57 protein-coding genes and 1 pseudogene (2 of these 58 running past the window's edge) are annotated in these 55698 nt (G+C 69.7%); 36 read left to right on the top strand and 22 right to left on the bottom strand.

The features are described 5' to 3' along the window. Both AB0O28_RS20660 and AB0O28_RS20655 read left to right on the top strand, forming a co-directional pair. Positions 1-459, top strand: partial view of a GAF and ANTAR domain-containing protein gene (locus tag AB0O28_RS20660; protein ID WP_363642413.1) — the 3' portion only. Its footprint begins 276 nt before the window's first position; 459 of the gene's 735 nt are visible here — the last part of the coding sequence; its start codon lies off the left edge, out of view; the stop codon is at positions 457-459. Beyond that, positions 398-1180: a DUF5994 family protein gene (locus AB0O28_RS20655; RefSeq protein WP_363642412.1), complete on the top strand. Its 783-nt coding sequence runs from the start codon at positions 398-400 to the stop codon at positions 1178-1180. Before AB0O28_RS20660 ends, AB0O28_RS20655 begins: the two co-directional genes overlap by 62 nt. Before the next feature lie 82 nt (positions 1181-1262). Here the strand turns inward: AB0O28_RS20655 and AB0O28_RS20650 are convergent, their stop codons facing one another. Both AB0O28_RS20650 and AB0O28_RS20645 read right to left on the bottom strand, forming a co-directional pair. After that, positions 1263-2126 carry a HAMP domain-containing sensor histidine kinase gene (locus tag AB0O28_RS20650; RefSeq protein WP_363642410.1) on the bottom strand — a complete coding sequence of 288 codons (864 nt, stop codon included), beginning with the start codon at positions 2124-2126 and terminating at the stop codon, positions 1263-1265. A gap of 412 nt (positions 2127-2538) precedes the next feature. Beyond that, complete coding sequence (locus AB0O28_RS20645) at positions 2539-3198, bottom strand: response regulator transcription factor (protein WP_363642409.1); 660 nt, start codon at positions 3196-3198, stop codon at positions 2539-2541. Between the two features lie 456 nt (positions 3199-3654). On the opposite strand from AB0O28_RS20645, the gene AB0O28_RS20640 reads away from it, so the two are divergent. Genes AB0O28_RS20640 through AB0O28_RS20630 form a run of 3 tightly spaced genes read left to right on the top strand, consistent with a single transcriptional unit; the run spans position 3655 to position 6574 of the window. Further along, positions 3655-3951, top strand: a complete 297-nt coding sequence (locus tag AB0O28_RS20640) for a circadian clock KaiB family protein (RefSeq protein WP_363642407.1) — start codon at positions 3655-3657, stop codon at positions 3949-3951. Positions 3952-3953: 2 nt separating this feature from the next. Then, the gene (gene kaiC, locus AB0O28_RS20635; RefSeq protein WP_363642405.1) at positions 3954-5474 is read left to right on the top strand and encodes a circadian clock protein KaiC; all 1521 of its coding nucleotides are present in this window, start codon (positions 3954-3956) and stop codon (positions 5472-5474) included. Then, entirely contained in the window at positions 5471-6574 is a 1104-nt protein-coding gene (locus AB0O28_RS20630; protein ID WP_363642403.1) for a HAMP domain-containing sensor histidine kinase, read from the top strand. The genes kaiC and AB0O28_RS20630 overlap by 4 nt, the downstream gene beginning before the upstream one ends. A 67-nt stretch (positions 6575-6641) precedes the next feature. Here AB0O28_RS20630 and AB0O28_RS20625 read toward each other — a convergent pair whose 3' ends face one another. Continuing rightward, on the bottom strand, positions 6642-7751 hold the full coding sequence (locus tag AB0O28_RS20625) for an acyl-CoA desaturase (RefSeq protein ID WP_363642401.1): 1110 nt from the start codon (positions 7749-7751) through the stop codon (positions 6642-6644). Positions 7752-8242: 491 nt separating this feature from the next. Between AB0O28_RS20625 and AB0O28_RS20620 the strand changes: the two genes are divergently transcribed. Together AB0O28_RS20620 and AB0O28_RS20615 are read left to right on the top strand one after the other, a co-directional pair. After that, complete coding sequence (locus AB0O28_RS20620; protein WP_363642399.1) at positions 8243-9079, top strand: HAMP domain-containing sensor histidine kinase; 837 nt, start codon at positions 8243-8245, stop codon at positions 9077-9079. A 515-nt stretch (positions 9080-9594) separates the two neighbouring features. Then, on the top strand, positions 9595-9873 hold the full coding sequence (locus AB0O28_RS20615) for an STAS domain-containing protein (RefSeq protein ID WP_363642397.1): 279 nt from the start codon (positions 9595-9597) through the stop codon (positions 9871-9873). A gap of 66 nt (positions 9874-9939) precedes the next feature. Here AB0O28_RS20615 and AB0O28_RS20610 read toward each other — a convergent pair whose 3' ends face one another. Continuing rightward, on the bottom strand, positions 9940-10191 hold the full coding sequence (locus AB0O28_RS20610; protein WP_111698991.1) for a hypothetical protein: 252 nt from the start codon (positions 10189-10191) through the stop codon (positions 9940-9942). A 320-nt stretch (positions 10192-10511) separates the two neighbouring features. Here AB0O28_RS20610 and AB0O28_RS20605 point away from each other — a divergent pair, with 320 nt between their 5' ends. Then, positions 10512-11573, top strand: coding sequence for a ferredoxin reductase (locus AB0O28_RS20605; RefSeq protein ID WP_363642395.1), 1062 nt, complete (start codon positions 10512-10514; stop codon positions 11571-11573). 61 nt (positions 11574-11634) lie between these two features. On the opposite strand, the gene AB0O28_RS20600 is transcribed toward AB0O28_RS20605, so the two are convergent. Further along, the gene (locus AB0O28_RS20600) at positions 11635-13338 is read right to left on the bottom strand and encodes a SpoIIE family protein phosphatase (protein ID WP_363642393.1); all 1704 of its coding nucleotides are present in this window, start codon (positions 13336-13338) and stop codon (positions 11635-11637) included. Between the two features lie 579 nt (positions 13339-13917). On the opposite strand from AB0O28_RS20600, the pseudogene AB0O28_RS20595 reads away from it, so the two are divergent. Together AB0O28_RS20595 and AB0O28_RS20590 are read left to right on the top strand one after the other, a co-directional pair. Beyond that, positions 13918-14052 (top strand): annotated as a pseudogene (locus AB0O28_RS20595) (IS701 family transposase); the annotation flags it as partial. A gap of 295 nt (positions 14053-14347) precedes the next feature. Then, complete coding sequence (locus tag AB0O28_RS20590) at positions 14348-14524, top strand: hypothetical protein (protein ID WP_363642391.1); 177 nt, start codon at positions 14348-14350, stop codon at positions 14522-14524. 436 nt (positions 14525-14960) lie between these two features. On the opposite strand, the gene AB0O28_RS20585 is transcribed toward AB0O28_RS20590, so the two are convergent. The 3 genes from AB0O28_RS20585 to AB0O28_RS20575 form a co-directional block, all read right to left on the bottom strand. After that, positions 14961-16220, bottom strand: a complete 1260-nt coding sequence (locus AB0O28_RS20585; protein ID WP_363642389.1) for an alpha/beta fold hydrolase — start codon at positions 16218-16220, stop codon at positions 14961-14963. 77 nt (positions 16221-16297) lie between these two features. Further along, positions 16298-16951, bottom strand: a complete 654-nt coding sequence (locus AB0O28_RS20580; protein WP_363642387.1) for a response regulator transcription factor — start codon at positions 16949-16951, stop codon at positions 16298-16300. Further along, the gene (locus AB0O28_RS20575; protein ID WP_363642385.1) at positions 16948-18933 is read right to left on the bottom strand and encodes an ATP-binding protein; all 1986 of its coding nucleotides are present in this window, start codon (positions 18931-18933) and stop codon (positions 16948-16950) included. The genes AB0O28_RS20580 and AB0O28_RS20575 overlap by 4 nt, the downstream gene beginning before the upstream one ends. Before the next feature lie 301 nt (positions 18934-19234). Here AB0O28_RS20575 and AB0O28_RS20570 point away from each other — a divergent pair, with 301 nt between their 5' ends. Further along, the gene (locus AB0O28_RS20570; protein ID WP_363642383.1) at positions 19235-20419 is read left to right on the top strand and encodes a lipase; all 1185 of its coding nucleotides are present in this window, start codon (positions 19235-19237) and stop codon (positions 20417-20419) included. A gap of 774 nt (positions 20420-21193) precedes the next feature. After that, positions 21194-21451: a hypothetical protein gene (locus AB0O28_RS20565; RefSeq protein WP_363642381.1), complete on the top strand. Its 258-nt coding sequence runs from the start codon at positions 21194-21196 to the stop codon at positions 21449-21451. A gap of 91 nt (positions 21452-21542) precedes the next feature. Here the strand turns inward: AB0O28_RS20565 and AB0O28_RS20560 are convergent, their stop codons facing one another. After that, positions 21543-21845 (bottom strand): tyrosine-type recombinase/integrase, encoded by a 303-nt coding sequence (locus AB0O28_RS20560; RefSeq protein ID WP_363642573.1) that lies wholly within the window; start codon positions 21843-21845, stop codon positions 21543-21545. Here AB0O28_RS20560 and AB0O28_RS20555 point away from each other — a divergent pair. The 3 genes from AB0O28_RS20555 to AB0O28_RS20545 are packed head-to-tail and all read left to right on the top strand — an operon-like array spanning position 21747 to position 23096. Next, positions 21747-21971, top strand: coding sequence for a hypothetical protein (locus tag AB0O28_RS20555; RefSeq protein ID WP_363642579.1), 225 nt, complete (start codon positions 21747-21749; stop codon positions 21969-21971). The two genes, AB0O28_RS20560 and AB0O28_RS20555, sit on opposite strands and share 99 nt — an antisense overlap. Before the next feature lie 34 nt (positions 21972-22005). Further along, positions 22006-22845 (top strand): MerR family transcriptional regulator, encoded by an 840-nt coding sequence (locus tag AB0O28_RS20550; RefSeq protein WP_363642379.1) that lies wholly within the window; start codon positions 22006-22008, stop codon positions 22843-22845. Then, positions 22845-23096: a GNAT family N-acetyltransferase gene (locus tag AB0O28_RS20545; protein ID WP_363642571.1), complete on the top strand. Its 252-nt coding sequence runs from the start codon at positions 22845-22847 to the stop codon at positions 23094-23096. The genes AB0O28_RS20550 and AB0O28_RS20545 overlap by 1 nt, the downstream gene beginning before the upstream one ends. A gap of 52 nt (positions 23097-23148) precedes the next feature. On the opposite strand, the gene AB0O28_RS20540 is transcribed toward AB0O28_RS20545, so the two are convergent. The 3 genes from AB0O28_RS20540 to AB0O28_RS20530 all read right to left on the bottom strand — a co-directional run bounded on the left by AB0O28_RS20540 (position 23149) and on the right by AB0O28_RS20530 (position 25016). Beyond that, positions 23149-23496, bottom strand: a complete 348-nt coding sequence (locus AB0O28_RS20540; RefSeq protein ID WP_363642377.1) for a hypothetical protein — start codon at positions 23494-23496, stop codon at positions 23149-23151. Positions 23497-23574: 78 nt separating this feature from the next. Continuing rightward, positions 23575-24300 carry a VOC family protein gene (locus tag AB0O28_RS20535; RefSeq protein ID WP_363642375.1) on the bottom strand — a complete coding sequence of 242 codons (726 nt, stop codon included), beginning with the start codon at positions 24298-24300 and terminating at the stop codon, positions 23575-23577. Between the two features lie 194 nt (positions 24301-24494). Beyond that, positions 24495-25016, bottom strand: coding sequence for an ATP-binding protein (locus AB0O28_RS20530; protein ID WP_363642373.1), 522 nt, complete (start codon positions 25014-25016; stop codon positions 24495-24497). Between the two features lie 493 nt (positions 25017-25509). Between AB0O28_RS20530 and AB0O28_RS20525 the strand changes: the two genes are divergently transcribed. Beyond that, on the top strand, positions 25510-26391 hold the full coding sequence (locus AB0O28_RS20525) for an alpha/beta hydrolase (protein ID WP_363642569.1): 882 nt from the start codon (positions 25510-25512) through the stop codon (positions 26389-26391). A 206-nt stretch (positions 26392-26597) separates the two neighbouring features. Next, entirely contained in the window at positions 26598-27743 is a 1146-nt protein-coding gene (locus AB0O28_RS20520; protein WP_363642371.1) for an SUKH-4 family immunity protein, read from the top strand. Positions 27744-27750: 7 nt separating this feature from the next. On the opposite strand, the gene mltG is transcribed toward AB0O28_RS20520, so the two are convergent. Both mltG and AB0O28_RS20510 read right to left on the bottom strand, forming a co-directional pair. Continuing rightward, positions 27751-28695: an endolytic transglycosylase MltG gene (gene mltG / locus AB0O28_RS20515; RefSeq protein ID WP_363642369.1), complete on the bottom strand. Its 945-nt coding sequence runs from the start codon at positions 28693-28695 to the stop codon at positions 27751-27753. After that, positions 28692-29204, bottom strand: a complete 513-nt coding sequence (locus AB0O28_RS20510) for a SigE family RNA polymerase sigma factor (protein ID WP_363642367.1) — start codon at positions 29202-29204, stop codon at positions 28692-28694. Before AB0O28_RS20510 ends, mltG begins: the two co-directional genes overlap by 4 nt. Positions 29205-29454: 250 nt before the next feature. Here AB0O28_RS20510 and AB0O28_RS20505 point away from each other — a divergent pair, with 250 nt between their 5' ends. Genes AB0O28_RS20505 through sigJ form a run of 4 tightly spaced genes read left to right on the top strand, consistent with a single transcriptional unit; the run spans position 29455 to position 32601 of the window. Continuing rightward, positions 29455-30339, top strand: coding sequence for an NmrA family NAD(P)-binding protein (locus AB0O28_RS20505; RefSeq protein WP_363642365.1), 885 nt, complete (start codon positions 29455-29457; stop codon positions 30337-30339). Between the two features lie 19 nt (positions 30340-30358). Then, positions 30359-31219: an NAD(P)H-binding protein gene (locus tag AB0O28_RS20500; RefSeq protein WP_363642363.1), complete on the top strand. Its 861-nt coding sequence runs from the start codon at positions 30359-30361 to the stop codon at positions 31217-31219. 7 nt (positions 31220-31226) lie between these two features. Further along, positions 31227-31613, top strand: coding sequence for a DoxX family protein (locus AB0O28_RS20495; RefSeq protein WP_363642361.1), 387 nt, complete (start codon positions 31227-31229; stop codon positions 31611-31613). Positions 31614-31641: 28 nt separating this feature from the next. Further along, on the top strand, positions 31642-32601 hold the full coding sequence (gene sigJ, locus AB0O28_RS20490) for an RNA polymerase sigma factor SigJ (protein WP_363642359.1): 960 nt from the start codon (positions 31642-31644) through the stop codon (positions 32599-32601). On the opposite strand, the gene AB0O28_RS20485 is transcribed toward sigJ, so the two are convergent. Together AB0O28_RS20485 and AB0O28_RS20480 are read right to left on the bottom strand one after the other, a co-directional pair. Next, positions 32592-34376, bottom strand: coding sequence for an ABC transporter ATP-binding protein (locus AB0O28_RS20485; protein WP_363642357.1), 1785 nt, complete (start codon positions 34374-34376; stop codon positions 32592-32594). The genes sigJ and AB0O28_RS20485 overlap by 10 nt on opposite strands. 529 nt (positions 34377-34905) lie before the next feature. Next, a complete protein-coding gene (locus AB0O28_RS20480) occupies positions 34906-35319 on the bottom strand; it encodes a hypothetical protein (protein ID WP_363642355.1) in 414 nt (137 codons plus the stop codon). Between the two features lie 358 nt (positions 35320-35677). Between AB0O28_RS20480 and AB0O28_RS20475 the strand changes: the two genes are divergently transcribed. The 8 genes from AB0O28_RS20475 (at position 35678) to AB0O28_RS20440 (ending at position 43453) form a co-directional block, all read left to right on the top strand. Further along, positions 35678-36745, top strand: coding sequence for a LacI family DNA-binding transcriptional regulator (locus tag AB0O28_RS20475; RefSeq protein WP_363642353.1), 1068 nt, complete (start codon positions 35678-35680; stop codon positions 36743-36745). Between the two features lie 291 nt (positions 36746-37036). Continuing rightward, the gene (locus AB0O28_RS20470) at positions 37037-38413 is read left to right on the top strand and encodes an MFS transporter (RefSeq protein WP_363642351.1); all 1377 of its coding nucleotides are present in this window, start codon (positions 37037-37039) and stop codon (positions 38411-38413) included. After that, complete coding sequence (locus AB0O28_RS20465) at positions 38410-39189, top strand: SDR family oxidoreductase (protein WP_363642349.1); 780 nt, start codon at positions 38410-38412, stop codon at positions 39187-39189. Before AB0O28_RS20470 ends, AB0O28_RS20465 begins: the two co-directional genes overlap by 4 nt. A 12-nt stretch (positions 39190-39201) precedes the next feature. After that, positions 39202-39945 carry an SDR family NAD(P)-dependent oxidoreductase gene (locus AB0O28_RS20460; protein ID WP_363642347.1) on the top strand — a complete coding sequence of 248 codons (744 nt, stop codon included), beginning with the start codon at positions 39202-39204 and terminating at the stop codon, positions 39943-39945. Continuing rightward, positions 39942-40943 (top strand): asparaginase, encoded by a 1002-nt coding sequence (locus AB0O28_RS20455; RefSeq protein ID WP_363642345.1) that lies wholly within the window; start codon positions 39942-39944, stop codon positions 40941-40943. The genes AB0O28_RS20460 and AB0O28_RS20455 overlap by 4 nt, the downstream gene beginning before the upstream one ends. Positions 40944-40973: 30 nt before the next feature. Then, positions 40974-41852, top strand: a complete 879-nt coding sequence (locus AB0O28_RS20450; RefSeq protein ID WP_363642343.1) for a polysaccharide deacetylase — start codon at positions 40974-40976, stop codon at positions 41850-41852. A gap of 28 nt (positions 41853-41880) precedes the next feature. Further along, positions 41881-42459 carry a hypothetical protein gene (locus tag AB0O28_RS20445; protein WP_363642341.1) on the top strand — a complete coding sequence of 193 codons (579 nt, stop codon included), beginning with the start codon at positions 41881-41883 and terminating at the stop codon, positions 42457-42459. A 175-nt stretch (positions 42460-42634) separates the two neighbouring features. Further along, the gene (locus AB0O28_RS20440) at positions 42635-43453 is read left to right on the top strand and encodes a hypothetical protein (RefSeq protein ID WP_363642339.1); all 819 of its coding nucleotides are present in this window, start codon (positions 42635-42637) and stop codon (positions 43451-43453) included. Between the two features lie 10 nt (positions 43454-43463). Here AB0O28_RS20440 and AB0O28_RS20435 read toward each other — a convergent pair whose 3' ends face one another. Beyond that, positions 43464-43931, bottom strand: a complete 468-nt coding sequence (locus tag AB0O28_RS20435; protein ID WP_363642337.1) for a MarR family transcriptional regulator — start codon at positions 43929-43931, stop codon at positions 43464-43466. Positions 43932-44015: 84 nt separating this feature from the next. Between AB0O28_RS20435 and AB0O28_RS20430 the strand changes: the two genes are divergently transcribed. Further along, positions 44016-44195 (top strand): hypothetical protein, encoded by a 180-nt coding sequence (locus tag AB0O28_RS20430; protein WP_363642335.1) that lies wholly within the window; start codon positions 44016-44018, stop codon positions 44193-44195. Positions 44196-44288: 93 nt separating this feature from the next. Here the strand turns inward: AB0O28_RS20430 and AB0O28_RS20425 are convergent, their stop codons facing one another. Together AB0O28_RS20425 and AB0O28_RS20420 are read right to left on the bottom strand one after the other, a co-directional pair. Further along, positions 44289-45983, bottom strand: coding sequence for a cellulose binding domain-containing protein (locus AB0O28_RS20425; RefSeq protein WP_363642333.1), 1695 nt, complete (start codon positions 45981-45983; stop codon positions 44289-44291). A 367-nt stretch (positions 45984-46350) separates the two neighbouring features. Continuing rightward, positions 46351-47265, bottom strand: coding sequence for a DUF72 domain-containing protein (locus AB0O28_RS20420; protein WP_363642331.1), 915 nt, complete (start codon positions 47263-47265; stop codon positions 46351-46353). Positions 47266-47492: 227 nt separating this feature from the next. Here AB0O28_RS20420 and tatA point away from each other — a divergent pair, with 227 nt between their 5' ends. The 4 genes from tatA to AB0O28_RS20400 all read left to right on the top strand — a co-directional run bounded on the left by tatA (position 47493) and on the right by AB0O28_RS20400 (position 50198). Continuing rightward, positions 47493-47780, top strand: coding sequence for a Sec-independent protein translocase subunit TatA (tatA, locus tag AB0O28_RS20415; RefSeq protein ID WP_363642329.1), 288 nt, complete (start codon positions 47493-47495; stop codon positions 47778-47780). Positions 47781-47928: 148 nt separating this feature from the next. After that, positions 47929-48459: a hypothetical protein gene (locus AB0O28_RS20410; protein WP_363642327.1), complete on the top strand. Its 531-nt coding sequence runs from the start codon at positions 47929-47931 to the stop codon at positions 48457-48459. Between the two features lie 108 nt (positions 48460-48567). Continuing rightward, positions 48568-49248: a TetR/AcrR family transcriptional regulator gene (locus AB0O28_RS20405; RefSeq protein ID WP_363642325.1), complete on the top strand. Its 681-nt coding sequence runs from the start codon at positions 48568-48570 to the stop codon at positions 49246-49248. Between the two features lie 53 nt (positions 49249-49301). Next, positions 49302-50198 (top strand): aldo/keto reductase, encoded by an 897-nt coding sequence (locus AB0O28_RS20400; protein WP_363642323.1) that lies wholly within the window; start codon positions 49302-49304, stop codon positions 50196-50198. A 128-nt stretch (positions 50199-50326) separates the two neighbouring features. Here AB0O28_RS20400 and AB0O28_RS20395 read toward each other — a convergent pair whose 3' ends face one another. From AB0O28_RS20395 to AB0O28_RS20385, 3 genes are all read right to left on the bottom strand, one after another. Continuing rightward, on the bottom strand, positions 50327-51487 hold the full coding sequence (locus AB0O28_RS20395) for an acyltransferase family protein (RefSeq protein ID WP_363642321.1): 1161 nt from the start codon (positions 51485-51487) through the stop codon (positions 50327-50329). A 37-nt stretch (positions 51488-51524) separates the two neighbouring features. Beyond that, positions 51525-53216 (bottom strand): serine/threonine-protein kinase, encoded by a 1692-nt coding sequence (locus tag AB0O28_RS20390; RefSeq protein WP_363642319.1) that lies wholly within the window; start codon positions 53214-53216, stop codon positions 51525-51527. A gap of 92 nt (positions 53217-53308) precedes the next feature. After that, a complete protein-coding gene (locus tag AB0O28_RS20385) occupies positions 53309-54235 on the bottom strand; it encodes a DUF72 domain-containing protein (protein WP_363642317.1) in 927 nt (308 codons plus the stop codon). Positions 54236-54405: 170 nt separating this feature from the next. Between AB0O28_RS20385 and AB0O28_RS20380 the strand changes: the two genes are divergently transcribed. Together AB0O28_RS20380 and AB0O28_RS20375 are read left to right on the top strand one after the other, a co-directional pair. After that, on the top strand, positions 54406-55197 hold the full coding sequence (locus AB0O28_RS20380; protein WP_363642315.1) for a hypothetical protein: 792 nt from the start codon (positions 54406-54408) through the stop codon (positions 55195-55197). After that, positions 55184-55698, top strand: the beginning of a protein-coding gene (locus tag AB0O28_RS20375; RefSeq protein WP_363642313.1) for an XRE family transcriptional regulator. 676 nt of this gene lie beyond the right edge of the window; 515 of the gene's 1191 nt are visible here — the first part of the coding sequence; the start codon lies at positions 55184-55186; its stop codon lies off the right edge, out of view. The genes AB0O28_RS20380 and AB0O28_RS20375 overlap by 14 nt, the downstream gene beginning before the upstream one ends.

Below are 55698 nucleotides of genomic sequence, written 5' to 3'. Positions count from 1 at the left end.
GCCGATCTGGTCGCCGAGGGAGGGCGCTGGCCTCGTTTCGCCGCAGCGGCTCAGCTCGCCGGCTTCGTCGCGGTCCAGGCACTGCCGATGCGCCACCGCGACAGGATAATCGGCGCGCTCACCCTGCTGCGGACGGCAGCCGGCAGGCTGACCACTGATGAGCTGCACATCGGGCAGGCGCTGGCGAATGTGGCCACCATCAGCATCCTGCACCATCGCGGGCTGGAGCAGCACGAGGCAGCCGAAGAGCAGCTACAGACCGCGCTGAACAGTCGCACGCTCATCGAGCAGGCCACCGGGGTTCTGGCCGAGCGCCACCACAGCGACATGGACGACGCCTTCGACTCCCTGTGCGCCTACGCGCGCACCCGCAACCTGCGCCTGTCCGAGGCGGCGGATGCCATCGTCCACGGCGAACGCGGCATCGCTCAGCCTCCGGCCGGCGATCACAGCCGATGACGAGGCTTGCCGGGATCCGCACCCGGACGACGCGCTCAGCACCCACCAGGCCTGTGGCAGCCCCCACCGGCCAGCGAAAAGAGTAGATTACGAGTACCGCGGACATTTCGAATGTCGGCAGTCGCGTCGGCACCGTCTGCGGCGTTTCACCAGACGCAGCCCCGTCAGGGCTGAGACAGGTCGGCCGATCATGACGCTGACGCCCGTTCCCTCCCCGCCGACGGTTCCCATCGCCCGTGTTCTGTCGGAGCAGCCGCAAGACGCACCCGTCGTACGGCTCAGCCTGGCACCCAGCCCTCGTCGCACGCGTGCTGTGGACGGGGAATGGTGGCCCCGGTCAACGGACGCGGCGGCCGAACTCCCGGGTCTCATCGCGGAAGTCGACCGCCGGCTGGGGAAGATGACACTCCGGGTCGGACTTCATGTCGACGCATGGAGCAACATTCCGCACCGCATTCCGGTCGCCGGCCGGGCCGTGAAGGTCGGATGGTTCCAATCCATGGACCGCGGGCTGGTTACCCTGACCATCAACGGCCACGAGGGAATATCGTTGCGGGTGATACCGCCGGAGGCCGACTACGCGTCGGCCCCCAGGGACCCGAACGGTGCGCCTCCCGAGGAGGACCGTACTCCCGCGCCCGGGGTCCCGGCGGAACAAGAGGCAGAGCAGGACGTCTGGGAGGACGAAGGCGGCCACTGCGGGCGATCCGGCTGCCCGTGATCTGGCCCGTGTGGGCGATCCGGCTGCCCGTGATCTGGCCCGGCATCGCGTCCGGCTCTCTGCCCGCCTTCGCGATCGGCGATCAGCGCAGCCGTTGGCCAGGCCTCTTGGCGCCGTCGGGGCCCGGAAGGGCGGCGAGGGGAAGCCGAAGCGTGAAGCGCGCGCCGCCGATGGGAGAGTCTCCGGCATGGAGGGTCCCGTCGTGAGCCTGAGCGATCTCACGGGCGATCGACAACCCGAGGCCGGTGCCGCTGCGGTCACGGCGGCGGCCCGCGTTCAGCCGGGTGTATCGTTCGAAGATCCGTTCGAGGTCGCTCTCGGCAATCCCTTCGCCGTCATCGGAGACCTCCAGTTCCGCGGTGCGCCCGTTACGGCTGACCTCGACCCGTACGATCCGTTCGGCGTGCCGTTGGGCATTGTCCAGCAGATTTGTGAGTACCCGGCCGATCTGGATGTCGACGATCTTGACGTAAACCCCGGGAACGAGCCGCAACTGGACCGGAACACGGTCCGCCCGCCGGGAGACTTCCGCCTTGACCAGCTGCGCCAGGTCGACCGGCGCCCGCCCGTACGGCACGGCGCCCTCCACTCGGGACAGCAGGTGCAGATCGCTGATGATCGCCTCCAGCCGGTCGACGACGCACAGCGCACGGTGGAGCGTCTCGTGCAGATGAACGTCGTCTGGCTGTAACTGAGCCTGCTCAAGCTCCGCGCGCAGCCCAGCGATAGGGTTACGCAACTCGTGCGACGTGTCGGAGGCGAACCTCCGCTGTTGCCGCAGTTCCTTGTTGAGCTGTTCCAGCGTGCGGATCACGGCCCGGGTGGTCCGGGCGATCTCGTCTTCACCGAGGGGATCGGAAACCTCCGCATCAAGGCCTGCGGCATGCGCGGGGATGTCAAGACCGTCGATGCAGTCGGACAGAGCCTTGACGTGTCTCATGTCCATGTCAGTTCTTCCTTCCGCACGCCCAGCGGTCGGGGATGTGTCGGTGTCGCTGGCGTGCCTGCCGGATTCCCGTGGACCTCGGAGAGTGGTGTACATGCCGAAACCGGCCGGGATTCCTTCCCGGGACTTGGCGCCGTGGATGTCGACGGTGGGATGTCTTGAGGGCGTCGACGAAGGCCTCATAGCGTCCATGCGCGGCAAGGCCGACGCGCCCTCTGAACGGCAGCGGCGCTCTTCTTTTCCGGGGTACCGGCACGGGGCGTTCTTGAGCCCGACCCCGCCCAGGCGGTAGTAGGGAAAAGCCGCGGCGATCCGCGGTGCGACGCATGTTCACCAATCTAGGGAGACGGCAGACGCCCCGCCACCCGCACATGGTCCGAACGGCACCCCCCAAATGGGCCGAATCGCGGCCTCAGCAAGGTTTCCGCGGTCCCGGCAGGAGCCCCGTGCGAGTCGCCACGACAACCGCCTCGAGCTGACTGTGCGCGCTCAGCTTCATCATGACGTTCTTGACGTGGCCTCGAGCGGTGTGGAGGCTCACGACGAGCCGCCCGGCGATCGCACGGGGGTCGAGCCCTTCGCCCATCAGCCCAAGGACTTCCAGCTCGCGCGCGGTGAGCCCCGCCCAGTTCTCGCGCGCGACGTGCGGCGATGCGCTGGAATCCTGGAGGAGCGCTCTGAGCGTATCGCCCTCCACCATAAGGATGTTCTTGTCGACCGAGGCGCGGATCACTTTGAGAATGTCCGGAAATTTACTGTCCTTCGCGAGGAATCCGGAAGCCCCTACCGCCGCGGCGGCCGCGAACAGGTCGGGGCTGGCATCGCCTGTCAGGATGAGGACGCGGACATGCGGGTGAGAGGCTTTGATCCGCCTCGTGCCTTCGATTCCGTCGACGTCGGGCAGATGAATGTCCATGAGCACGACTTCGGGGCTCCGTACCGTCACGAGCGAGACGGCGTCCTCGACCGTCCCGACGGCGCCCACGCAATGCAGATCGGGCTGGGCGTCGATCGCGATCTCGAGAGCGCCAGCGAGCGCCCGCTGATCCTCGACCACGAGAACTCGGATCACAAGAGGCTCCTGCCCGCCGTGACCTTGACCACTGCTCGGCTCATGGCTGCTCATCTCGTGAGCGGTTTTCGCCGCCGTACGCCGACCGGCCGGACCCGCTCCGCCCGTCCCCCGGGTAAGGCGTGACTCTGCACGGAGAGGATGGATCGGAGCCGGCTGATGAGGGCGCGTCCGCCTCGCCGCAAGCGGGCCGAAGACCCTGTGGCCTGCCCCTGTGAACTCATCATGACGCTACCCGCGGCGCATCGTGACGCACAAGTCAGATCGAACCGGATCGTCGCTCCACGCGAGGGCCGGCGGTGCCTGATGCGTGCGCCAAGCCGGCGGACACCCCCATCCGCTTCGCGGGCCGTCTCCTCTTTCGATGCCGGTCCCCTGCCTGTCTGCGGGGTACGAACAGCGGGAGACCGCAAGGCGCCGTCCGGAGCCCTGCGAACGTTGGAGACGGTCCCTGACGTGACCACCTACTCATTCAGGCTGTACGTGGCTGGGAACACGGAGCGGTCCCATGCCGCGGAGGTGAACCTGCGGTTCCTGTGCGACGCTCACCTCTCCGGCATGTACGAGGTCGAGGTCATCGACGCCGTCGAACGGCCCGAGCTCGCCGAGGAGGGAAGGATCCTGGCCACGCCCACCGTGGTCAGGCTCGCGCCGCCACCGCAGCGGCGGGTGATCGGGGATCTGTCCGATCATGGCCGCGCCGCCATCGCTCTGGGCCTCCCAGCCGCGGAATCGCCCTCGGAGGGGCAGTGACGATGACTGGCAGCAACGCGATCGCGCGGATCCCCACGGGGATCAACGGCTTCGACCACGTGACCCTGGGCGGGTTGCCCGCGGGCCGATCCACGCTGGTGAGCGGCACGACCGGCAGTGGTAAGACGTTGTTCGCCGTCGAGTTCCTCTCCCGCGGAATCATGCGCTTCAACGAGCCTGGGGTGTTCGTCACCTTCGAGGAGACAATCACCGACATCCGCCGTAACTCGGCCTCGCTGGGCTTCCCCATCCAGTCGTGGGAGGACGAAGGGAAGTGGGCCTTCGTCGAAGCATCGGCGAGTATCGGGGAGGACGCCCCCGCCGTCGGCGCCTACGACTTCGGTGCTCTGGTGGCGCGCATCGAACACGCGGTCCGCCAGACCGGGGCTCACCGTGTCGCGCTCGACTCGCTCAACGCGATCTTCACCCGGTTCTCCGACGTCAGCCTCGTTCGCCACGAACTGTTCCGGGTCGCCTCCGCCCTCAAGGCGCTCGGAGTCACCTCGGTGCTCACCGCGGAACGCCCCGAGGAGTACGACGGTGTGACCCGCTACGGGGTCGAGCCTTTCGTGCTCGACAATGTCATCATCCTGCGCAACGTACTCCGGCAGGGCCGGCGAAGCCGGACGGTTGAGATCGTCAAGTTCCGCGGTGCCACGCACCGCACGGGGGAATGGCTGTTCACCATCGATCCACGGGACGGGATCGTGGTGGTCCCCCTCGCGTTCCTCACGCCGTCCGACCACGCGTCCCTCGCCCGCGTCTCGTCGGGCATCCCCGAGTTGGACGAGATGTGCGGCGGCGGCTTCTACCGGGACGCCATCGTCCTGATGACCGGGCCCACCGGCACGGGCAAGACACTGGCGAGTCTGCGTTTCGCGGCCGCCGCCGTCGAGGCGGGTGAGCGCTGCCTGCTCTGCACCTTCGACGGGACCCGCGGGCAGCTCTTCCGCACCGCCGCGAGCTGGGGTCTGGACCTCAAGGCCATGCAGGCGTCGGGTCTGGTCCGGGTCATGTCCGGCTACGCGGAGGTGACCTCTCCGGAAGACCTCTTTCTGCAGCTCAGGCGCGCTGTCGAGGAGTTCGCGCCGGCCCGCCTCGTCATCGACACTGTGTCCGCTCTCGAACGCGTGGTCGCGCCGCGGACTCTGCTCGACTTCATCATCGCGCTGGGGGCGGTCCTCCGGCAGAGCGAGATCACCACTCTTCTCACGCGGACACCTTCTGGACGGCTCATCTCGGCGGACGCGCCGGTGATCGCCTCCGACATCGCCGGCCTTTCCGACGTCTGGATCCAGCTCCAGTATGTCGAAGGCCCCGCCGAGATCCAGCGCGCCATCGCCGTGCTCCAGGCGCGCGGCTCCGCCCATGACCACAGGATCCGCCAACTCAGGATCGATGGCACCGGCATGCACATCGGGGAACCGCTGCGAGGCGTCCCCCACGTCTTCACAGGAGCGACGGATCCCGGGAGCGCGTGGGGGTCGCCCGAGTCCGAAGTGACAGAGGGTCGGTCGGGGTGAGTGCCGGCGGCGGGTCCTCGCCTGGCGGAAGCCGCACGGGTGGCTTCGGGTCAGGGCGGCCCGACTACGTCGAATTCCGGGACGATATCAGCCAGGTCATCGTTTCGGCCTCGGCGGACGGGATCGTCGCCGTCGACAAAGAAGGAGTCATCAGGCTCTGCAACCCCGCTGCCGCGGAGCTCTTCGCCCGCTCGGCGGCGGAGCTGATCGGCACCCCGTTCGGCTTCCCCATCGCCGCGGGTGCGGCGACCGAGATCGACTTGATGCTGCCCGCCGGAGGCAAACGGGTCGTCGAGATGCGGGTCACCGCCACAACCCTGGAAGGTGAGCCCCTGTACGTCGCCGCACTCCGCGACGTCACGCGGAGCAGGCACCTCGAGCGAGAGCTGGAGGCGGCCCTGGAACGCCAGAACATCGCGGTCGCTGTCGCGGCCCATGAACTCCACAGTCCCCTGGCCACCATCAGCGTGCTGGTGGACGTGCTACGCGACCGTCTGGTCGCACTCGCCGAGGAGCGAAGAACCGAGATCATCGAGCGCATCGCCGATCGGACGGCCCGCCTCCAAGGGCTCGTCCGAAAGCTCCTCACCGCGTCGACCATCGAAGCGAAGGGCGCGTCCGCCCGCTTGGAACGAGTCCCCGTGCTGCAAGTCCTCCTCGAACGGCTCGGCGAGCTGGACAAACGATCACAAGAGGTGCGCATGTCCTGCAGCCCTGATCTGGAGGCCCTGGTCGATCGCAGAGAGTTCTCCGCGATGGTGGACAACTACCTGGAGAACGCAGTCGCCTACGGACGTCCGCCCGTGGACGTGTCCGCGACCGGGCAGCCGGGATGGATCCTCCTCCGGGTGTGCGACTGTGGGCCAGGCGTGCCGGAGGCTTTCGTGCCCCGGTTGTTCGAACGCTTCAGCCGTGAGCGGGAGGCTGAGCGCGAGACAGAGGGGACAGGCTTGGGACTGTGGATAGTCCGAAGCTTCGCCCGCGGCAACGGCGGCGACGCCTGGTACGAGCCCCGCGAGGACGAGGGCGAGGGCGCCTGTTTCTGCCTCCGCCTGCGACGAGCGCCTTCACCCGGCACGCCGGACCGGAGCGGGGAGTAGCCGCGGGAGGCGCGGGTCGCGACGTCTGGCCCTGCGTATCATCCGCTGACACCCGCCATCGGCGCGGTCAGGCCGCCGCTTCGAGCCTCCTCGCCGGAGAGGCGGGCGCGAGCGGCCGCGCGGGTCCCGGAAACGCGAGCCGCAGGACGCGCTTCCACACCGAGCCCGCCTGACGGGTCAGCGAGCCGGACGTGTACGGCAGGCCGAACCGATCACACAGCGCGCGAACCCTCGGAGCGATCTCCGCGTAGCGATTGCTGGGCATGTCCGGAAACAGGTGGTGCTCGATCTGATGGCTCAGATTGCCGCTCATTATGTGGAACAGGCGGCCACCGTCGATGTTGCACGAGCCGAGAAGCTGCCGGACGTACCACTCGCCGCGGGTTTCACCCTCGAGCCGGTCCTCGGTGAAGACTTCCGCGCCCTCCGCGAAGTGGCCGCAGAAGATGATGGTGTGCCCCCACACGTTGCGCGCGATGTTCGCGGTCAGATTGCCGAACAGGACCGGGATGAAGGCCGGACCGGCGAGCAGCGGGAACGCGACGTAGTCCTTGACAACCTGGCGCCGAATCTTGCCCGCGACGGCACGAAGCTGGGTCAGGGCCTCCTTGAGGTCCTTCTTCCCTGACGGGATGCGCTCGAGTTCCAGGTCGTATATCGCGATGCCGTACTCGAAGAAGAGCGCCAGCAGCGCGTTGTACAGCGGCTGGGCGAGGTAGATCGGATGCCATCGCTGCTCCGGGGTGATCCGCATCGCGGAGTAGCCGATGTCCCGATCCTTGCCCAACACGTTCGTCCAGGTGTGGTGGACGAAGTTGTGGGAGTGCTTCCACTGGTCGGCCGGGGAAGCGAAGTCCCACTCCCAGGTCGTTGAGTGGATCTTCGGATCGCCCATCCAGTCCCACTGCCCGTGGAGGACATTGTGGCCGATCTCCATGTTTTCGAGGATCTTCGCTGCGGCGAGGGCGGTGGTCCCGGCCATCCAGGCGGGCGGCAGCCAAGAGGCGAAGAGCAATGCCCGGCCGCAGAGTTCCAGCTTGCGCTGGGTCCCGATCAGGCCGCGAATGTACCTGGCATCCCGCTCGCCCAGGCTCGCGATCACCTCATCGCGGATTCTGTCCAGCTCCCGACCGAACTCTTCGACCTCGGCAGGAGTGAGATGAGATGTGGCAGGCATGCGCGTTCCTCTCATAGCTCAACGGTGACGGGACCCGCGGCGAACGGTTCGAGACGCGGCCGCGATCGGCGAGCGGTCGCCGGCGTGCGCTGAGGAGGTCGCGTGCGAACGGTGGCGCATGGAAAGCACGTCCTGCCGCCCCTCCCAGTCGGTTCACCCACGTCTCGTGGTACCCGTCATCGAGGGTGAGCACGTCGTACGCGACTGCAAGAGCGATTCAGGAGGTGTTCCAGATGCGCCATGCCTGCTCACCGCGCCACCCGGGACACGACGGGCTCGGGCCAGGGCGATGTAATCACCGCGCACTGGCCCGACCCCGCAGTCGCCTGACGACAGTGCGAGGTAAATGGTTGACCGGGGGGTAGGGAGCCTACGGCGGCGGGATGGTTCGTGGGGAGTGTCCGATGGGCAGATCAAGCCTGAGCGAGCGCCTGGAACGCGCGGGTCCAGGGAGGGACACCAGTTCTCACAAGCGTTGGTGGAATCTCGTCATGGTGCTGGCCACCGCGGTCGCGGGCCGGGTGCTGGTCCGCCGGCTGCTGCGACGCGTGCGTGCCATCTCCGGCGACCTCGCCGACATCAACCTCAGCGACGAACACGCCCAGATCGCTCAGCAGCATGACCAGCAGGAGGTGACGCAGCTGGTCGACAACATCAATGTGAGTCTGGACATCTTGGACAGAGAGCGGCAGTTCTCCTCCAACATCGCCCACGAGATCCGCTCCCCGTTGGCCGGGATACGCGTCACGGTGGAAGAAGCGGTCACCCGTCCCGGCGAAGCCGACTACCCCCGCGTGCTGGAGGCGGTACTACGTGGAGTGGACCGGCTGGAGGCGCTGGCCACCGCACTTCTCCTGATCGCCCGTTCCAGCGCCTCCCAAGGCGACTGGGGACGGTTCGACCTGTGCGAGCTGGTCAGGCAGGAGGTCGCCGACCGGAACGACCCCATCCCGATCGAAGTCATCTGCACTCCCGGTGTCGAGATCACAGCCATGCGCACGCGGATCTGCCAGGTCATCACCAATCTGCTGGACAACGCACAGCACCACGCCACCCAGCGGGTGCAGGTCCGCGTCGGCCGCAGCGACGGCAACGTGCGACTGACGGTGTCCGACGATGGCCCCGGCGTGCCGGAGAAGGACAGGGAACGTATCTTCGACCGGATGTATCAGCTCAAAACCGTTTCCCAGCGGGGCGGGCCCGGCATCGGCCTCGGCCTGGCCATCACCCGCGATATAGCGAGAGCCCACCACGGAACCGTCTGGGTCGAGCCCTCCCCGCTCGGCGGCGCCTGCTTCACGCTCCAATTGCCCGCCTCCGCCCCCTGAGCCACCAACTGTTCTCGTTGGCCGCACGGAATTCCGGACTCGACAGTGTTCTCCGACGCGTTCCCCTGGCGTTCCCTGTCGCGCACTTCGCTCCTGTGCGTCTCCGAAAATCGGGGACACGTCACTTACGGAACGGCGCCATTCCAGAAAACCAGGGTAGGGTTCAAGCACCGAGGACTTTTCGTGCGTTGGCACTCAGGTCGGCGTCGCCCGCGGCGATATACCGTGACGCGGTTCTTCAGAGGACCAAGACAGGCCAGGCGATCATGACACCGACGCTGCTCTCTCGTTCCGCGCCGCCCAGCGCGCATGCCGACACAGATACACGGGATGCGGACAGAGAGAACAAGCCAGTGCACATCAGTACACTGCCGACGGACCTGCTCGACGGGTGCCGACACCACCGATCGGACGCCCACCTGCCAAGCCTGCCGCCGGAGAGCCCGTCTCGTCGCCGACCGGAGCATGGCATCTCCATCCGTGACCTCGCGCCACTCGGCGGAGCCGACCCGTCGATGCCGACGACCATCCGGCTGTCCGGCGAGATCGACATCTTCACCAGTCCCGACCTGCGCGAGGACCTGATGGACGTCCTGCGCTACAGCAGAAGCCTGCTCGTTCTCGACCTGTCGGGCGTGGCGGCCTGCGACGCCTGCGGACTGGGGGTCCTGGTCGGCATCCAGCGTCGCGCCAAGACGATGGGGATCACCCTCTCCCTTACCGCGGCCCGCCCGTACCTGTCGCGGTTACTGCGTGCGACCGGGCTGAACGGCATCATCCCGATGACGGCGTAGCCGAAGGCCCGGGGCCGCGCCGGCGGCGAGCCCCCGACGTAGGAGAGGCGGGGCCGGAGCCACGACTCAGAAGCTGCTGATCCGCGTCCTCGCGTAGGGAGCGCAGCGGGCCGCCACCACGTGCCTGAAGTTGACCACGTAGGTGAACGTGTCCGGCTCGCCCTCATGGGAGACCTGAAGGGACACGACGGCGCCCTGCTCCATCCAGCTGACGAGTCTCTCGGCCGTGGGCATCGTGCCATGCACGCGAAGGATCAGTTCCTTCTCCTTGCCGACGCTCAATAAGTAGAGCAGCCCGGTGGGGGCGTCGATGGTCATACCCGCTCCTCACGGTAGGGACGGGAGCGGCCCACGAGGACGTCCCCGCAAGGTCCCCGCCCGGCATCCGCGTCACCGCATCGCCGGCTCCGCGAACCTCTTCCCGCAGCCGTGCCGCCGCGGGCCCGGCCGCCTACCGGTCCGTTACCGGCCCTGAACCGCTTCTTGTCCCATCATGTCCCCCGCCTACCACTGCCGGACGCGGGCACCGGGTACTCGTCATACGGGTGGCCGTTCCTGGCCTGAGCCCTCGATCGCGATGGCTGCCGCTCCCTCGGAAGGCTCTGCGTGTGATCCTTGTGCGTGCGTCCGCATCCCCTGTGGCACTCCTTCGGCGGCTGGCGACAGCCGCGCACTGGCTGACGTCGCCGCTGCTTCCCGAGGACTATCTCGGGTTGATCAATCCGCTCTGGGTGGAAGGGGAGTTGTGCGGCCGGGTCGAGGCGGTTCATGCGGAAACCGCCGATGCGGCGACGCTGGTGATCCGCCCGGGGCGGGGCTGGGTCACGCACCGGCCCGGTCAGTGGGTGCGGATCGGCGTCGATATCGACGGGCGGCGACGCTGGCGCACCTTCTCCCTGTCGTCGGCCCCAGGTAGGTCCGGCGGTTGCGTCACCGTCACGGTCAAGGCCGCGCGCGGCGGGCTCGTCTCCGACTACCTGGTGCGGAGCACGGAGCCCGGGACGGTGCTCAGGCTGGGCCGGCCCGAAGGGACGTTCGTCCTCCCGGAGCCACCGCCCCCACGTCTGCTGTTCGTGACCGCCGGGAGCGGCATCACCCCCGTGATGGCCATGCTGGACAACCTGCTGGACGGTGTTCCGGCTGTGACGGGGCCGGAGATCATGCTGGTCCATTCGGCGCCGGCCCCTGGCGAGGTCATCTTCGGCGGGCGGCTGCGAGGCTTGGCCGCACGGTTTCCACGGCTGCGCCTGCACGAACGGCACACGCGTTCCGAGGGACGGCTGCGGCCCGCGGATCTGGCCCGGCTCTGCCCGGACTGGACGGAGCGGTCCGTCTGGGCGTGCGGACCGCCTCAGATGCTCGACGACATCGCGGCGTACTGGACCGGGCCCGCGGACGGCCTCCATGTCGAGCGCTTCAGTCTGGTGCCGGCGGCAGCGGGTTCGGGAGGGCGCGTCCGCTTCACCGGGAGTGGCAGAGAAGCCGAGGCCGACGGCGAGACGCCGTTGCTGGCCGTCGGCGAGAGCGCCGGGGTGCTCATGCCCAGCGGCTGCCGCATGGGCATCTGCTACGGATGCGTCGCGCGCCTTGGCTCCGGTCGGGTACGCGACGTACGGACCGGCCAGGTGCACGGAGACGCGGGCGACATGATCCAGACCTGCGTGTCGGTGGCGGCCGGCCCAGTCGAGATCGAGCTGTGAAAGGAACGGCCATGTCTGCCGTGTTCCATCCCACCTTGATCCGCACCGAAGGTTCGGCCGGTCAGGCGCCGGCGCCGCACGCGGGAAGGCGTAACGCGAGAAGAGCGACGTCGTCGGTGGTCCCGTGGGGTATGCGTCGCACGATGTCGTCGCACACGTCCTCCAGCGGGAGGTGAGCCATGGCCGCGGCCTGCGCCCGCAGCCGGGCCAAACCGGTGGCCAGGTCGCTGCCGGGACTTTCGACGAGGCCGTCGGTGTAGAGCACGAGGGTGCTCCCAGCGGGCATCGGCTCGACGGCGTCGCGCCTCGTCGATTCGATACCAAGGCGGAGCCCGAGCAGCAGATCCTGCCTCTGTTCCAGGTAGCGGGCGTGCCCGTCAGGCGTGACCAGGAGGGGCGGCGGATGCCCGGCATTGCTCCAGCGCAACTGCCAGGGACCACCTTCGGAGCCCTCCACTCGCGCCAAGATCATCGTCGCCATGGGCACGTCAGTGACGGCGGACATCGCCTGGTCCACCCGGTTGACGACCAGGCTGGGCGACACGCAGCGGTCCCACGCCAGCGTGCGCACCATGCTACGCAGCTGGGCCATCTCAGCGGCGGCCGTGATGTCGTGGCCGACCACGTCACCGATGACCAGGGCGGTGACGCCGTCCGGCAGCAGGAAGGCGTCGTACCAGTCACCGCCGACCTGAGACCCCACCGGGGCCGGAAGGTAGCGCGCGGCCATCTCAAGGTGGCCCACCTGCGGCAGCGGAGCCAACAGGTGACGTTGCATCATTTCGGCCACCTCGCGTTGCCGGCCGAACAGGCGCGCGTTGCCCACCGCCAACCCCGCGCGACGTCCGATGTCGGTGACCAGCGTCACATCGGTGGCGTCGAAGGGGCGGGCCGGGTCGGTACGCGCCACGGTGAGAGCCCCCAGCACCTGCCGCTGTGTGCGTAGCGGCGTGATGATCGCCGACACCACTCCCCGGGCCGCGAACAGCTCACGCTGTGCGGCGGCCATGCCGGAGTCAGGTTTGCGGGCTATGTCGCCCGGCCCCAGCAAGACGGTCTCACCTCGATCCAGCACCCGCGCCAGCAGGGAACCGGGAGGCTCGGGAAGCGGGGACCCCGCCGCCTGATCAGCAGGAGGGATCACCACCACCCGCTCCACCTCGTCGTGCTCGACACGCAGATCCACCATCGCCCAGTCGGCCAACCGGGGGACGATCAGCCTGCCCAGCCGTTGCAGGGCCTCGTCTACTTCCAGCGTCTGGGTCAGCACGGACGTGATCTCGGTAAGCAGCGTCAGGCGGGCGTTGAAGCCCTCCAACATGGCAAGATGGCCGGCCTGCTGACGAGAGAGGTTCAGCCGCTCGGTGATGTCGGTGAAGACGACGATCACCCCGAGCACCTGCCCGCCCTCCAGTATCGGAGCGGCCGACAAGGAGACCGGCAACAGGCTGCCGTCACCCCGCAGGAACGTCGACTCGTCACCACGCGCCGGACGACCGTGCTCCAGCACCCCCATCAGCCGACAGCTGGAGCGAGGAGTCTGCCCATCGTCGGCGCCCCTGTGCAGCAGATCGTGGGCATCGGCGCCCAGCATCTCCGCCACTGGACGGCCCAGCAACGCCCCGGCCTGCCGATTCACCATGGTGATCGATCCGGCACGATCGGTCAGATAGATACCCGCCCCCGCGCTGTCGAAGGCCGCCTGCAGCAACCTCTGGTCGGGCAGCCCGGCATGGCCATACACGCTGGGCAGATGCCGCATCATCGCCGCCCTGCCTTCCTCCGGTCCATCGCTGCCTACGCCCTACCCGGCGACACGCCGAGCACGCGGGGCAACCCGCGGCCATGTCGAGCCAGCCGGCTCCCCTGAAGAAGCCCTGAGGATCCCATCTCGACGAGCCGTAGGCCATACTCGCCGAGCAGGCCGACCCATAGCGGGTCATCCTGGCGAAACGCCGCGCTGAGCGCCTGCACCACGCTTTCGACGCGACCTACGCGCCGACTGTAATGACGGCACCAGTGCCGGCGAGTGCGCAGGGTCGTCGACGAATTCAATGGTCAAGGACGCAATGGTTGCTCGGTGGTCGCTCGCGTGTACGGGTACGGCGCGGCACCCAGCGTGATTAGGCGGCAGACTCCCGGGGACAACAGCGGACGAAACGGTAGCAGGCGGCACGCGGCGGCATTGATCAGCGCTTTCAATCCGTCGGTTCAGGGTTCGAGTCCCTGGCGCCCCACCACTCCGCATCCCATCTGACCTGGGGTTTCTCGGCCAAGATGGACCGTGCCGGGAGCCAGTTGATCTCGTTTGATCGCTCGTTGTCCGCTCGCGTGCAGGTCCCGCGCGGTGGAGGAGTCCTTCCAGACCGCCAAGGGCCAGGTCGGGCTGGACCACTACCAGGTCCGCAGCTGGGACTGCCGGCCCCGCCACATCACCCTGGCGATGCTCGCCCTGGCCTTCCTCGCGGCCCTGGCCGCATCCCGGCCCGGCGGCGACCACGAGCATCTGCCCTTGACCGTCCCCGAGATCCGCCGCCTGCTGGCCGCCCTCACCCTCACCCGACACCGCAGGACCGAGGAGATCCCGCACTGGTCACACTGGCGACACCGCCATCAAGCCACCGCCCGCCGATGCCACTGCCAGCGCAGATCCCGACCATGATCTCAAGGCTTTCGCGTTCACCGACGCGGGGGGACGGGTCATCGACAGAACGCTGGTCTGGACGCTGGACGGTCGGGAAGCCGGCATCCAACTGGTCCGGCCGAAGGACCTGATGACCGACATGGGCGACCGCGAACACCCCGTTGAGTTCCGTGACCATGACGACCGCTGGTTCGGCCTCACCACCGCCCGGACGGCCCGGGTCGCACTGATCTTCAAGGACGGCCGGAAAGTGACCGCCGACACGCAGGCCGACCGCTGGGCTGCCCAAAGCAGGTCGAGCCGCTGACGTTAGGGCAGTTCGGGGCGCACCAGAGCTTCGGAGAAGGGCTCTCCGGTTCTCCGGGCGTACGTCATTCGTGCGCGCACCTCGCTGAGCGAGCGCGGGCGGTAACCGGGGCCCCCGCAACAACTCTTGTGAAAGCGGACACCCGCGTGCAGCAGCACCGAGAGCGTCCGCCAGCCTGCGTTGTCCCTACGGCGCGGCGCCGCGAAGGCGGAGCCGACATGGACAAGCGGCTGGGCGCAGCGTGAGCAGAGGCGATCGTCGAGGCCCCGGCCTGGATAGGGCTGCTTGTACGAGGCTCGGCAAGGCAAGCAGACGAAGGAGGTCTTTCCATGGGCCATGCGGCCAGAGTAGGCCCGACCATTCAGCAAGGTCGACGGGATTTCGAGTTACCTCGCAAGGGCCCCGGCGCTGTTTCAGGTCGTCGCCGTCGCGCGGGTCAGGCGGGTTCGTCCGCCGATGTGACCGGCGGGAGGGGCAGCGGACGGTCGAGAAGGAACGTCACGAGCAGATCGCGGTAGAGGTCAGGACGGCCGTTGGCGATCGAATGCCCCGCGCCGCGTACGTAGACGAGGGTCGACTCGGGAAGCGTGCGCCGGTACTCGTGGGTGACCGCCCATTTCAGGTAGTCGCACTCGCCACGCACGATGAGCGTGGGCACATGGACGGTCCGCAGCTTCGGACGCGGGTCGGGGACGGTGGCGGCGTCGGCGGACGTCATCTGGTTGGTGTAGAAGCCGGGTGGGTTGTCGTGGACGGGGGCGGGCGGGCTTCCGGGGCATCCGGTGGCGTCCTTGGCTGTGATCAGCAGTTCGCGGAAGTACGCGTCGGCCTCGGCGTCGGGCACGAGTGCGTGCGCGGCAGCCGGGTTTACCTGGAGCAGGAGCGCTTGGAGGAGGAACCGGGGATGGGAAGTCAGCTCGTCGGCGCGTTCGGCCTGGGCCGGGGGGAGACGGTCCCAGGGACTGCCCGGTCCACCGGGGAAGGCCGGTTCCCAGATCGCGCCCGGTGAGGTGAGCACGGTTTTGGCGACGTGGCCGGGATAGGCGGCCATGTACGCCGCCGACAGGGTCCCGCCCCATGACCTGCCCACGAGGATGACCTTCTCGGCGGGTATCGCGCGGCGGATCGCCTCCAGATCGGCGACGTGCCGGGCGACGGTGTAGCCGCTCACGTCGGCCAGCCGGGTGGAACGGCCGGCGCCGACCTGGTCATAGGCGTAAACGTCGAAACCGGCCGCGGCCAGCTCCCGCCCGCCCTCCGGGACGCCCTCTCCGGGGGTCCCGGGGCCGCCGTGCAGGAAGATCACAGGCGTCGGGCGCGGCGTACCGGACGCGGCGATCTTCACGTAGTCGATGCGGGATCCCGTGGGCAGGTCCCAGTGGGAGACGCCGGGCGGGGCCGCGGCCGTCGGCGGCACGGGGAAGGGGCGCATCGCCATGAGGGCCGCGGGCCCGGCCGTCACGAGCACGACGCCGGCGACGTACGGCCACAGCGCCCGCGGGCTGCCGAACCGCCTCATCACGGCCCGCCCGAACACCCAGGCGGTTCCCGCCGCCGCAACGAGGCCGGCCGCGGAGAACACCATCACGACCGGGACGGCGGCGGCCGTCCCGACGAAGGCCGCCATCCCGGCCACGGCCGCCGCGATCACCCCGGCGAGCGCCAACGCGCCGCCGGACAACAGCTTGGATCTCATGCGAGCCACGCTAGGAAGCCGAACCCGCGTCGGCCTCCTCCCGCGGAACCGTCGTCACCCCCGCCGTACGGCGGGGGTCAGCGCCTGCCTGGGAGGATCAGGCCGGTCTCGTATGCCGTGATGGTCGCCTGGAGGCGGTCACGGACGCCGAGCTTGGCGAGGATCACCGCCACGTGGTCCTTGACGGTCGAGGGGCTGATCCGGAGAACCTCGCCGATCTCGGCGTTGGTGAGACCGCGGGCGACGTGCGTCAGCACCTCGGTCTCGCGCCGGGTGAGCGTGCCGAGGACGGCGGCGTCACGAGGTTCCGGCTCGGACGCGAACCGGTCGATGAGGCGCCGGGTGACCCCCGGATCGAGGAGGGCGTCTCCCGAGGCCACCACCCGGACCGCGTCGGCGACTTTCTCCGGTTCGGCGTCCTTGAGCAGGAATCCGCCGGCACCGGCCCTCAGCGCCGAGAACACGTACTCATCGAGGCCGAACGTCGTCAGCACCACCACCCGCGTGCCGGGCGCTTCCGCTCCGATCCGGGCGGTCGCCCGCAACCCGTCGAGGCCCGGCATCCGGATGTCCATGAGGGCCACGTCGGGCCGCAGCGACACAGCCAGCGCCACGGCGGCCTCTCCGTCCGCGGCCTGGCCCACGACGCTCAGGTCGGGTTCGGCGTCCAGGACCGCCGCGATGCCCGCCCGCACCACCGCCTGGTCGTCGGCGACCGTCACCCTGATCAAGGGAGCACCTCCGGAAGCCACACCCTCACCATCCCGTCCCCGGCGTCCGAGACGCTACCTCCGGCCGCGTCGGCCAGCGCCCGGACCCGCCGGTCCTCGCTCGTGGCGGAAGGCCCCGAGACCGCCACGCCGTCGGCGCGGCAGGCCACGGTGATCTCCCGTTCATCCCGTGTGCTGCCACGCAGCATCGACTCGGCCACCCTGAACGCGGTGACCTCCACGCTGGGGGACGCTTCGCGGCGGGCTCCGGCGTACCGGACGGTGCCCTGGTGCCGCACGGCGAGCAGGGCGATTCCGGCGATGGTCGGGGGCGGGTCGTCGCCGCTCTGGCGGCGCAGTTCGCCGAGCGACTCCCTGAGCGCGGCCAGCCCGGCCCTGGCCTCGGCCAGCACGGTGTCCAGCCGCCCCGCGTCCGCCGCGACCACGATGGCCCTGGCGTGTCGCAGGGCCGAACGGCGCAGGCCCGCCGCCAGCCGGTTCCGCTCCGCCAGCATGACCGTCGCCGTCTCGCGGCCGAGCAGATCCCGCTCCCACGCCACGGCCGCATGGCGCCGCGCACGCCTCGACCCCACCGCCAGGCCGAGCCCCCACGCCACCGCCGACGGGACCGAGACGCCCAGGGCCAGCACCGCCCACGCGGCTGCCCGGTCTCCCACGATCCCCGGCCCGCACGCCAGAGCAAGCCCGCCTATCGCCCCCACGGCCGCCGTGGCGAGAGCCCCCCACCGCCGGCGTGCGCGAGGGCCGTACGCGCCCAGCGCGTAGAGCAGCGCCAGCTCGACCCACAGGCACCACAGGAACACGTCCCCTGCGGGCTGCTTCGTCCAGCCGAGGAGTCCGGCGCCGAGCAGGACCGGATAGACCGACAACGCCGCCGCCAGGCTGAGAAGCGGCGCCCGCCTGCGCAGGCCGAGCGGCAGGGCGTGCGCGAGGAAGAGCGGCACCAGCAGGGCGGCCTCTCCGGGAAGACTCTCCGGCGTGTCGGTCGTCAACAGGCTCGTACCGATCGACAGCGCCACCGCGAGGATCGCAAGCGCGGCGTCCGACGCATGCCGGCCACGCCACTCGTACGACGTCGATGCCGGGCCCTCGTCAGGGGTGAGCGGGAATTCGGCGCGCACGGCCCATCCCCGGTCATCCGGGCCCGCGGACAGGTGGCCCCCGCAGGCGGCCACCGCCGTCCTGAGCCCGGCGAGCCCGTATCCGCCGCCCATTCCACGTGCCACGTCCGCGTTGTCCACGACCGGCTCGCCAGGATCGTTGACGACCGTGACGACCAGGCGGCCGGATTCACGGTCGACGCCGACCCGTACGGCGCCTCCCGGCGCGTACCGCAGGGCGTTGGTCAGCGCCTCGCGGACCACCCGGTACGCGACGGCGGCGATCTCAGACGGGGCGCTCCCGGCTGTTCTGACGTAGGTGAGACGCGGCTCTGGCCACGTTGCGGCCAGCGCGTCCACGTCGGCGAGATCGGCCGAGCCGCTCCCGGTGCCGGCGGTGGTCAGCCGCTCCAGTTCCCGGGTGGCCAGGCGGCCGGTCTCAGCGGCATATCTGGCCGCCTCCGCCACGAGAGCCGGGTCGGCGAGACGCAAGGCGGAGGCGGCACCGACCGCGATGCCGGTGAGTCTGTGGGCGGCGGTGTCGTGCAGTTCGGCGGCGATCCGGTGCCGCTCAGCCTCGGCGGCCACGCCCGGCGCATCGGGCGCGGCCGCGCGGAAAACGGCCACGGCCCGGCGTGTCGCCCGGCCGCGCCGCCGCGCCCTGCCCAGGGCCCAGGTGACCGCGGCGAGCCCGGCGGCCAGCAGGGTCACGCCGGTGACGGACCTGGGCGACTCCCCGAGGGCGCTCGCCGCCCCCGCGGTCAGCACCAACACGACCACGACGCCTCCGGCGGCCACCCCTGCCGTCTGCCGCAGGGCCAGGCCGTACAGCGCCACGGTCACGATGAGCGGCACGACCCACCACAGCCAGCCCGACAGCACGCCGAGCAAGCCTAGTGATTCCGTACGTGACAGCACAGTGCGAGGTGTTCGTGCAGCGCGGCTCGCCAGGGCATGCCTCGCCGGCCCCGTGCCGGGTGGTGCACGGCATGAGCCGCCCCTGGGGGCAGGTCTCCGCGTCGCGGCGGGGTGGCAGGGCTTAGCGGGGAGTGCCCTCAGTGTCAAGCTCGAGTTGGCCTTGACCTCCCCTCCAAGTGGACGGGTGCTTCCTTAATTCGTACGACTGCCAAAGTCATCTCCGGTGGGGAGTTTCTGCACAGCGAGCCTTCCTAGCGTGGCCGTTATGAATTGCGCACTGCTCAGACGGGGCGTGGCCTCTGCCGTGACGGTCGGCCTTCTGCTCACCGGGCCCGCCGTACAGGCCGTGTCGAAGCCCGTCACTGTGGCCCTGCCCCAGCCGACAGGTCCACGCGAGATCGGCACTGTCACGCTGCACCTGCGTGACGGCTCCAGGGCCGACCCGTGGATCAAGGCACATGACCGGCGTGAGCTGATGATCAGCCTGTGGTACCCCACGCGTCGTCCGGACGGCCACCCCGCCGCGCCTTGGCTGCCGCCTCGCGCCGCCGAAGCCTTCTATCGCGACAACAGCCTCTCGCCCGCGGCTGTCAGCCTGCCTTCGACCCATGGCCGCGAAGGGGCCCGTGTGGCGGGCCGAGGGCTGCCCGTCGTACTGTTCTCGCCCGGCAACGGCGCCGACCGTTCCATGAACACCACCACGGTCGAAGAACTGGCCAGCTGGGGCTACATGGTGGTCACGATCGATCATCCGGGCGATGCCGGCGAGGTGGAGTTCCCCAACGGCACGGTCACCGGCCGTGTCCTGAAGCCGGTCCCGGTGAGCCGGCTGGACGAGAAGGCCGAAGAGATCAAGGTGCGGGTGGCTGACACGCGCTTCGTGCTGGACCGGCTCAAGGAGCTGAACAAGGGGCGGAACCCTGATGTTGAAGGGCGGAAGCTGCCGGAGGGGCTGCGTGGCGCGTTCGACCTGAGCAGGGTCGGCATGTTCGGCCATTCCGCGGGAGGCGCGACGGCCACCGCGACGATGCTGGAGGATCGGCGGGTCAAGGCCGTTCTGAACCTGGACGGACCCGCCCTCGGCAAGGTCGCCGCCAAGGGACTGGCAAAGCCGTACATGCTCATGGAGGCCGAGATCTTCGACAAGCCCATCCGCGGGCAGAAGGCATTCTGGTCCCGGCTGAAGGGCTGGCGGCTGCACGTGAAGACCAAGGGGGCCAAGCACAATTCCTATACCGACCTGCCGCTGCTGTACGAGCAGGCGGCCCCGGTGATCGGCCTGTCGAAGGAGCAGTTGCGAGCGACGAACGGGACACTGCCGGCGGCGCGTTCCGTCGCCGTCACCCGCGCCTACACCATGGCCTTCTTCGATCTCCATCTGCGGCACAAAGGCGACCTGCTCGACAGACCTTCCTCGCGGTTTCCCGAGGTGCAGGTGATCGCCCGTTAGGGCGCTGTCGAAGGTGGAGGACTGAGCGGAGATCCGCGGTCGCATCGGGCTGAGGGTCCGGCGATCCGAGCGATCGCCCGCAGGCTCGGGATCGCTCGGAACACGGTGCGCGAAGCGCTGGCCCCCAAGAAGCGCCCCGAGGGAAGTTGCCGAACGCGACCGAACCGCCGCTCGCTCATGCCGCCCTCCCGGTTCTCGTGGTGACGGGCTGCACCAGGCCAGCGGCGATGAATTCGCTCAGCACGGATTCAGGGATGCGCACCTTCATTCCGAGGCGGACGAAGGCGATCCGGCGTTCCTCGAATCGTTTCTGACACATCGCTTTCTTTGTGAGCCAAAAGCTCCCAGTGGCCTGCAAGCCTCCTACAAGTTCGATTGATCATGATGAGGCCCGCAACCACAACGGGAGGACATGTCATGCGCGCTCGCGTAGGTTTGACGGCCGGAGCGCTGGCGGGACTCTGTCTCGGAGCGACGGGGATGGCCGTGGCGTCAACGCAGGACACGGCCACAGGAGTGATCACTGCTTGTGTGCGGGAAGACGGGACCGTCAGAATCCCCCAGACGGCTCTGCCGGAGTCGACAGCGCCGCAGTCGATAGCCACGAGAAGGCCCACAGCGATTCCCACCAGCGAAGGCGTCTGCGGGGCCCTTGAGCGGGAGATCACCTGGAACCAGTCCGGGCCAGTTGGCCCCCCGGGTCCGCAGGGAGAGACCGGAGCCCAGGGACCACAGGGGGATCGCGGGGCTCCCGGTCTGTCGGAGGTGCAGACGGTGATGGGGCCGACGGTGTCCATCACCCCTGGCCGCGAGGAGGTCGCCCTCGCGAGGTGCCCGTCAGGAAAGATCGCCATCGGGGGCCGGTACATGCTGCTTGAGGAGAAAATAGACGTCTACAGCGATGCCGCGGTCCAGATCCCGGATCTGGGTAACGACGATTGGAACGAATACTGGAAGGTTCGTGTCAGAAACGTGAGCAACAAGGTGGTTCGGGTCCGGGCCTGGGCAAATTGCGCGAAGGTCGGCCAGTAGCCGAGCCGGCAACGACTGGCCCTCACCGGCCGGCGTGAGATGTGCGGTGGTAAGTACGCCATCGTCTTCACCCAGCACAAAGGCGCGACCTTCATGAAAACCGCCCAGATCGACGAGGGGCCGATCTACCAGGCCGACCGCACCGACCGGCCCTGACGAGATCAGGTACCCCCATCGAGAGTGGAGGGGGTTCGGTAGGGCCCTGGCCGAGCGCCTTTTCGAGCTTGTCGAGCGCTGTCGCCTGGTGCTCGGGCAGCACGTGAGCGTAGGTGTTCATGGTCAGCACGATCGTGCTGTGGCCGAGGATCTCTGTGATGATCCGGGTGTCCACGCCTTGAGCGAGCAGGATCGTGGCGCAGGTGTGCCGGAGCTCGTGCAGCCGTACGCGCCGGATGCCCGCCGCGTCGCGCACGGCCCGGAAGTGCCGGTGGAGGTTCTCCGGCTCCATGGCGGTCCCGACGTGATTACCGTGATCGCCGGGGACGCCGCAGTGGAACAGCGGCCGGGAAGAGGAGGTTGAGTCTCCAGCAGGGGGAGACGCGAAAGTAAGGAGTGTGGACGGCGACACGCTTTACTCGATCGGCGATCTGGCTCGCCGGACCGGGCTGACAGTCAAGACCATACGGTTCTACTCCGACTCGGGAATCGTGCCGCCGACTGACCGCAGCCCGGCCGGCTACCGGCTCTACGGCATCGATGCCCTCGCGCGTCTGGACCTCGTGCGGACGCTGCGTGACCTGGGACTCGACCTTGCCGCCGTCCGGCAGGTCCTGAACCGGGAGATCTCGCTGCCCGAGGTCGCCGCAGCACATGCCGAAGCACTGGAGGTGCAGATCCGTACCCTGCGACTGCGGCGTGCGGTGCTGCGAGCGGTAGCCAAGCGTGGCTCCACCCCTGAGGAGATGGACCTGATGCACAAGCTCGCCAAGCTTTCCGATGACGAACGCCGACGTCACATCAGCAACTTCATCGACGACACCTTCGGTGGTCTCGACGCCAACCCCGACCTGGTGGCCATGATGCGCTCGGCTATGCCCGACCTGCCCGACGACCCCACGCCGGAGCAGGTCGAGGCCTGGGTCGAACTCGCCGAGCTCTCCCAGGACCCGGACTTCCGCGCCTCCGTGCGCCGGATGGCCGAATACCAGGCGGCCGAACGCGCTCAAGGCGACACCACGGGCCTGCACCATGACCTCACCGAGGACGTCCGCGACCGGGTCGGCCAGGCACTGGCAGCCGGTGTCGCCCCGGCCTCGCCCCAGGCCGCCCCTGTGATCACAGCGCTCACGACCCGCTACGCGCACGTCTTTGGCCGTTCAGCGGGCATACTCGGCGGGCGCGCGACCCTGAGCTGTTTTTGGTGGCCGAAGCGTACGGTGACGTGGTCGCTGTGATGATGGGAACCTATGACGGGCGGCGGGGCTGGATCCTGCGGCTAGCTGTTCACCCCGCGCACCGCCGTCAGGGCATAGCCGGCCGGCTCGTGCACGAACTCGAAAACCGCTTCAGGTCTCTCGGCTGTCCACGAGTGAATCTGCTCGTTATGCCCGACAACTTGGCGGGGCTACGGTCCTGGCAGGCTCTCGGCTATCTGCCCTTGCCCGACGTCCTGTGCTCCAAGCCATTGCAGCAAGCTACGACGTAGCAGTGCCCCACTGAACCTAATTCTTCCTTTCAGTCGTTACGGTCGCACCTTTTCATAGATCCACGACATCCAGGTCTCCTTCCATTGTGACCACCGCGATCCACGATCGGTCTTCAGCGAGGAAGTAGTGGTGTTCTGGTATCTCAAGCAATGCAGCCACAACCGAACGCGCATTATCGCCGGTAAAGCGTACACCATACGGCGACAGCCCATCGCCGGCATGTTCAACCATCAAACCGGGACGAATTCGCCGACATATCTCCCTGGACGCCAGGAAGGTTAGCTGAACGTCATCATGGGTCTCCCAGTGCATACGCCTTCCCGTGGCGGCTCGACGCCAGTCGATTTTGGTCCCACAACACGGGAAGTGCATGTCAAGCCAGTCCCAGATCGCCGACATATCACTACGGTCCAGGCCCAGAAGCGGAGGCGCGGCATACACCTCGTCGCGCCAGTAATTCTGACCCTTGACCTTCCGTCAGCCTTGATAAAGATCGATGCGGTTCCCGCTCGGATCTGTCACGCATGAGGAACGCGGCTTCCACGGCTGATCCGCTGGCGGGTGGACCTCGACGGCCCCGGCGTCCACGGCACGGCGGTGCGCGGCGTCCACGTCATCGACGAGCAGACCGAATCGGGACACTCCGGCTGGACCATCGTGCCTGCCATGCTCGTTGAGCTCGTGTGCGACAGTCAGTAGAAAGAAGTCCTCACTCGGCCAGGCGCCGAACTGGAACGATGAGATTTCTTCGTTGAACACCGCGTCGAACGCCGCCCGATAGAACGAGATCGACTCGGCGAGGTCTGCGACGGTGACGGTCACCTGGACGATGCGGGGGGTCTTCAGATCGGGCATGGCCACTCCATGTTCGATGTAGTGATCCACAACGTGGACCATGCGGGAAAGAACCTGAGCACGATCCATCAGCCGCTCTCGGTGTGAACGCAGCACGGTGCGCAGTGCCTCACCGTCTGGGTCGTCCATCACGACGCGAACGGCGTCGATTGGCACATCGACGCGCCGCAGCGCGCATATCAGCCTGGCGTGCCGGACCTGCTCAGGGCGGTAGCGACGATAACCAGTGACCGGATCGACAACCGCCGGCCGCAGCAAGCCGAGTTCGTCGTAGTGCCGTAAGGCATGAATCGACAGGCCGCTGACCAAGGCGAAAACACCGATGCTCAAGAGATCGTCGCCGCTCACCCAGACAGCATCCAGTCTCGGGCTACCCGAGAGTCAAGCGGGCATCGGCGGCTCGGACCACCCCGCCGCAGCAGCGCCACGCCGTACCGACCGAACCCGCCGGCCGCGCACTCCCCGTAAATGCCGGGGCTGATCGCTGGTGCTGTGACCGGAAACGTTCACCGCAGTGCACAGCATTCGCGTGGGGGCGAACCTCAGCTTTTGACGGCCTCTGCGATCTGCAGTGCGACCTGCGCGGGTGTCAGGTGCGTGGTGTCGACGACCTCGGCCTCGCCGTGTAGCCACGTGCGGGCCGCCTCGGCGTAGGGCTCAAGGTATCTGAGACGGAAGGGGGAGGGGCCTAGAAGAGTGTCCCCCTCGATGCGCCTGCGAAGGGTGTCTTGGTCGGCGTGGAGGACGAAGTGCCGTACCGGGATGGCATGGCGGGCGAGGCCCGAGCTGATTTCGCGCCAGTACTGCTCGACCAGGACAGTCATGGGCATCACCAGAGTGCCGCCGGTGTAGTCGAGGACGCGGCGGACGGTCTCGACTACGAGTGGCCGCCACGGCGGCCAGTGCTGGAAGTTGTCGGTCGTCGGCAGCCCCGGCGTGATGTCCATGAGTGTCTCGCCTACCTTCTCGGCGTCGAACACCCGTGAATTCGGGATCAGTCGCTGCACGAGTGGAGCGGTCGTCGTCTTGCCTGCGCCGTGGGTGCCGTTAAGCCATACGATCACGGAGCCCGATGCTAGTGCTGTGCAGGCCGGGAAACGCTGAGACCTGATATGGTCGCCGCCCATGGTCTACATGTTCGTCCGTCTGCGACTCTTCTAAGACGGTGTGTCCTGCTGGTCGCTCAGCAACCAGCGGCAGTTGAGGCAACCCCGCCAGTAGTGCGCGGTCGAGAAACCGCACACCGCCCGGGTTTTCGCCCGACCCACCCGTCGATTTCGTGTGGCCATCGCCGGTCCCCGCTGCGTTTCTGTCCTCGGCAACCGCTGCGGGTGGGCTCAGCGCCGCCGGCGAGTTCCAACCGCCTGTGTCATCGCCCCGACCATTGCGGGCCTACTGGCGCGTCTTTCCGGCCACTCTCACCACCGGCGGCGCCACGCGTCGCTCTCGACTTCAGGCATGTAGCCATGCCCCGATCAGAACGGACTGATCCGTATGCCATCCACCTTCAACAGCTCATCGTTCCCTCGGCCTGCGTCCGGCGCCTCCCCGACATTCGTGCTGGTACACGGTTCTGGCTCCAGCTCCTTCATGTGGGCCCCCATCCAGCGCGAACTGGCGTTGCTCGGTCACCGCAGCTTCGCCGTCGATCTCCCAGGGCACGGTCTCGACGCGCAATACCCGGTCGCCTACCAGGCCCCGCAGGACCTCGACGCGTGGGCAGTCGAGCCGTCCACGCTGGCCGGCGTCACTCTGCAGGACAACGTCGACATGGTCGTCGACGTCGTCCGGCGCCTGGCGGAGCACGGGCCGGTGGTGCTGGTGGGCGCCAGCCTCGGAGGGACGACCATCACCCAGGTCGGCAACACGGTCCCCGAACTGGTGAGCCGACTCGTCTACATCTCCGCGTGGTCGTGTGTGCAACGGTCGAACCCGATCGAGTACATGCAGGAGCCCGAGTTCGCCGCCAGCCTGATGGCCCCGCTGGCCGCCTTCAACGTCGGAGACCCGGCTCGGCTCGGTGTCGGCCGGGCCAACTACCGCATCGCCGACCCGGTGCTGCTCGCCGATCTCAAGGCGGCGACCATGGCGGATGTCAGCGACGAACAGTTTCGGGCCTTCCTCAACATCCTGCAGCCGGACGAATCGATCGCGGTGATGACGGCCGACGCTCGCGTCCACGCCGCCACCTGGGGCACGATCGCTCGCACCTACATTCGCCTCACCGAAGACCGATCCCTCCCGGTGGCCATGCAGGACAGGCTGATCGCTGAAGCGGACGCCCTGACGCCTGGCAATCCGTATGACGTTCACACCCTGGACACCTCCCATGTGGGATTCGTGTTCAGGGCCGGAGAGGTGGCGGCCATCCTCGACAAGCTGACGATTCAACGGCACCTCGGCCCGCCTTCGTGTCCAAACCTCAGGGCTTGGACATGAAGATCCTCCCACCGCTCCCCTGCCGCCGGTTGCTCAACCGCCCGACCGCGCCTGTGCATGCGCAGGCGCGGTCGGGCCTGGGACGACATTCCGATGCAGGCCGAGCACGAGAGCGCAGCCCGGAAGGCTTCGGGCTGAAGGGCACGTTCACGCAGAACACGCCGTTACGGTGGAGCGCACGCACAAGACCTTTTACGGGGGGTGTGGTGACTGCGGCGCAGGGGCAGACGGTGGTGACGTTCAGGACCATGGGGGCGCCCGTGCTCCGGATGGTGGATCTGGCCGAGGAGGAGTTCGGCCCGGGCGAACTCGATCCGTTCATCGCCGGGCTGGAGGTCGTCGGGCATCTGCTGAGTGAGGAGCAGGAGGCGCAGGCGGTGGTCCGGGCACCCGATACGGGCCGGGTCTTCGCGCTGGAGATGTACCGGCCCGACCTTTTCGCCCTGGACGCGCTGGCGCCGTCGGTCGAGGCGCTGCGTCGGATGGTGGCGGCCGTGGCCGAGCTTGACGGGCTGTACGGGCGGTTCGCCGACCTGGCGGGACACACGGGCATCGAGCCGGTGAAGGAAGCGCTCCAGCGGTTGGTGGCCGTCTTCCGCGAGGAGGAGTGGGGGCCGGACGGCTGGGGTCCTACGGGCGGGCCCGAGCAGTGGCCGTACGAGCTGCCGACCCTGTGGCGCATCATGGCCGTCATCAAGCCGATGGCGCTGATCGCGTCCCCTGGGCGGGGGCTACGGCTCGATCTGCCCGCGCAGGTGCTGGAGAACGTCTTCCGCGTGCGGGGACTTGTCCGTGTCGCGCCCGAGAACCTGCCGGCCGCGCTGACGCACGAGCCGACACGACGCTTCCTGAGCGAGGCCGGGCTGCCCGCGGACGCCGGGCTGTTCTCCGCCGACGGTGCCGGAAAACCCCTGCAGACGGTTCTCGACTACCGCGAGGAGTTCCTGCGGGACCCCGGCCTTGCTCACCTGCACGACGACATCAGGCTCACCCCGCCCCCGCCCGATGCCGAGCACCTGTTCATCATCGGCGGGATGCACGGATACGATCTTGAGGTGCTGCTCAACGGGCGCACCGGCGAGGTCCACCACGCCTCTTACACGTGCGAGGCCCTGACGCCGCTGAACGCCGATGTCTCCACTCTGGCGTTCACGCTGTGGATGTACGCCATGGAGCAGAGGCTCAGGCAGCCCTACGACCTCACGGGCGGCAACTTCTATCACCAGCTCGCCGACACCATGGTCGCCACACTCGCCGCCGCCGACCCGGTGGCCTGCCTGCCGTCGACGGGCGTGGACGACTTCCGCTTCTGGCCGGAGGTCTTCCACGACGAAGCGGGCGGAGTGCTGTAGCGATCCTTCACCCGGTCTTGAGGTTCTTCTTGTATTCCTCGACCAGCGTGAAGAACGCGGATTCGGAATCGGCGAACTTCGTGACGCCCTTCTCCGGATCGGTTGTCACGAACCACAGCCAGCGGCCGGCGGCCGGGTTCAGCGCCGCCTTGATGGCGTCCGCCCCGGGGTTGCAGATGGGACCGGGCGGCAGGCCGAGGTGCACATACGTGTTGTACGGCGACCGGCTCTTGAGATCCCCTTTCGAGGCCCTGCTGCCGAGCTTGTTCAGGCCGTACAGGACCGTGCTGTCCATCTGCAGCCTCATCTCGGGCGTACGGTGCAGCCGGTTGTAGACGACCCGCGCGACCTTGGGCATGTCGCGCCTGTCGAGCGTCTCGGCCTGGACGATGCTGGCGATGGTCAGGATCTCCAGTGGCGTACGGCCGAGACGCCTGGCGCCTTCCACCAGGCCGGTGTCCTCGGCGACGCGGCCGAAGCGTGCCACCATCGCGGCGAGGATCTCCTTCGGGCTCGACGTGGGCGAGACGTCATAGGTCCCGGGGAAGGCGAATCCTTCCAGCGCGCCCTTGGCGTAGACGGGAAGGCCGAGCGCCTCATCGTCTTCGGCGGCACGCTCGAACTCCTTCAGCGGCTTGCCGGTGGCGGCCGACAGCTCCGTCAACACCATGGAGAGCCGCAGTCCTTCGGGGAGCGTGATCCGGTTGTCCGTACGCGTCTCGCCGGAGCCCTGGCGGGTGAGGACAGCGGGGGCCGCCGTCCGCGAGGACAGGCCCTGAACGGCGAGCGTGGATCCGACCGCCAGCACGGTGACGGCCGCCGCCGCGGCCAGGGCGAGGCCGCGCCGACGGGATCGGCGCCGGCCGACCGGGAAGAACCGGCCAGGCGGGGGTGGCTGCTCCTCCTGCGCCATGTCGGAGAAGGTCTCACGCAGCAGATCCTCGATGTTCATCCGAACTCCCTCACGGTGCTCAGTTCGGGCGCCGCCTTCTTCAGACGCTCCAACGACCGGTGAATCTGGCTGCGGACCGATCCCACCCTGACGCCGAGCAGCCGGGCGATCTCGGTCTCGGACAGGTCCTCGAAGTAGCGCAGCACGAGCATGGTCCGCTGCCGGGGTGTCAGCCGGGCGAGAGCCGCACGCATCACCAGGCGAAGATCCACCGTCTCGGCGTGCCCATCGCCGACCTGTTCGGGCAGCCACCCGCTGGGCACTTCCGCGACGCGCGAACGGCGCCGCCACCGGCTCACCTGCTCGTGATACATGACGCGGCGGACGTAGCCCTCGACGGCCGCGGTGTCGCGCAGGCCGCTCCACTTCGCGGCGGTCTTCGCCAACGCCGACTGCACCAGGTCTTCGGCGGCGTGCCGGTCACCGGTCAGCAGGTACGCGGTGCGGAACAGCGCTCCTGATCGATCGAGGACGAACTCCCGGAAGTCCGCCTCAAAGCCTGGATCCACCTGTCCTCCTCGCGATATCAGCAAGCAAGGACGCGGACAGGGCGTCGATCTATGCCAACATGACCGAGCTCGTCCCGGGTCCCGCACCGGTGCCCCCGCTCCCGCCGGGCCGGCGTCCATCCGTCACCAACGGTGAATCCGGCCGCCACGTCACACTTCGCTCCCCGCCGGTCCTCTTAGGAGGCGTGACCGTTCCCGTACGCGCACAGCGAGCGGGACGGCGTGACCACGGCGACAAGGAGCACTCGGCATGACCGTTCTCGTCACCGGAGCCACCGGCACCGTCGGCCGGCAGGTCGTCCGCCATCTTCTCGAGCGCGGCCGGAAGGTGCGGGCGCTGACCCGCGACCCCGGCAGCGCCGTCCTGCCGGACGGCGTCGAGGTGGTGGCGGGCGACCTCACCGACGCCGCCGGCCTTGAGGCGGCCTTCGACGGCGTCACCGCCGTCCACTTGATCAATTTCGGCGACGGCTACCGGCCCCTCGCCAACGGACGCGACATCGTCGCTCTCGCGGAACGGGCCGGGGCCGGCAAGGCCACCGTCCTCGGCGGCTGGCAGGAGGGCACGCTGGAGCCGGCCGTCAGGGCGAGCGGACTGGAGTGGACCTTCCTGCGGCCGCTGCAGTTCATGGCCAACTTCCTGAACGACTGGGGCGAGCCGCTGCGGACCACCGGACGGGTGCGTGAGCCGTACGGCGATCGCCAGAGCCCGCCGGTCGACGAGTACGACATCGGCGCCGTCGCGGCGGCCGTACTGACGCAGGACGGTCACGGCGGCAGGTCCTACCACCTCACCGGCCCCGAGGTCCTGACCGCACGGCGGATGGTCGCGATCATCGCCGAGGCGACCGGCCGCGACCTGCGGTTCGAGGAGCTCACCTCTGACCAGGCGCGCCGCGAGTGGAGCGTGCCGGGCCGGCGTCCGCCGCTGTCCCTCTTCCGCGCGTTCGCCGAGGTCGAGGGAGCCGACGAGGCGGACCTGGTGGAGAACCTGCTGCGGATGTACGGCACGCCCAGCGAACGCGCCACCACGCTGACCGACCACGTGGAACAGGTCGTCGGACGGCCGCCGCGGGCGTTCGCCCAATGGGCCGCCGAGCACGCCCGTCACTTCCTGCCCACCGACCCGCGCTGACCGGACGAAGGCGAAAATCATGATCCTCATCACCGGGGCGACCGGCGCCGTCGGGCGTCTCGTCGTCCAGCGACTCGCCGCCGAAGGCGCCCGCGTACGCGCCGTCAGCCGCTCTCCGCGCGACGCGGCCCTGCCGTACGGCGTGGAGGTCGTCCGGGGCGACCCGGCCCGGCCCGGCACGATGGCCGACCACTTCGCCGGCGTCGAGGCGGTCTTCCTGCATCCGCGCACCTTCGGCGACTCCGCCGACCGACTCCTCGCCCTGGCCGCCGAGCGGGGCGTGCGCAAAGTGGTGGCCCTGTCGGCGATGAACATCGGCGACCCGTTCGACCTGCAGCCGTCCCGTTGGCGGGGAGACCGGAACAAAGAGGCCGAGGAAGCGGCCGTCGCCGGCGGCCTGGCCTGGACCAGCCTGCGCGCGAGCGCCTTCGCCGGCAACACCCTGCAGGCGTGGGGCGCCCAGATCCGCGCCGGAGACGTCGTGCGCTACGTGCACGCGGGCTTCCGGGAGTCCGTGCTCGACGAGCGGGATCTGGCCGAGGTCGCGGCCCGCGTACTGCTCACCGACGAGTTGGCGGGCCGCCGGCTGGAGCTCACCGGGCCGGAGTCGCTGTCACACGAGGAGATGGTGGCGGTGATCGCCGCCGCGCTCGGCAGGCCCCTGCGCTTCGAGGAGGTCCCATCGCGAGCCGTCGCCGCGCACCTCATCGGCACGGGGCTGCCCGAACCGTTCGTACGTGCCCTGATGGCCCGGTACGACCACTACGCCGGCCGCGAGCAGCATCCTCCGACGGGTGAGATGGACAAGGTCCTCGGCCGGCCCGCACGCACGTACGCCGACTGGGTGGCCGACCACATCGCCGCCTTCCGGAACGGATGAGCCGTCGATGCCGATTGCCTACGTCGTCACCGCCCTGGTGACCATCGCCTTCACCACGTTCTCGGGCTTCGCGGCCATGACCCGGTTCGCTCCGATCATGCGTACCCTCGGCCCGGCGCTCGCCCGGGCCGGCGTGCCGGAGTCGTGGCTGGTGTGGCCGATCGGCGCGCTGAAGGCCCTGGGCGCGCTGGGCCTCGCGCTCGGGCTGCTCGGCGTGCCCCTCGTCGGCACGGCCGCCGCCGCGGGCCTCGTCCTCTACTTCGTCTGCGCCCTGTACACCCATCTGCGCGCCGGCGACTTCTCGCCCCAGTTCTCCCTGGCGATCGTGTTCCTCTGTCTGGCGGTCGCCACGCTGGCGCTCGACCCCGCCCTCGTGCTGCGTGCGACGCGCTGATTCAGTATCCGTACCGGCAAGGAGTCTCATGATGCGCGAAATCGCCGCGGCCGACGCTTCCGAGGTGTTCGCCGACCACCGCGAGTTGTTGTTCTCCATCGTCTACAACATGCTCGGGACGGTCGGCGACACCGAGGACGTGCTCCAGGAGACCTGGCTGGCGTGGGCGGCGCGAGATGTGTCCGGCATCGGCAACCACCGCGCCTACCTGGTGCGTGTCGCGGTCAACCGGGTCCTCGCGCACCAGAGCGCGTTGCGCAGGCGCAAGGAGACCTACCTGGGCCCGTGGCTGCCGGAACCGCTGATCACCGGTCCGGACGCCGCCGAGCCCGCCGTACGCGCGGAGTCGGTGTCGATCGCGCTGCTGGTGATCCTGGAGACGCTCACCCCGCTGGAGCGGGCCGTGTTCGTCCTGCACGAGGTGTTCGCCTACCAGCACAACGAGATCGCCGCCATGCTGGACCGCAGCCCGGCCGCGATCCGGCAGATCGCCCACCGGGCGCGCGAGCACGTGCAGGCGCGGCGTCCCCGCGCCCGCGTCGACCGGCGTACGCACCGGGAGGTGACCGAGCGCTTCGTCGCGGCGGCGTTCGGCGGCGACCTGCCCGCGCTGATGGAGATGCTCGCGCCCGACGTCGTCCTGTGGCCCGACGGCGGAGGCAAGTCGACGGCGGGCGGGCCGCGTCCGATCCGTGGCCGCGACAAGGTCGCCCGGGTGGTCGTGGCCAACGCGCGCGGCGGCGTGGACGTCCGCTACCGCCAGGTCAACGGCGACCCCTCAGTGGTGATCTTCGCGGAGGACGCGCCCCTCGCGGTGATGGTGCTCGACCTCGACGCGGACGGGGAGCGGGTGCACGACATCTACGTGGTCAGCAACCCCGACAAGCTCGGATCCGTCTCCCACGAGCGAGACCCCGAAACCCCCGGAACAGCGCAAACCTCGGCGGGCCGGTCCGTCGTTCATGACACGGGCACAGGTCAGCGGTGAAGCGCTTCCGGGGCGTCGTCGTCGATGAGGAACCCCCCGGACTGGTGGTGCCAGAGCCGGGCGTAGGGGCCGTCCGCCTGGAGCAGTTCGCCGTGGGTGCCCTGCTCCACGACGCGTCCCCGGTTGAGCACGACGAGCCGGTCCATGCGGACGACGGTGCTCAGGCGGTGCGCGACCACGAGCGCGGTCCGGTCCTGCATCAGCTGCCACAGCGCTTCCTGGACGAGGATCTCGCTCTCGGAGTCGAGCGCGCTGGTGGCCTCGTCGAGCAGCAGGATGGGGGCGTCGCGCAGGATGGCGCGCGCGAGCGCGATGCGCTGCCGCTGGCCGCCGGAGAGCTTGACGCCACGCTCGCCGACCAGGGTGTCGAATCCGTCCGGCAGAGACTCGACGAATTCCGTGACGTGCGCCGCCCGCGCGGCCCGGAGGATCTCGGCCTCGGTGGCGCCCGGCCGGGCGAACGCGAGGTTGTCGCGCACGGACCGGTGGAACATCGCGGGTTCCTGGGGGACGTAGGCGATGAGGCTGCGCAGGTCGGCCTGGCGCAGCCGGGCGATGTCCTGGCCGCCGATGAGGATCCTGCCCTGGTCGATGTCCATGAGACGCAGCAACAGCCGAGTGAGGGTGCTCTTGCCGCCGCCGGACTGGCCGACCAGTCCGATCCTGGCGCCGCTGGGGATGTCCAGGTCCAGGTCGTCGAACAGGGGCGGGCCGCCGGCGTACCCGAACCTCACCCGCTCGAAGCGGATGCTCGCGTCGGCCGGGCGCAGTGGCTGCGGATCGGCCGGATCGACCACGGTCGGCGGCACGAGGAGCAGTTCGGTGAACTGGGCCGCTTCGGTGAGCACGCTCTCGACGCGCCGGTAGATCTGGTTGAACTCGAACATGATGCTGATCGCGTTCGAGTAGTAGGTGAACGTCACCACGATGGCCTCCACGCCGAGACCGCCGCGGAGTGCCACGGCGAGGAGCAGGCCCCCGGCGCTGGTGAGCACCGACAGCGGGGCGACGACGGTGTCCACCCGGAGGTTGCTGTAATCCCAGGAGCGGAGGGACAACCTGCGCTGCTCGGCGATCCTCGCCCGATATTCGGCGGCTTCGCGATGCTCGGCGGCGAACGCGCGGACCGTGTCCATGTTGGCCAGCACGTCGGCGACGTGCCCCGACACCAGCACCCTGGCGGCCTCGCGTTTGTCGACCAAGGCCTGGCGGCGGCGGATGAGCGGGGTGACGACGACGCCGGTGACGATGATGAGACCCACGAGAACGAGGACCAGCAGCGGGTGGTAGCGCCACAGCACCACCGAGGCGAAGGCCAGGGGCACCACCTTGGCCACGATCGAGAACGCGAGCGTGTCGGCGAACTCCTCGAACCTCGAGGAGAATCCGATCACCCGCTTGGTCAGCGAGCCGGCGAAGTTGTCGTGGAAGAACGCCGCGTCCTTGGCCAGCAACTCGTCCATGCCCACCACGCCGAGCCGCTCGATGCCCCGGGCGTCGGTGCGGTTCAGGAAGTGCAGCCCCACCCGCCACAGCGCCTCGCCCGTGAGCAGCAGCCCGCCGAAGCCGAGCACGTACGGCAGCAGCGCGTCGATGGAGCCGTCCCCGCCGCCGGACAGGTGCCCCACGAGCCCGGCCACCGCCAGCGGCGCCAGGTAGAACAGGCAGATGTTCCCCATCGCCGGCAACGTCAGCGCGGGCACCGCGATCCGCCATTGGCGCCGCAATTCGCCCCAGTAATAGCGCAGCGCCAGCAGCACCGCCGATCTCCGCACGGATGAACCGTCTTCAGCGTCCTCGTTCGCTCCGAGCGCAGCCATGAGCCCTCCCGAATGCCGGCGCCGCCGTGGCCATGGTGCCGCAGCGCGTACGGGAGAGCGAGCGATTTTTCCGTCACCCCGCCTCGGCACCGCAAACGGTGCCGTCATCCGCAATGGCAGGGAGAATGGCGAACGAAACAGCATGAAATGACACGGTTTGATGGCACGGTTTGATGGCATGGTTCAACACCGGGCGGCACCGATCCACGGTGCTTTCCGACTACGTGATCCATGTGACTCGCCGAAGGACCCGGGACGACTTCGGGGTCCTTCGGCGTATCGGCGCGGCATCGCCCCCAGGGAACTCATCAGTCCGCGTCGCGCCTCGCGGGCTCCGGGGTTTCATGCCGCCGGACGCGGAATGCTGGGGCGCTCCGACAGGTGCGCGGACCGCAGACGCCCGCGAAAGCCACTCGCCCCGGATGCCCCGCTACCGGCCGCCTTGTTCGCGCGTGCGGCTATCCGAAAACGGCGGACACGCGCTCTAATACTGGTAATGGGGAGGTTGCACCAGCCAGAGATAGAAAAAGAGTGCCGTCATCGTCTCCAGGTCCTCCGCCCTGCGCGCCTCCCGTGTCTCCCGCGCCGCCTCCCGTGCCAGCCCCGGCTCCAGTTGCAACTGCATCTCAGGTCCGAACACCTGCTCCGCAAAGGGATCCCACCCGGCCCGCCATTGCCGCGGCTGCCTTGCGGTGAACCGGCGGAATGCGGTGTATCGAGGGAGAATCGTCGGCGTGGAGACCCTCGCCGGCTCATGGGCGCGAGGCGCGGCCGCCATCGGCCGCTCCATCGGCGCCGGGGCCACCGGAGCGACATCCGCCTGCGCGGCAGACGACATCGCAACAGGGAGAAATGCCACCGAAACAGCGAGGCCACCGAGAAATGTGAAAGTTTTCATGGTCCGCCTTCCTCGTTTCGTCAGCTGACCGGTCACTGCGCCGAGGGGAATACCCGGCCGCGCTTGCCGCACGACACCGACACGCCCGCACATACCGTTTTTCTAATCCGGCATGACCCATATCGGGAACGGAACTCGGCCAAGGAAGTCACGGCCCTCGACGTCCCCCACAGGGGCCGTCGTCCGTCGCGACGCCCGCTCCACCCCAGTGCCCTCAGCGAACGGAGTGATCTCGGCGGTGCCGTCGTGCCGCGTCGCCGGTGCGGTTCTCTCACCCGGCCGGGACGCGGGAGAATGGGCCTGGTCCCGCGCGTGTACGGTCGCGGGTTCAACAAGGATCGCGGGTGCAGGAGTGCTGATGGGCAGGCGGACACCCCACGCCACGCTCCAAATGATCGCCGACGAGACGGGCGTCACCCCCTCGACCGTCTCCCGGGTGCTGAACGCGACCTCCGAGGCGTCGGCGCGCCGCTGGGCGTCCATGGAGACGATCGAGCGTGTCCGCGCCGCGGCGGCCGCGCACGGGTATACGCCCAACCCCCAGGCGGTCGGGCTGCGGACGCGGCGCTCCCGGTTGATCGGCGTGATCGTGCCCCGGCTTCAGGACTACGTCCTCGCCACCATTTACGAGGGCATCGACGAAGCGGCCACAGAAAAGGGGTTCGCCACCTTCGTCACCAACTCCCTCGACGATCCGCAGAAGCGGGCGCGCGCGACCGAGACGCTGCTGTCGCGCCGGGTCGAGGGCATGATCTTCGGAGACGCACAGGTCGACGGCGACTTCCTGCAGGGGGTCGCCGAGCGCGGCATGAAGTTCGTCCTCGTCTCCCGGCGCGCCCGCGACTACCCGTCCGTGACCTGCGACGACCATCTCGGCGGCAGGCTGGTGGGCGAGCACCTCGCGTCCATCGGACGCCGCGACGTCGCGATCCTGGCGGGAGAGCCGTACGCCTCAACCGGTCTCGACCGGGCACAGGGCGCCGTCGACGCGCTTCGCGAGGCGGGTGTGGACGTCCCGCCGCACCGCATCGTCCGCGGCCACTTCGACGCGCAGGGCGGACGGGAGGCCGCGGAGCGGATCCTCGACGGCGGCCCGCTCCCGGACGCGATCTTCGCCGCCAACGACTTCGCGGCGATCGGCGTCATGGGCGCGCTGCGCGACAGGAAGCTGTCGATCCCCGACGACGTCGCGCTGGTCGGCTACAACGACACCGCGCTGGCGGCCGAGCTGCCCACCCCGTTGACCACCGTACGGTCGCCGATGCACGAGATCGGACGGCTGGGCCTGCAGATGCTGCTCGACCTGCTGCAGGGCGCCGAGGTCGAGCCGCTGCGTCTGCCGCCCACGCTCGTCGTCCGCGAGTCGACGATGCCGTCGAAGCCCTCCAGGTCCACCGGGTCCACCAGGTCCGACGGGCCGATATGACCCTTGACATGGGCGGATGTCCGACTTTAACCTGCCTGCAGGTTACACAAAGGTTTGGGTAGCGGCTGGGAACGCACCGATCCCCCGGGTGCGGACCGGCCGGCCGTGCGGGGACACCACCCCTCCAGCCGACGCGACGCCGGTGACCGCGCACACAGCGGACGCGGCCACGTCTCAGCAGGCATGGAGAAAAGTCAGGTTTCCTGTCTCCGCCACTCACACAAACCTTTGTGTACGTAACACAAACCTTTGTGTGCGCGCCGAGTGCACAAACTACGAGGAGTCCCCCACATGGGAGCTGTCCCATCGCAGGGAGCGCCGGGCGCGTCCCTGCGAGCGCCCGCGCAGGAACCCTGGAACCGGCCGGTGACGAAGCGGGCGGTCGCCTATGTCAGCGTCATCGCCTTCCTCGCCTGGGTCGCCTCCGTGTACGACTACACGCTCTTCGGCACCCTCCTGCCGAAGATCGGTGAGGATTTCGGCTGGTCCACGAGCCAGTCGACGATGGTGAACACCTTCGCCACGGTCGGCGTGTTCGTCGTCTCCCTCATCGTCGGGCCGGTCCTCGACCGGATGGGCCGGAAGAAGGCCCTGGTCATGCTGATGACCGGCGGCGCGCTCGCCTCGGGACTCACCGGACTCGCCGCCGGGGCCGTGAGCGTGGTCGTCATCCGGGCGTTCACCGGCCTGTCGCTCTCCGAAGAGGTGGTCAACGCCGTCTACCTCAACGAGATGTTCAAGAAGGTGAAGAACCGGGGTTTCGTCTTCAGCCTGGTGCAGGCCGGGTGGCCGGTGGGCGCTCTGCTGTCGGCCGGCATCACGGCGGTGCTCCTGCCGCTCGCCGGATGGCGGTGGTCCTTCCTCTTCGCCCTCGTCTTCTCCGTCCCGATCATCATGCTCGCGCTCAGGCTGCCCGAGTCGCCGACGTTCCTGGCGATGAAGGAGGTCAAGCGCCGCCAGGAGCAGGGCGATCACGCCGGGGCGCGCCTGCTCGCCGAGGAACACGACGTCACCGAGCTGGTGGACGGCAGGACGAGCGGCGCGCTCAAGGACATCCTCGCTCCCGGGCTGCGGCGGCACACGATCAGCCTCGCGCTCGCATGGCTCACCAACTGGATGGGCATCCAGGTCTTCTCGGTCCTCGGCACCACGGTTCTGGTGGAGGCGAAGGGCGTGTCGTTCGAGAGCGCGCTCATCGTCCTCGTGCTGTCCAACATCGCCGGATTCGCGGGATACCTCTTCCACGGCTGGGTCGGCGACCGGATCGGCCGGAAGCTGACGATCACGCTCGGGTGGGCCATCGGCGGCACCGTCAGCCTCCTCATGCTGCTGCTGCCCACCGGGCAGGGGCTCACCATCGCGCTCTACGCGCTGACGCTTTTCTTCCTCAACGGCCCCTACGCCGCGATGTTGTTCTACATGGGCGAGTCGTTCCCCGCGCACGTGCGGGGAACGGGAGCCAACGTGGCGCACGTCATGGCGCCGCTGGGCGGCATCGCCGGATCGGCGCTGCTCAGCGTGCTCCTGGCGGCCGGGCTGTCCATGACCGTCGCCGCGATCTCCGCCGGGTCCGTGTTCATGCTGATCTCAGGCCTCCTGATGCTCGGCACGAACACCACCAACCGGTTCGGCGACCACGCGGCAGACAACAAGGAGGTTCTGGCATGACCAGGGACGACGGGCTCGACGGCAAGGTCGCGGTCATCTCGGGAGGGGCCAGCGGCATCGGCCGGGCCCTGGCCGTCGCCTACGCCCGGGCGGGAGCGCACTCGGTCGTCGGCTACTACCCCGGAGACCCGCACGACGTGGGTGAGACGGTCGCCGCCGTCGAGGCCGCGGGCGGGCGCTGCGCGGCCGTGGAGCTCGACGTCCGGTCGCATGAGCGGACCGAGCGCTTCGCACAGGCGGCCGTGGACGCCTTCGGCCGCCTCGACATCGCCGTGGCCGCCGCGGGCGTGCTGCGCCGTCAGCCGCTCGAGGAGATGACCGACGGCGCGTGGGACGACATGCTCTCTGTCGACCTCGGCGGCGTCCTGCGGATCTTCCGCTCCTGCGCGGCGCGGATGGAGCACGGCGGCGCGATGGTCGCCACCTCCTCGATCGCCGGCGGCGTGTACGGATGGGAGGAGCACAGTCACTACGCGGCGGCCAAGGCCGGCGTGCTCGGTCTGTGCCGTTCCCTGGCCGTCGAGCTGGCATCGCGCGGGATCCGGGTCAACGCGGTGATCCCCGGGCTGATCGAGAGCCCCCAGTCGCTCGACGAGGTCAACTCCCTCGGGCCACAGGGCCTGCGGGAGGCAGGAAAGATCATCCCAGCCGGACGGGTCGGCACGGTCGACGAGGCGGCCCGGGTGATCCGGTTCCTCACCTCGGACGACGCCGCGTACGTGACCGGGCAGAGCGTCGTCGTGGACGGCGGGCTCACCGTCCGCTGGCCGAGCTGAGGGAGACGGGACATGGGAATTCTCGACGGTCAGGTCGCCGTCGTCACCGGAGCGTCGAGCGGGATCGGGGCCGCGACGGCCCGGCTGTTCGCCGCCGAAGGCGCCCGTCTCGCCCTGCTCGACATCAAGCCCGTCTCCGGCGAACTGCTGGGTCTCGGCGCGGTGACGGGCAATGTCACGGGCCATGTCGTCGACATCACCGACGCCGCCGCCGTCGAGCGCGCCATGGCCGAGGTGGTGGAACGGCACGGCCGGATCGACGTGCTGGTCAGCGCCGCCGGGATCCTCGACGAGGTCCCCTTCCTGGAGCTGACCCCGGAGCGCTTCGACCGGACCATCGCGGTGGACCTGCGCGGGGTCTTCCTCGCCGCCCGCTACGCCGCGCCGTACATGGTGGAGGCGGGCCGGGGCCGCATCGTCAACATCGCCTCCCAGCTGGGGATCAAGGGCGGCACGGGTCTCGCCCATTACGTCGCCGCCAAGGCGGGCGTGATCGGCCTGACGAAGGCCCTCGCCCTCGAACTCGCGCCGAAGGGCGTGCTGGTCAACGCGATCGCCCCCGGCCCGATCGTGACGCCGCTCATCGACGGGCTGTCGGAGGAGTGGAAGCGGAGCAAGGCCGCGGAGCTTCCGCTCGGCCGGTTCGGCCGCCCCGAAGAGGTCGCGCCGACTGCGCTGCTCCTGGCGAGCTCGCCCGGCGGCGACATCTACGTCGGCCAGACGCTCGGCCCCAACTCCGGCGACGTGATGCCGTGAGCATTCCAACGGAGGACGGATCCCGGAAGGCGCGCGTCGTCGTCATCGCGACCGGCGGCACCATCGCGTCGAGCAGCGAGCCCGGCGGCCCGGCGGTGGCGCGCAGGACGGCCGCGCAGCTCCTCGGTTCCACCGGCTACGGCGACGTCGAGGTCGAGGGGCGTGATCTGTTCAACCTCGGTTCCTACCTGCTCGGCCACCGCGAGCTGCGCCTCATCGCGGAGGCCGTCGCGGCGGAGATCGCCAGGGACGACGTGACCGGCGTCGTGGTGACCCACGGCACCGACACCATGGAGGAGACGGCGTTCCTCCTCGACCTCGTGCACGGCAGCGACAAGCCCGTCGTCCTCACCGGCGCGCAGCGTGCGGCCGACCAGCCCGACAGCGACGGGCCGCGCAACCTCCGGGAGGCCGTCGCCGTCGCCGCCTCCCCCGAGGCACGCGGATGCGGGGTGCTCATCTCCTTCGCCGGGCGGATCTTCGCCGCGCGGCGCACCCGCAAGCACCACACCGTCGCCGCCCAGCCGTTCAGGACCCTGGACGGCGGTCCCATCGGCCGGGTCGACTCGACGGGGGTGCGCGTCACGGCGCGGCCGGTGCGCCCGGCGCCGCTGGACCCGCCCGGCCCCCGCTTCGACGACACCCGGGTGGACGTCGTGACGGTCCACCCCGGCGCCGACGCCGCGCTCGCCCGGGCCGCCGTACGCGCCGGAGCGCGGGCGGTCGTACTCGCCGGAACCGGCGTCGGCAACGCCAACCACGCCCTGCTGAAGTGGGTTACCGAGGCGGTGGCGGCGGGAACGGTCGTGGGACTGTCCACGCGCGTCGCCGAGGGGCCGGTCGTGCCCACGTACGGCAACGGCGGCGGGGTGGACCTCGTTCGCGCCGGGGCGCTGAGCGTCGGCGGGCTGCCCGTTTACCAGGCCAGGGTGCTGCTGGCGCTGCTGCTCTCCGCGGGTGTCCCCGTCACGCGGCAGACCCTCGCCGCCCATGTCTGACCCATCGACACCAAGAAGAGAGGATGCGCTGTGGCCAAGGAAATCTTCGTAGCGTTCGGGATCGACGTCGACGCGGTCGGCGGCTGGCTCGGCTCGTACGGTGGCGAGGACTCCCCGGACGACATCTCCCGTGGCCTGTTCGCCGGCGAGGTGGGCGTGCCGCGGCTCAACGCCTTGATGAAGAAGTACGACCTGCCGTCGACCTGGTTCTGGCCGGGGCACTCCATCGAGACCTTTCCCGAGCAGTTCGAGCAGGTCGTGGCCGCCGGACACGAGATCGGCGTGCACGGCTACAGCCACGAGAACCCGATCGCGATGAGCCGCGAGCAGGAGTCGACCGTCCTCGACTACTGCATCGACCTCATCGAGACGCGCACCGGCCGGCGCCCCACCGGGTACGTCGCGCCGTGGTGGGAGTTCTCCCCGGTCACCAACGAGCTGCTGCTCGAACGCGGCATCAAGTACGACCACTCGCTCATGCACCGCGACTTCGAGCCGTACTACGTGCGCGTCGGCGACACCTGGTCGAAGATCGACTACGACAAGGACGCCCGCGAGTGGATGAAGCCGCTCGTGCGCGGGCGGGAGACCGACCTCGTCGAGATCCCGGCGAGCTGGTACCTCGACGACCTGCCGCCGATGATGTTCATCAAGACCAGCCCGAACAGCCACGGCTTCGTCAACCCTCGCGACATCGAGGAGATGTGGCGCGACCAGTTCGACTGGGTCTACCGCGAGTCGGAGTACGCCGTCTTCACCATGACGATCCACCCGGACGTCTCTGGCCGCCCGCAGGTCCTGCTCATGCTGGAGCGCCTCATCGAGCACATCAACAAGCACGAGGGCGTCCGGTGGTCCACGTTCGACGCCATCGCGGACGACTTCAAGGCCCGCAGCCCCCGGGCCTGACCGTCGCGGCGAGAGTGGAGGAGTCCGGATGTGCGGCGCATGTGGAGGTTCGCCCGCCGACTGGGCCGGGCCCCTCGTCTCCGGGCACCGGCGACGGTGGGCCATCGCCCGGTTCACCGCCGCGGTGTGCACGGGGGTGCGGGTCAGCCCCGTCCCGCAGGGGTGGCTGGCGTCCGGCAGCGCCGGAGGGGCCGGCGTCGCACCGACCCTCGACCGGCTGCTGGACCTCGTGGCCCGCTTTCTGGTCCCGGCGGGATGGGACGAGCTCGAAGCGGCGCTGCGCGACCACGAGCACGGGGCCGGCCACGAGGACGACGCCTATTCCGGCTACCGCCCGCCGCCGGCGCCCTGCCCGCCTGCGGCCGTCACGGTGATGAGCGTGCCGCCCGGCGGCGCCCTGCACCTGCGGCTCGCCGCGTTCGGGCTGGGCGTCCGCGCGTTCGACCGCCGTGCGGTCGCCCTCGACGCGCCCGGCCGGGCGGCGCCGTTCCGGCTGCTCGCGGCCGACGGGAGGATCGTCGGCACCGGCCCAATGAGCAGAGAGCGCGCGGAGGAACCGGCGGCGGCCCCGGCACACGACGTGGTGCCGGGGCCCCTGCATGCCTGAGGGCACGAGTGGCCGAGGGCGACGAGGACGGGTGACTTCTGACCGAAGCGGCTGACACAAATCACCGATGTCCATACGTGATCTTCACAGGGACAACCGCCGCTGCCTTTCGGGCGTGTAGCACACGCGCCTCAGGCGTTTCAGTCCCCTCGTATGCCTCAGAAAGGGAAGTCCCGTGGCTATCAAGTTGCCAGGCGGGCGGAGCATCGGCCTTGTGGCGGCCGGTGCCCTGGCCGGGTCGCTCCTTGTCCTGGGTGGCGCGGCCACCGCTTCGTCGGCGAGTGACGCCGCGTTGTACGCGTGTGTGAACAAGAGCACGCGGTACATGCGCCTGGTCAACGCCACGACGACGTGCAAGGCGACCGAGACCAAGGTGTCGTGGAACAAGACCGGTCCGCAGGGTCCGGTGGGCATCGGCGGCACCGGCGCGAAGGGCGACACCGGCGAGCAGGGCCCGCGTGGTCCCCAGGGCCTGCGTGGCCCGCAGGGGCTGAAGGGCGACACCGGCCCGCAGGGTCCCAAGGGCGACCCGGGCAGGGACGGCGAGCGCGGTCCGGCCGGCCCCCAGGGCGAGCCGGGCAAGAACGGTACCCCGGGCAAGGACGGAGAGCGTGGTGCCGCCGGTCCGCAGGGCGCGCGTGGCCCCGCGGGCCCGCAGGGCCCGAAGGGCGAGAAAGGCGAGACCGGCGCGCGTGGGCCCGCGGGCCCTGCGGGTCCCGCGGGCCCGGCAGGTCCGGGCGGTTCGACGGGGGGAGCCGCCAACGTCGTCACCAAGGCGGACTCCCTCTACCTGCCGGCCAGCGGTGGCAGCGACGAGATCATGTGCCCGGACGCCATGGTCGCCACGGGCGGCGGCTTCATCGCGGGCAGCGGCGCGAACGCGCCCTACATCACCGCGAACGCTCCGTACGTCGTCAACGGCAAGGCGGTCGGCTGGAGGCTCTACGGCAAGGCGGTCAGCGGCACGATCTACGTGATCTGCATGGGCGGCTAGCCAGGGGTTCCTATCGCTGTCCGGCGGGGTGGGCGCCGTTGGCGGCGGCGATGACGCGGGTCAGCGCCTGGTGCAGGCTCTGCAGCTCGGCCGGCTCCATTCCCAGTCGTTCGACGATCGTCGGGGGGACCTGCTCGGCCTGCCGGCGCAGCGCGCGTCCCTCCTCGGTCAGCACCACCGCGAGGGAGCGCTCGTCGTCGCTGGCGCGGCGGCGCTCCACGAGGCCCGCGGCCTCCAGTCGCTTGAGCAGCGGTGACAGCGTGGCCGGCTCCAGCTGCAGCAGCCCGCTGAGCTTCTTGACCGACAACGGCGCGTGCTGCCACAGCGCCAGCATCACCAGATACTGCGGATGGGTCAGGCCCATGGGTTCGAGCAGGGGCCGGTAGAGACCGATCACCGACCGTGAGGCGACGGCCAGGGCGAAGCAGACCTGGTTCTCCAGGGCCAGCGGGTCGACGGTGTCGCCAACGTCACTCACTACACACCTCCACGGCCATGCTACCGGGTTAGTACACTAATCGTTAGTGCACTAAGCATCAGAGCCGAGAACACAGGAAGTGTCATGGCCCGTAGGAAGAGCCTCGAAGAGCGCATCGCCGACCGCGTCGCCAAGCGCCCGCCGATGAAGGACAGCAAGCACTTCGAGCACGGCCCCGCCAAGTGGATCTTCGCCAGCGTGCTGGTGTTCGCGGTGCTCATCCACTTCGTCATCGTCGGCATCGTCATGCTCGTCGGGCACTGACCGGGACCATGAGCCCGATGTGCGGGGCCCGGACCTGTGCGGGGCCCGCGGCGGTGGCCGCCGCGGGCGCGGTCTTCACGGTTCGGTCACCGTTCACGGACTGCTGCAGGTGGCCGCGGGTGCGGCCGAGGATCCTCCGGCGATGAAGCCGAAGGTCGTGTTCGCGCCGGCGCCGAGCGAACCGTTCCACGACTCGTTGCGCACCGTCACGTTCGAGCCGGAGCCCGACCGTACGCCTCCCCACACCTGGGTGATGGACTGCGAACCGGGCCAGGTCCAGTTCACGGTCCAGCCGTTGATCGCGGAGGCGCCCGCACGCACCGTGACCTCACCCTGCCAGCCGCCGGACCAGGAGTTGACCACCCGGAACGTCGCCGAGCACGCGCCGCTCACCCCGCCGGACGGCGAAACACTCGGAGACGGGCTCGGGCCGGTGTTCGGGCTCCCGCTTGGCGAGGGGCTGGGGGAAGGACTCGGGCTCGCGGACGGGCTGGAGGCGGTCAGCACCGGAGTCGTCCAGTCTCTCCACTGCGACAAGTTGCCGGACTTTCTGGACGAGATCCGGAAGACGCCGGGGGCGTTGCCCGACTTCAGCAGGAACTTCTGGATGTTCTGCTGCAGCGGGGTCCGCCATTCGGGCCGGGTCGCGCAGTGCGTGCCGTCCTGGACGTCGGACCAGTAGCTGATGTTGTCTCCCGCGCCGAGCGCCTTGTAGACCTCGGCTCCGGCCAGCGCCGCCACGCTGCCCGACTGGGCGCCCAGCCAGTCGACATGGGGGTTCTCCATGATGAACAGCCCGCGCGGGGCGACCATGCCCACCATCTCGTGCGTGTCGACCGGCAGCTGGCCGGGATTGCCGGTGAAGGAGCCGAACGCGTCGCCCAGCCACGGCTGTTCGGAGTAGGCGCTGCTCAGTGGCTGGGCACCGCTCTCCTGGGCGACGCCGCGCAGGATGGGGACACCCGCGCTGCCCGACTCGATCGGCATGGTCAGCGCGATGCGCTGGTCGAACACTCCGGCCGTGAAGGCGCCCTTGCCGAACCGGGAGCATCCCGTCACGCCGGTCGCGTCCGCCCTGAGAATGCTCCCGCCGGACTGCTCGACGACGTCGATGATGCGGCTCACGCCCCAGGCCCAGGCGGCGAGCAGCCCGGTGCTGCTCGAAGAGCCGTAGATGCTGTAGAAGGCACCCTGCTTGTTGGTGCGCGCCGTGCCCTCCTTGCCGACCGTGTACGGGTCGTAGCTGATGACCGCGGCGCCGCTCGCCTTGATGGTGGCCGTGTCGGCGCCGAATCCTCCGTACACGATGACGGCCGGAAACGGCCCGGTGCCGCTCGGCAGGTCGACGCCCGCGGAGAAGCTCGAGCTCCTGCCGTTGGCCGACACGTTCACGGTGATACCGGTGCGTGAGACCGTCCCCGTGACGCCGGCGGGCTTGGCGGGCTTCTCGCCGTAGACGTACCTTTCGGCGAGCTTTTTGATCTCCTCGCGGCGGCACCGCCAGTCGGACGTGGAGGCGACGCGCTGCCCGTTGATCTTCTTGAAGGGATCGGGAAGCCGGGAGCTGGACGTCGACGGCCCGAGGTCGGGCACCGGACAGTCGGCGCCCTCGTCCTCGACGCCGACCGCGGCGGGTGCGGCGGCCGCGAGCGTGGCGGCGGTGGCGTTCGATTCGGGGATCCCGGTCACCGCGAGACCCAGCGAGAGCACCGCGACGGCGCCGATGACCAGCACGCGGCCGTCGCCCGGGGCCCGGCTCCCGCCGTCCGGACCGACATTGCCGATCACCGGGCACCCCCGGGTGCTGCCGAGACCGTGAGACGTTTCAAGGTAGCTCGTCCTTCCTCCTGAGGATCCCGGACCTGTCACAGGTCCAAGAAGAACCCCAGGCGAGTAGGGAGGTGGGTATTTTCGAAGAGTTGCCGAAAAGTTGCGACGTCGACAAGACCCAACTTTGACGAGGTACACATTGCTGTCACCATGCCACTGCGGAGCTGCCGCGATTCGCGGGATCGGTAGTTTCCGGCACAATTTTCGTAGTCGTACCCGAAACTTTCAGAGTCGCTGCGCGGAGCAGGAGGGCGGCCGGCTTCTCCGACCCGCGCGTCCTCGGAAGGGTCTCAGCGCTGTCCGCAGGGACGGTCCATCGCCGAGCTCAGGCCACCCCGGCGGACGGCCTGACGACGTCGGCGCCCCGCTCTTCGAGCAGCTCGGCCAGGCGCGCGGCGTTGCGCTGGGAGTTGTCGGCGCAGCAGTTGTTCGTCAGCACGTGCGTGGTCGCCGTACGGGCGGCCAGGTCGCCGATCCGCCCGGCCCAGTCGCGGAGCTCTTCCTCGGAGTAGAGATAGCCGAACCGCTCCTCGATGACGCGGCTCGTCCACTTCTCCGAATGACCGTGCAGGCGGACGACGGCGAGGTCGGAGGTGGCCGCCAGCACCGGCGGGACCGACGAGGGATGCCCCTGCGGCATGTCCACCCCGACGTACGGCATGTCGTTGGCGGCGAGGAAACCGAGGGTGTCCTGCCGCGTGGCCTCGTCCATCCAGGCCGCGTTGCGGAACTCGACGCATACGCGCATCGGCAGGCAGCGGTCGCGGCATTCGACGATGTAGCGGCGGTTCGCGTCGCCCGGGGGAAACCACTGCGGGAACTGGAACAGCACCGCGCCGAGCTTGCCCGACTCGTGCAGCGGTTCCAGCGCGCCGAGAAACCGGCGCCACACCTCCTCGACGACCTCCGGGGGAAGATCGCGTCGATACAGCGTTCGCTTGGGCTCCCCCAGCACGGCCCGCAGGTCCTTGTAGAGCGCGCCCGGCCGAGTCGGGTGCCCGGTGAGCAGGGAGAACGCCTTCACGTTGAAGGTGAAGTCCTTCGGCGTACGGTCGCGCCACAACTCGGCCGTACGCCGGGCCGGGGGGTTGTAGTAGGTGGCGTCCACCTCCACGAGGGGAAACCTGCCCGCGTAGTAGCCGAGCCTGGTCTCGGGTGTCGACGCCTCGGACGGGTACCAGCCCGAGGCGAGCAGGGACTTGTCCGTCCAGGAGGCCGTACCGACCAAGATCTTGCCCATCACAGTCGCGGGGGAACCGACTGCGTCAGCAGGCGGGGGATTCCGCGTCCCTCCCTTCGAATTCCTTGATCCCCAGTACCCCTTGTGACGGACGTGACGCGGGTACGGCGGCCGAAGCCGGCCCACGGCCTCGCGGCCCGCCGCCTGACCGGACGCCGCGCCGCCTGCCCTCACGCCCGATGACATAGCCTGTGAGCAGGCAAAACGACGACCGGAGGAGAACCCCCATGGGTTCGCTCAGTCCTGTTCACTGGATGATCGTTTTCGTGGTGCTCGTGCTGCTTTTCGGCGCCAAGAAGTTGCCGGACACGGCGAAGGCCGTCGGGCAGTCGCTGCGGATCCTCAAGAGGGAGACCGGCAAGCTCGGCGACGAGGACGACGCCCCGGCCGCCCGGGCCCGTACGGCACCCGTCTCTCCGGGCGCCGAGGAGCGGCTGCGCGCGCTCGAAGAGGAGAACGCCCTGCTCAGAGCCGCGGCGGAGGCCGCGCGGCGGAACGAGCCCGAGGCCCGCTGAGGCGTTCCCTGTGCCCCGCCGGGACGGCTCGTGCCGCGTTCATCTTCCGGGGCGATCGACGCGGCCGCCGTGGAGGTGCGTGCACGGTCGTGTGCGAAAAGTCGTCCGGATCGTGAACCTTGCCGCGAGGCCCGGACTCCAACAGGACATGAAGCTCTCGACCTCGTTCCGCGTTGTCCTTCCCGCCGCCGCGACCGCCGCGTTGCTCTCCGCGGCGGCGCTGCCCGCCGACGCCGCCGTGCCCCGATTCGCCGAGCCCCGGTTCGCGGCGCCCAAGGTCTTCGGCACGTCGTTCCAGAGCGACCCGCACCATGACTTCACCAAGCACATCTCGCCGCGACACGACGGCATCCTGCGGGGCTGGGTCACGTATTACCGGTCCGGCGTGGCGGAATACGAGCCGATCAGGTGGGTGAGGGACAAGCACACGGAGGGGTACTTCGAGGGCGCACCCGAGGGTGACGTCAGGGCCTACGCCTCTCCCGTCGCGAAGAACGTCGTGTTCTACAGCGCCACCGGGTGCAAGGGCACCACGGTGACGGTGAAGACCGACGGCCTCGGGTCGAAGCGCTGCTCCCGCAATGTGCTGATCTCCCGCATGAAGGCCGGTCATCGGCCGGCGCTCATCACCGTGTATCGCGGCACGATCGTGAAGGTCCAGGAGATCTACACCCCCTGACCTGCCCGCCGGTCACCGGGCGCCTCCGCGCCGGGCCCGGGGAGTACGGGCGAGAGGCACGCGATGCGCCGGACGACGCCGATGAGAGGCACTCACCATAATGAGAGGATGTCAACGCCGCGGCAGCGCTATCGGGACCAGGTCCGCTCGGAGATCAAGCAGATCGCCCTCGTGCAGATCGGCGCGGGCGGGGCGGCGGCACTGAGCCTGAACGCCGTGGCGAAACAGCTCGGCGTCACCGGCCCGGCGATCTACAAGTACTTCCGCAGCCGCGACGATCTGCTGACCGAGCTGATCCTTGAGGGCTTCGACGAGGTCGCCGCGGTCGTACGAGCCGCCGTACGGGAGGGAGCGCCGCGGGAGCGGCTGCACGCGCTGGCCCGCGCCTTCCACGAATGGGCGGGGGCCAACCCGCACCTGTTCCAGTTGCTGGCGGACACCCCCTCAGCCGGCTACCAGGCTCCTCCGGAAAGCGTGCTGCGTGCCAGGAACGTGCTCGGGCCCTTCCTTCCCGTGTTCGCCGGGGGGCGCTGCCGGCCGGGAGCCGAACCGCTCCGGGAGCAGATGCGGCGGTGGGTGGAGCAGACCCCGGCGGTGGCCGAATGGGTGCGGGCGTTCGCCCCGGAGGGGGACCCCGCGACCGCTCTCACCGGAACCGTGATGGCCTGGGCCCAGCTCCAGGGCGTGGTAAGCCTGGAGGTCCAGGGGCAGTTCGCCGGCATGGGCCACAGCGGGATCGCCCTGCTCGCCGCCGGCATGGACGGCCTCGCCGACATGATGGGGCTCTAAGCAGTTTCCGCGCTTCTGCGGCTGGTTGATCGGATTTGTGGCACCCTGCCGGGATGAGTGGAGACGTCATCGGCGCGGCCGCCGCGGGGACCTGGAAGCTCGGCGACCTCACAGTCAACCGGTTAGGGTTCGGCGCGATGCGCCTGACAGGCAGCGCCGCCTTCGACCTCGGCACACCGAGCGACCGCGAGCGGTCCATCGCGGTGCTGCGGCACGCCGTCGACCTCGGCGTGAACCACATCGACACGGCGGCGTTCTATTTCTCGCGGCTGCGCTCGGCCAACGAGCTGATCAACCGGGCGCTCGCGCCGTATCCGGACGACCTGGTCATCGCCGCCAAGGTGGGCCCGGGACGGGACCCGTCCGGCGAGTGGCTGCCGCTCGCCCGGCCCGAGCAGCTGCGCGGCCAGGTCGAGGAGAACCTGCGCCAGCTCGGTCGTGACCACCTCGACCTGGTCTACCTGCGCCAGGCGGGGCTCGACTCGATCGCCGACCACTTCGGCGCGCTCGCCGAGCTGCGCGAGGCCGGTCTCATCCGGCATCTCGGGATCTCCAACGTCCGGCCCGGGCATCTCACGCAGGCCCAGGCGATCGCACCGGTGGTGAGCGTGCAGAACCGGTACGGCATCGGCGCCACCCGCAGCCGAGGGCAACTGCGCACCTGCGGCGAACAGGGAATCGCCTTCGTGCCGTTCTACGCGATCGCCGGCGAAGGCCGCGATCAGGGGGCGAGCGGCACGGACCAGGAGGAGGTGCGCGCCGTGGCCCGGGCGCACGGGGCGACCCCCGCGCAGGTGCGGCTGGCCTGGACGCTCCAGCAGGGGCCGCACGTGCTGGCCATCCCGGGCACCGGCAACCCCGATCACCTGGCCGAGAACGTCGCCGCCGCCGCGCTGCGTCTCACGGACGAGGAGATGGCCCGCCTGGACGCGCTCTCCGACGCCGGCTGACCGGGACTCGCAGGAAGGTCGCCGGCTTTCCCGCAGGAGCCGAAGGCCCTGGTCGTGCGGCGGTCACCGGCCGAAGTTGGCGCGATTTTTCCGCTTTTCCGCGCGGTGGCGAGAAGAATCAGCCGGCCTCAGGACGCCGTGAACGGCCTGCGGGGAGTCGGCTGAACAGAGGATCGCCGCAGGTACGCGTTCAGACGACGGCCGAGACGCTGGCCGGGGGCCTCCACGAGCCGGTACGCCACGTGGCCGAGCAGCAGCAGGACGAGGAAGAACACCGGCAGGTCCGGCACGACCCGCAGCAGGAGCGGGTGCAGCAGATACAGGGAGAAACTGATCACGCCGAGGTGGGCGAGCCACCGGGGGAACCACCGGCGCCGCAGCGTGAACGCGAGCGCGAAGAAGCCCGCCGCCAGCAGGAGCGCCGCCGCCCAGGCCGGTTCGCGGGCCACCAGGACGCCGCAGGCGAGGACCGTCAGCAGGGCGGCGGCCGCCCAGACGCGCCGGAGCGTGCCCTGCTCGGCGCGATACACGGCCGTCCCGGCGAACATCGTAGCCGCGATGACCAGGCCCTGCCCCGCCCCGATCCTGCTGCCGAGGATCACCAGCGTCAGGCCGAGAACGCCGCCGATCACCGCGGCCGCCGTCCTGAGCCGGCCGCCCGCGGTCACGGTCACGACGATGACCAGGATCACCGCGACGCCCATGAGCGTGGCGACGAGGTCCGCGCCACCGTTGATCGTCGCGTACGGCATGAGCAGCCCGAGCGGCACGGCCGCCACCGCGAGGACCACGGCGATCGGCGCCGACCTGTGCGCCTGCCCTACGGCGAACAGCCCCGCCGTCATCAGGTAGAACGCCATCTCGTACGACAGCGTCCACATCACGTTGATCACCGAGGGCACGCCGAGGAGTTCCTGCAGCATCGTGAGGTTCGCCAGCGCGACGAGCGACGGCGGCCTGCTGCCGAGTTCCGGCGACGTCGCGAACACCCCGGCGTACGCGAGGAGCAGCGCGAGGGCGAGCGCGGCGAGCAACAGCGGGAGGAGCCGGAAGGCCCGGCCGGTCCAGAAAGCCCGCAGGTCGCCCCGCCGTTCCAGCGAGGCCGGGATGATGTACCCGCTGACCAGGAAGAACACGAAGACGCCCCAGGTGCCGACGTCGACCCTGCGGTCGACCTCCCCCCAGACGGCCGGGACGAACGTCCAGGCCGAGTGGTGCAGCGCCACGGCCGGAGCGGCGATGCCACGTAAGGCGTCCAGCCATGCCAGCCGAGAGCGATTTGATGCCATTCAGGTGACTTTAGGCGAAAATCGCCGCGCTCCCGGGTCAACCCGCCTTGTGCACGCTGAAGTCGTCGAACGACACCGTGACCGTGCCGTCTCCGGTCTCGGGTACGCGGGCGAGGACCCCCGCCTGGCTGTGCGGGCCCGGCGGCAGAGGGCGGGCGTCCTCCGCGTCGAGAGCGCGCGTGCCGTCGACCCAGAACGTCAGGCGGGAGCCCCGGCAGGCGGCCCGCAGGCGCACTTCGCGTCCGGCGCGCGGTGGGGCCGCCTTCACCGGCGGCACGACGTCGAGACGCGTGCCCCCGGAGTGCCGCACGACGCGTGCGGTGCCGTCGAGGCCGAGCAGGAACGCGTACCCGCTGGCAACGTCCTCGTCCCACCGGCACACGAGCCCGAAGCCGCCGCCTCCCCGGCCCTCCCGCAGCTCGGCCGTCACGCCGACCAGCACGTCGCGTCCGGCCGCCGCGTCGGTCTTGGCGGGCACGGGCGACAGCGCGGCGTTGACCGGGCCGCCGTGGTCGGCGCGGAGCGTGTAGACGCCGCGCCCGATCTCGTAGCCGCGCGTCGTGCGCCGGTCGCCGGCCGCGCCGGGGGCGAAGGCGTAACCGTCCCAGTTGCCCCGCTCACCGAAGTCGTCGCCGTACAGCAGGCCGCCGGCCGGGGAAGCCGCCTCGCCGCCGCGAGACGCGGACGGCGGACTCCCGCCCCGGGGATCCGGTTCGCCTCCGCCGGGCGCGCGCGGCAGGAGGAGCCCGCCCGCGACGAGCACGGCGGTCGCGCCCGCCGCGACGCCGGCGACCCACCGCCGCCGCGGTGGCACCCGGGTGATCGTGTCGGCGCCGCCGGATCCGGCCGTGGGTGCCGGATCGGCCGGCCACGTGACGGACGCGGCGCCGGTGAGGGCGCGCAGCGCGTCGGAGGCGGCGGGCCGGACGGCGGGATCCTTCGCCAGGCACGCCTCGAGCAGCGGGCGAAGGTCGGCGGGCACGCCGGACAGGTCGGGCTCGCGAGCCGAGATGGCCATCAGGATGGCCGCAACGGTCGGCCCGGCGAAGGGCAGGCGCCCGGTCGCGGCGTACGCGATCGTCACGGCCCAGCTGAACACGTCGGACGCCGGGCCGGGCCGCTGCCCGGCGAGCTGCTCGGGGGCGATGAAGGCGGGCGTGCCCGCCATGCCGCCTCCGCTGACGGTGTGATCGGCGGCGCGTGCGATGCCGAAGTCGATGACCACGGGCCCCTCGGGGCCGAGGATCACGTTTCCGGGTTTGAAGTCGCGGTGCACGATCCCGGCCTGATGGATCGCGGCGAGGGACGTCAACGTGGCGACGGCGAGGCGGTGGAGCCCGCTGCCCGTGCGCGGGCCGTCCTCGGCGACCGCCGCCGCCAGCGAGGGCCCGGGGATGTACTCGGTGACGATGTACGGCCGCCCGTGGTGGGACCCGGCGTCGAGCACCCGGGCCGTGCAGAAGGGGGCGAGCCTGCGCGCCGTCTCCGCCTCCCTGACGAAGCGCCGGCGGCTCGTGGCGTCCATCGCGGCCCTGGCGTGCAGCATCTTGATCGCGACCTGGGCGCCCGAGCTGTCCCACGCCAGATAAACGGTGCCCTGGCCGCCCTCGCCGAGCACGCCGAGGAGCCGGCGGTCGCCGATCCACTCGGGATCATCGGGGTCGAGGGGGCGCGGCGGCACGGCGGGGCCCGTCACGGGCGGCGGACGCGCGTGATCGGCTCCGGCCATTCCCGCATGCGTCCCGCTCCCCCGCAATGCCGTCGGTATGTGGATGGATCAGGCGGGATCCTTCCATATCCTGAGGTCACCCGGCAGCGAATTCAGCTCTCCTCGTATGTCCGGTCCCCGTCCGGCCGGGGCCGTACGTCGCAGTCCGGCAGGCCCGCCAGTACGGCGGCGAGCTGGCGGGCGTTGGTCTGGGCGTAGTCGCGGTAGCAGTTGTTCATCAGCACATGGGTCGTGGACGCCTGGCCGCCGAGCTCGCGCAGCCTCGGCGCCCACCGCTTCAGCTCCTCCAGGGAGTAGCGGTAGCCGAAGCGCTCGTGGATGTCATGGCTCGTCCACTTGTCGCTGTGCCCGTGGAACCGCACGACCTCCAGGTCGGACGTGGCCGCGACCACCGGCGGAATCGAGTCCGGATAGCCCTGCGGCATGTCCACGCAGACGTACGGAATGGCGTACGAACGGAGGAAGTCGAGGGTCTCGGCCTGGTTCTCCTCGCTCATCCACGTGTGGTTGCGGAACTCGACGGAGATCCGCAACGGCTCACAGCGCCGCTTGCACTCCAGGATGTAGTGCTTGTTGGCCCTGCCGATCGGGAACCACCGGGGGAACTGGAACAGCACCGCTCCGAGCTTGCCCGCCTCCCGCAGCGGCGTCAGGGCGCCGAGAAACCGTTCCCAGACCTGGTCCACGACCTTCGGGCCGAGGTCGCGGGCGTACAGGTTCTTGCCCGCACCGCCCGGCCGCAGGTCCTTCGGCAGCGCGGCCGGCCGGGTCGGATGCCGGGTGAGCAGCGAGAACGCCTTGACGTCGAAGGTGAATTCCGGCGGCGTGCGCCCGGCCCACAGCCGTACGGTGGCCTCGGCGGGCGGCGCGTAGTAGGTCGAGTCGACCTCCACCACCGGGAAGAGGCTCGCGTAGTGGCGCAGGCGTTCCTCCGGCGTCGTGGCGCCGGGCGGATACCACCCGGACTCCAGCAGCGTCTTGTCCGTCCACGACGCGGTGCCGACCAGGATCGTCCCCATATCTCACCATAAGGAGCCCGGCCGGTCCCGATAAGGGCCGGGAGGTGATGAGGTGTGACGTACGTGACCTGTGAAGCGTCCGCGTGACTATGATGTTAGAAAGTAAAGTGCCCGTGGTGTCCTGTGGCCACCGGACAAAGCAGCACTACGCGAAGCGACCGGAGGTGGCGATGCTGTCGACCTGGGCTCTGGAGACGTTCGGCCCACGTGCCGAGCAGATCCGCCAGGGAGTGGCGGAGGCGCTGGCGCTCGCGCTGGAGAACGCCCAGGACGCCCAGAAGACGGCGCGGACCGAGCTCCTCCACCCGTTCGGCTTCACGCTCATGTCCCGCAAGTTCGAGGCCCTGGCCGGCGCGTTCGCGGACATGCCCGACGTCGAGACCGTCAAGCCGCCGGGCTCGCAGCACGAGCTCGTCGTGCTCGGCGGCAACCTGCTGTTCCCCTTCCGCTACGCCAAGGACCGCTCGGTCAGCGTGGTCAACGCCAGGATCGGCGACGGCAGGCCGTCCGGGCTGGTGCAGGCGCTGTTCACCAGGTTCGGCCCGCGGCCCTGGGCCGAGCAGCTCACGCTCGGCGGCGTCGAGGCCGCCCTGCCGGAGCCCGCGACTCCGGCCGCCCGCGCGCTCACCCGGCTGCCCGAGGGCACCCGCCTCGTGCTCATCGCGTACGCGTGCAACGCCAGGGCCGGCCTGCTCGACGTGTGGTGGGGCGAGGCCGAGCTGCTCGACCGCACCGGCAGCCTGCGGTGGCACCACTGCGAGCCGATCCCGCTCGCCGGGCAGGCGCCCGCCGCCGAGCTGCCCGGGATGGTGGCCCCCGCCGGCGATGCGCCCGCGTTCGCCCGGGGCGCGCTGCCGGCGCCGGCGCTGAACCCCCGCCCGCCCTACGAGCGCGCGGCCGGCCTGCCTCCGCTGAGCGAGGCGCCGCACGCTACGGACGCCGCCGCCGATGAAGGACGATGACCGGCTCCGCCTGGTCGAGGAGACCGTGCTCCCCGGATCCGGCACCACGGCACCGAGCCCGCAGGCCGTGGCGGACGCCTTCGACGGGACCCGGCTCACCCAGGCGCGACGCCTGGCGGCGCTGACGAAGAAGGAGGTCGCCGAGCGCATCGGCGTGTCGCCCGCCGCGGTCGGTCAGTACGAGGCCGGGGTCACCCGGCCGCGTCCCGATCTGGTCCCGGTCCTCGCGGAGGTGCTCGCGGTGCCCGCGGCCTTCTTCCTGCCGGGCCGTCCGCACGGCAAGCTGGACGGCTCCATGGCGCACTTCCGCAGCCTGCGCTCCACCCGGGCCTATCAGCGTGCCAAGGCCGTGGCCTTCGTCGAGCAGGTCTGGGAGCTGACGTACGCCTTGGAGAAGCGGGTGCGGCTCCCCTACGTCGACCTGCCGGGCTTCGCCGGGGGCGAGGTGCACTCGGGTGTCGCCCTGCCCCGCGATCCCATGGGGGCGGCCCGCGCGCTGCG

It is taken from the genome of Microbispora sp. NPDC088329, from assembly GCF_040685655.1.
GTDB lineage: Bacteria > Actinomycetota > Actinomycetes > Streptosporangiales > Streptosporangiaceae > Microbispora.
This window is presented reverse-complemented; position numbering and strand designations above follow the sequence as displayed.

Excerpts from the sequence above, each read along its gene's own strand:
- AB0O28_RS20655 (WP_363642412.1), top strand. The coding sequence starts at position 398 with ATGCCATCGTCCACGGCGAACGCGGCATCGCTCAGCCTCCGGCCGGCG.
- AB0O28_RS20650 (WP_363642410.1), bottom strand. The coding sequence starts at position 2,126 with ATGGACATGAGACACGTCAAGGCTCTGTCCGACTGCATCGACGGTCTT.
- kaiC (WP_363642405.1), top strand. The coding sequence starts at position 3,954 with ATGACTGGCAGCAACGCGATCGCGCGGATCCCCACGGGGATCAACGGC.
- AB0O28_RS20625 (WP_363642401.1), bottom strand. The coding sequence starts at position 7,751 with ATGCCTGCCACATCTCATCTCACTCCTGCCGAGGTCGAAGAGTTCGGT.
- AB0O28_RS20620 (WP_363642399.1), top strand. The coding sequence starts at position 8,243 with ATGGTGCTGGCCACCGCGGTCGCGGGCCGGGTGCTGGTCCGCCGGCTG.
- AB0O28_RS20615 (WP_363642397.1), top strand. The coding sequence starts at position 9,595 with ATGCCGACGACCATCCGGCTGTCCGGCGAGATCGACATCTTCACCAGT.
- AB0O28_RS20610 (WP_111698991.1), bottom strand. The coding sequence starts at position 10,191 with ATGACCATCGACGCCCCCACCGGGCTGCTCTACTTATTGAGCGTCGGC.
- AB0O28_RS20600 (WP_363642393.1), bottom strand. The coding sequence starts at position 13,338 with ATGATGCGGCATCTGCCCAGCGTGTATGGCCATGCCGGGCTGCCCGAC.
- AB0O28_RS20590 (WP_363642391.1), top strand. The coding sequence starts at position 14,348 with ATGACCGACATGGGCGACCGCGAACACCCCGTTGAGTTCCGTGACCAT.
- AB0O28_RS20585 (WP_363642389.1), bottom strand. The coding sequence starts at position 16,220 with ATGAGATCCAAGCTGTTGTCCGGCGGCGCGTTGGCGCTCGCCGGGGTG.
- AB0O28_RS20570 (WP_363642383.1), top strand. The coding sequence starts at position 19,235 with ATGAATTGCGCACTGCTCAGACGGGGCGTGGCCTCTGCCGTGACGGTC.
- AB0O28_RS20545 (WP_363642571.1), top strand. The coding sequence starts at position 22,845 with ATGATGGGAACCTATGACGGGCGGCGGGGCTGGATCCTGCGGCTAGCT.
- AB0O28_RS20540 (WP_363642377.1), bottom strand. The coding sequence starts at position 23,496 with ATGTCGGCGATCTGGGACTGGCTTGACATGCACTTCCCGTGTTGTGGG.
- mltG (WP_363642369.1), bottom strand. The coding sequence starts at position 28,695 with ATGAACATCGAGGATCTGCTGCGTGAGACCTTCTCCGACATGGCGCAG.
- AB0O28_RS20505 (WP_363642365.1), top strand. The coding sequence starts at position 29,455 with ATGACCGTTCTCGTCACCGGAGCCACCGGCACCGTCGGCCGGCAGGTC.
- AB0O28_RS20500 (WP_363642363.1), top strand. The coding sequence starts at position 30,359 with ATGATCCTCATCACCGGGGCGACCGGCGCCGTCGGGCGTCTCGTCGTC.
- AB0O28_RS20495 (WP_363642361.1), top strand. The coding sequence starts at position 31,227 with ATGCCGATTGCCTACGTCGTCACCGCCCTGGTGACCATCGCCTTCACC.
- sigJ (WP_363642359.1), top strand. The coding sequence starts at position 31,642 with ATGATGCGCGAAATCGCCGCGGCCGACGCTTCCGAGGTGTTCGCCGAC.
- AB0O28_RS20480 (WP_363642355.1), bottom strand. The coding sequence starts at position 35,319 with ATGAAAACTTTCACATTTCTCGGTGGCCTCGCTGTTTCGGTGGCATTT.
- AB0O28_RS20475 (WP_363642353.1), top strand. The coding sequence starts at position 35,678 with ATGGGCAGGCGGACACCCCACGCCACGCTCCAAATGATCGCCGACGAG.
- AB0O28_RS20470 (WP_363642351.1), top strand. The coding sequence starts at position 37,037 with ATGGGAGCTGTCCCATCGCAGGGAGCGCCGGGCGCGTCCCTGCGAGCG.
- AB0O28_RS20465 (WP_363642349.1), top strand. The coding sequence starts at position 38,410 with ATGACCAGGGACGACGGGCTCGACGGCAAGGTCGCGGTCATCTCGGGA.
- AB0O28_RS20460 (WP_363642347.1), top strand. The coding sequence starts at position 39,202 with ATGGGAATTCTCGACGGTCAGGTCGCCGTCGTCACCGGAGCGTCGAGC.
- AB0O28_RS20445 (WP_363642341.1), top strand. The coding sequence starts at position 41,881 with ATGTGCGGCGCATGTGGAGGTTCGCCCGCCGACTGGGCCGGGCCCCTC.
- AB0O28_RS20430 (WP_363642335.1), top strand. The coding sequence starts at position 44,016 with ATGGCCCGTAGGAAGAGCCTCGAAGAGCGCATCGCCGACCGCGTCGCC.
- AB0O28_RS20420 (WP_363642331.1), bottom strand. The coding sequence starts at position 47,265 with ATGGGCAAGATCTTGGTCGGTACGGCCTCCTGGACGGACAAGTCCCTG.
- tatA (WP_363642329.1), top strand. The coding sequence starts at position 47,493 with ATGGGTTCGCTCAGTCCTGTTCACTGGATGATCGTTTTCGTGGTGCTC.
- AB0O28_RS20410 (WP_363642327.1), top strand. The coding sequence starts at position 47,929 with ATGAAGCTCTCGACCTCGTTCCGCGTTGTCCTTCCCGCCGCCGCGACC.
- AB0O28_RS20405 (WP_363642325.1), top strand. The coding sequence starts at position 48,568 with ATGTCAACGCCGCGGCAGCGCTATCGGGACCAGGTCCGCTCGGAGATC.
- AB0O28_RS20400 (WP_363642323.1), top strand. The coding sequence starts at position 49,302 with ATGAGTGGAGACGTCATCGGCGCGGCCGCCGCGGGGACCTGGAAGCTC.
- AB0O28_RS20395 (WP_363642321.1), bottom strand. The coding sequence starts at position 51,487 with ATGGCATCAAATCGCTCTCGGCTGGCATGGCTGGACGCCTTACGTGGC.
- AB0O28_RS20390 (WP_363642319.1), bottom strand. The coding sequence starts at position 53,216 with ATGGCCGGAGCCGATCACGCGCGTCCGCCGCCCGTGACGGGCCCCGCC.
- AB0O28_RS20385 (WP_363642317.1), bottom strand. The coding sequence starts at position 54,235 with ATGGGGACGATCCTGGTCGGCACCGCGTCGTGGACGGACAAGACGCTG.
- AB0O28_RS20380 (WP_363642315.1), top strand. The coding sequence starts at position 54,406 with ATGCTGTCGACCTGGGCTCTGGAGACGTTCGGCCCACGTGCCGAGCAG.